This is a genomic window from Crossiella sp. SN42, assembly GCF_023897065.1.
GTDB lineage: Bacteria > Actinomycetota > Actinomycetes > Mycobacteriales > Pseudonocardiaceae > Crossiella.
This window is the reverse complement of record NZ_JAMHIV010000031.1, coordinates 1-57,671: the sequence shown is the minus strand read 5'-3', so window position 1 is coordinate 57,671 and position 57,671 is coordinate 1. Positions and strand designations below refer to the sequence as shown.

45 protein-coding genes are annotated in these 57,671 nt (G+C 70.2%); 27 read left to right on the top strand and 18 right to left on the bottom strand.

Annotation, left to right across the window (positions count from 1 at the left end):
* Positions 1-569 precede the first annotated feature (569 nt).
* The 8 genes from M8C13_RS32390 to M8C13_RS32355 all read left to right on the top strand — a co-directional run bounded on the left by M8C13_RS32390 (position 570) and on the right by M8C13_RS32355 (position 8,166).
* Positions 570-917 (top strand): hypothetical protein, encoded by a 348-nt coding sequence (locus M8C13_RS32390; protein ID WP_252484565.1) that lies wholly within the window; start codon positions 570-572, stop codon positions 915-917.
* A 318-nt stretch (positions 918-1,235) separates the two neighbouring features.
* A complete protein-coding gene (locus M8C13_RS32385) occupies positions 1,236-1,835 on the top strand; it encodes a hypothetical protein (RefSeq protein ID WP_252484564.1) in 600 nt (199 codons plus the stop codon).
* Positions 1,836-2,041: 206 nt separating this feature from the next.
* Positions 2,042-2,797 carry a glutaminyl-peptide cyclotransferase gene (locus M8C13_RS32380; protein WP_252484563.1) on the top strand — a complete coding sequence of 252 codons (756 nt, stop codon included), beginning with the start codon at positions 2,042-2,044 and terminating at the stop codon, positions 2,795-2,797.
* The gene (locus tag M8C13_RS32375) at positions 2,797-3,267 is read left to right on the top strand and encodes a hypothetical protein (protein WP_252484562.1); all 471 of its coding nucleotides are present in this window, start codon (positions 2,797-2,799) and stop codon (positions 3,265-3,267) included. The genes M8C13_RS32380 and M8C13_RS32375 overlap by 1 nt, the downstream gene beginning before the upstream one ends.
* A gap of 2 nt (positions 3,268-3,269) precedes the next feature.
* The gene (locus M8C13_RS32370; RefSeq protein WP_252484561.1) at positions 3,270-4,292 is read left to right on the top strand and encodes a hypothetical protein; all 1,023 of its coding nucleotides are present in this window, start codon (positions 3,270-3,272) and stop codon (positions 4,290-4,292) included.
* Positions 4,293-4,680: 388 nt separating this feature from the next.
* Positions 4,681-5,283, top strand: a complete 603-nt coding sequence (locus M8C13_RS32365) for a GGDEF domain-containing protein (protein WP_252484560.1) — start codon at positions 4,681-4,683, stop codon at positions 5,281-5,283.
* Between the two features lie 5 nt (positions 5,284-5,288).
* On the top strand, positions 5,289-6,662 hold the full coding sequence (locus M8C13_RS32360; protein WP_252484559.1) for a hypothetical protein: 1,374 nt from the start codon (positions 5,289-5,291) through the stop codon (positions 6,660-6,662).
* A 31-nt stretch (positions 6,663-6,693) separates the two neighbouring features.
* Complete coding sequence (locus M8C13_RS32355; RefSeq protein WP_252484558.1) at positions 6,694-8,166, top strand: hypothetical protein; 1,473 nt, start codon at positions 6,694-6,696, stop codon at positions 8,164-8,166.
* Between the two features lie 31 nt (positions 8,167-8,197).
* Here the strand turns inward: M8C13_RS32355 and M8C13_RS32350 are convergent, their stop codons facing one another.
* Complete coding sequence (locus M8C13_RS32350; protein WP_252484557.1) at positions 8,198-8,704, bottom strand: hypothetical protein; 507 nt, start codon at positions 8,702-8,704, stop codon at positions 8,198-8,200.
* A 137-nt stretch (positions 8,705-8,841) separates the two neighbouring features.
* Here M8C13_RS32350 and M8C13_RS32345 point away from each other — a divergent pair, with 137 nt between their 5' ends.
* Complete coding sequence (locus M8C13_RS32345; protein ID WP_252484556.1) at positions 8,842-11,142, top strand: hypothetical protein; 2,301 nt, start codon at positions 8,842-8,844, stop codon at positions 11,140-11,142.
* Positions 11,143-12,087: 945 nt separating this feature from the next.
* A complete protein-coding gene (locus tag M8C13_RS45855) occupies positions 12,088-13,791 on the top strand; it encodes a C40 family peptidase (RefSeq protein ID WP_374213223.1) in 1,704 nt (567 codons plus the stop codon).
* A gap of 65 nt (positions 13,792-13,856) precedes the next feature.
* Here the strand turns inward: M8C13_RS45855 and M8C13_RS32335 are convergent, their stop codons facing one another.
* Both M8C13_RS32335 and M8C13_RS32330 read right to left on the bottom strand, forming a co-directional pair.
* On the bottom strand, positions 13,857-15,653 hold the full coding sequence (locus M8C13_RS32335) for a hypothetical protein (protein WP_252484555.1): 1,797 nt from the start codon (positions 15,651-15,653) through the stop codon (positions 13,857-13,859).
* A 1,621-nt stretch (positions 15,654-17,274) separates the two neighbouring features.
* Entirely contained in the window at positions 17,275-17,469 is a 195-nt protein-coding gene (locus M8C13_RS32330; RefSeq protein WP_252484554.1) for a hypothetical protein, read from the bottom strand.
* A 386-nt stretch (positions 17,470-17,855) separates the two neighbouring features.
* Between M8C13_RS32330 and M8C13_RS32325 the strand changes: the two genes are divergently transcribed.
* The 3 genes from M8C13_RS32325 (at position 17,856) to M8C13_RS32315 (ending at position 21,067) form a co-directional block, all read left to right on the top strand.
* Complete coding sequence (locus tag M8C13_RS32325) at positions 17,856-18,980, top strand: ABC transporter substrate-binding protein (RefSeq protein ID WP_252484553.1); 1,125 nt, start codon at positions 17,856-17,858, stop codon at positions 18,978-18,980.
* A gap of 17 nt (positions 18,981-18,997) precedes the next feature.
* Entirely contained in the window at positions 18,998-20,164 is a 1,167-nt protein-coding gene (locus M8C13_RS32320; protein ID WP_252484552.1) for an MFS transporter, read from the top strand.
* A 117-nt stretch (positions 20,165-20,281) separates the two neighbouring features.
* Entirely contained in the window at positions 20,282-21,067 is a 786-nt protein-coding gene (locus M8C13_RS32315) for an acyl-CoA thioesterase II (RefSeq protein ID WP_252484551.1), read from the top strand.
* A gap of 24 nt (positions 21,068-21,091) precedes the next feature.
* Here the strand turns inward: M8C13_RS32315 and M8C13_RS32310 are convergent, their stop codons facing one another.
* From M8C13_RS32310 to M8C13_RS32300, 3 genes are all read right to left on the bottom strand, one after another.
* Entirely contained in the window at positions 21,092-22,309 is a 1,218-nt protein-coding gene (locus M8C13_RS32310; RefSeq protein ID WP_252484550.1) for a cytochrome P450, read from the bottom strand.
* Positions 22,310-22,339: 30 nt separating this feature from the next.
* Positions 22,340-23,296 carry a beta-ketoacyl-ACP synthase 3 gene (locus M8C13_RS32305; RefSeq protein WP_252484549.1) on the bottom strand — a complete coding sequence of 319 codons (957 nt, stop codon included), beginning with the start codon at positions 23,294-23,296 and terminating at the stop codon, positions 22,340-22,342.
* 123 nt (positions 23,297-23,419) lie between these two features.
* Positions 23,420-23,956 (bottom strand): hypothetical protein, encoded by a 537-nt coding sequence (locus M8C13_RS32300; protein WP_252484548.1) that lies wholly within the window; start codon positions 23,954-23,956, stop codon positions 23,420-23,422.
* Between the two features lie 182 nt (positions 23,957-24,138).
* Here M8C13_RS32300 and M8C13_RS32295 point away from each other — a divergent pair, with 182 nt between their 5' ends.
* The gene (locus tag M8C13_RS32295; RefSeq protein ID WP_308202881.1) at positions 24,139-24,705 is read left to right on the top strand and encodes an ATP-binding protein; all 567 of its coding nucleotides are present in this window, start codon (positions 24,139-24,141) and stop codon (positions 24,703-24,705) included.
* Positions 24,706-25,029: 324 nt separating this feature from the next.
* On the top strand, positions 25,030-25,251 hold the full coding sequence (locus tag M8C13_RS32290; protein WP_252484547.1) for a hypothetical protein: 222 nt from the start codon (positions 25,030-25,032) through the stop codon (positions 25,249-25,251).
* An 863-nt stretch (positions 25,252-26,114) separates the two neighbouring features.
* Here the strand turns inward: M8C13_RS32290 and M8C13_RS32285 are convergent.
* The gene (locus M8C13_RS32285; protein WP_252484546.1) at positions 26,115-26,573 is read right to left on the bottom strand and encodes a hypothetical protein; all 459 of its coding nucleotides are present in this window, start codon (positions 26,571-26,573) and stop codon (positions 26,115-26,117) included.
* Between the two features lie 28 nt (positions 26,574-26,601).
* On the bottom strand, positions 26,602-27,219 hold the full coding sequence (locus M8C13_RS32280) for a TetR/AcrR family transcriptional regulator (protein WP_252484545.1): 618 nt from the start codon (positions 27,217-27,219) through the stop codon (positions 26,602-26,604).
* A gap of 263 nt (positions 27,220-27,482) precedes the next feature.
* Here M8C13_RS32280 and M8C13_RS32275 point away from each other — a divergent pair, with 263 nt between their 5' ends.
* Together M8C13_RS32275 and M8C13_RS32270 are read left to right on the top strand one after the other, a co-directional pair.
* Entirely contained in the window at positions 27,483-28,253 is a 771-nt protein-coding gene (locus M8C13_RS32275; protein ID WP_252484544.1) for an AbiV family abortive infection protein, read from the top strand.
* Positions 28,254-28,450: 197 nt separating this feature from the next.
* On the top strand, positions 28,451-29,320 hold the full coding sequence (locus M8C13_RS32270; RefSeq protein WP_252484543.1) for a hypothetical protein: 870 nt from the start codon (positions 28,451-28,453) through the stop codon (positions 29,318-29,320).
* 100 nt (positions 29,321-29,420) lie between these two features.
* On the opposite strand, the gene M8C13_RS32265 is transcribed toward M8C13_RS32270, so the two are convergent.
* Positions 29,421-29,594: a hypothetical protein gene (locus M8C13_RS32265; RefSeq protein WP_374213220.1), complete on the bottom strand. Its 174-nt coding sequence runs from the start codon at positions 29,592-29,594 to the stop codon at positions 29,421-29,423.
* Positions 29,591-31,684, bottom strand: a complete 2,094-nt coding sequence (locus M8C13_RS32260) for a hypothetical protein (protein WP_252484541.1) — start codon at positions 31,682-31,684, stop codon at positions 29,591-29,593. The genes M8C13_RS32265 and M8C13_RS32260 overlap by 4 nt, the downstream gene beginning before the upstream one ends.
* 71 nt (positions 31,685-31,755) lie before the next feature.
* On the opposite strand from M8C13_RS32260, the gene M8C13_RS32255 reads away from it, so the two are divergent.
* A complete protein-coding gene (locus M8C13_RS32255) occupies positions 31,756-31,953 on the top strand; it encodes a hypothetical protein (RefSeq protein ID WP_252484540.1) in 198 nt (65 codons plus the stop codon).
* A gap of 377 nt (positions 31,954-32,330) precedes the next feature.
* On the opposite strand, the gene M8C13_RS32250 is transcribed toward M8C13_RS32255, so the two are convergent.
* Positions 32,331-33,479, bottom strand: a complete 1,149-nt coding sequence (locus M8C13_RS32250; protein WP_252484539.1) for an IS701 family transposase — start codon at positions 33,477-33,479, stop codon at positions 32,331-32,333.
* A gap of 121 nt (positions 33,480-33,600) precedes the next feature.
* Between M8C13_RS32250 and M8C13_RS32245 the strand changes: the two genes are divergently transcribed.
* From M8C13_RS32245 to M8C13_RS32235, 3 genes are all read left to right on the top strand, one after another.
* Positions 33,601-34,403, top strand: a protein-coding gene (locus tag M8C13_RS32245; protein ID WP_374213219.1) for an IS5 family transposase whose coding sequence is annotated in 2 segments (ribosomal slippage) — positions 33,601-33,946 and positions 33,946-34,403 — 804 coding nt in all. Because the reading frame shifts where the segments join, the coding sequence is not laid out codon by codon here.
* Positions 34,404-34,730: 327 nt separating this feature from the next.
* The gene (locus M8C13_RS32240) at positions 34,731-35,651 is read left to right on the top strand and encodes a MerR family transcriptional regulator (protein ID WP_252484537.1); all 921 of its coding nucleotides are present in this window, start codon (positions 34,731-34,733) and stop codon (positions 35,649-35,651) included.
* A 58-nt stretch (positions 35,652-35,709) separates the two neighbouring features.
* A complete protein-coding gene (locus tag M8C13_RS32235; protein ID WP_308202880.1) occupies positions 35,710-36,696 on the top strand; it encodes a zinc-binding alcohol dehydrogenase family protein in 987 nt (328 codons plus the stop codon).
* Between the two features lie 55 nt (positions 36,697-36,751).
* Here M8C13_RS32235 and M8C13_RS32230 read toward each other — a convergent pair whose 3' ends face one another.
* Together M8C13_RS32230 and M8C13_RS32225 are read right to left on the bottom strand one after the other, a co-directional pair.
* Positions 36,752-38,287, bottom strand: a complete 1,536-nt coding sequence (locus M8C13_RS32230; RefSeq protein ID WP_252484536.1) for an FAD-dependent monooxygenase — start codon at positions 38,285-38,287, stop codon at positions 36,752-36,754.
* A gap of 122 nt (positions 38,288-38,409) precedes the next feature.
* Positions 38,410-38,703 carry a DUF3558 domain-containing protein gene (locus tag M8C13_RS32225; protein WP_252484535.1) on the bottom strand — a complete coding sequence of 98 codons (294 nt, stop codon included), beginning with the start codon at positions 38,701-38,703 and terminating at the stop codon, positions 38,410-38,412.
* Positions 38,704-39,130: 427 nt separating this feature from the next.
* On the opposite strand from M8C13_RS32225, the gene M8C13_RS32220 reads away from it, so the two are divergent.
* Both M8C13_RS32220 and M8C13_RS32215 read left to right on the top strand, forming a co-directional pair.
* Positions 39,131-41,290, top strand: coding sequence for a tetratricopeptide repeat protein (locus M8C13_RS32220; protein ID WP_252484534.1), 2,160 nt, complete (start codon positions 39,131-39,133; stop codon positions 41,288-41,290).
* 68 nt (positions 41,291-41,358) lie between these two features.
* Positions 41,359-42,348 carry a BTAD domain-containing putative transcriptional regulator gene (locus M8C13_RS32215; protein ID WP_252484533.1) on the top strand — a complete coding sequence of 330 codons (990 nt, stop codon included), beginning with the start codon at positions 41,359-41,361 and terminating at the stop codon, positions 42,346-42,348.
* A gap of 4 nt (positions 42,349-42,352) precedes the next feature.
* Here the strand turns inward: M8C13_RS32215 and M8C13_RS32210 are convergent, their stop codons facing one another.
* From M8C13_RS32210 to M8C13_RS32200, 3 genes are all read right to left on the bottom strand, one after another.
* Positions 42,353-43,528: a serine hydrolase gene (locus M8C13_RS32210; RefSeq protein WP_252484532.1), complete on the bottom strand. Its 1,176-nt coding sequence runs from the start codon at positions 43,526-43,528 to the stop codon at positions 42,353-42,355.
* A 140-nt stretch (positions 43,529-43,668) separates the two neighbouring features.
* Positions 43,669-45,123 (bottom strand): trypsin-like serine protease, encoded by a 1,455-nt coding sequence (locus tag M8C13_RS32205; RefSeq protein ID WP_252484531.1) that lies wholly within the window; start codon positions 45,121-45,123, stop codon positions 43,669-43,671.
* Between the two features lie 34 nt (positions 45,124-45,157).
* Entirely contained in the window at positions 45,158-46,690 is a 1,533-nt protein-coding gene (locus tag M8C13_RS32200; protein ID WP_252484530.1) for a S8 family peptidase, read from the bottom strand.
* A gap of 177 nt (positions 46,691-46,867) precedes the next feature.
* On the opposite strand from M8C13_RS32200, the gene M8C13_RS32195 reads away from it, so the two are divergent.
* Entirely contained in the window at positions 46,868-49,708 is a 2,841-nt protein-coding gene (locus M8C13_RS32195) for an AAA family ATPase (RefSeq protein WP_252484529.1), read from the top strand.
* Between the two features lie 4 nt (positions 49,709-49,712).
* Here the strand turns inward: M8C13_RS32195 and M8C13_RS32190 are convergent, their stop codons facing one another.
* On the bottom strand, positions 49,713-50,708 hold the full coding sequence (locus tag M8C13_RS32190; protein WP_374213218.1) for a LacI family DNA-binding transcriptional regulator: 996 nt from the start codon (positions 50,706-50,708) through the stop codon (positions 49,713-49,715).
* Between the two features lie 233 nt (positions 50,709-50,941).
* Here M8C13_RS32190 and M8C13_RS32185 point away from each other — a divergent pair, with 233 nt between their 5' ends.
* From M8C13_RS32185 to M8C13_RS32175, 3 genes are all read left to right on the top strand, one after another.
* Positions 50,942-53,182 (top strand): rhamnogalacturonan lyase, encoded by a 2,241-nt coding sequence (locus M8C13_RS32185; RefSeq protein WP_252484527.1) that lies wholly within the window; start codon positions 50,942-50,944, stop codon positions 53,180-53,182.
* Between the two features lie 26 nt (positions 53,183-53,208).
* Positions 53,209-54,963 (top strand): beta-galactosidase family protein, encoded by a 1,755-nt coding sequence (locus M8C13_RS32180; RefSeq protein WP_252484526.1) that lies wholly within the window; start codon positions 53,209-53,211, stop codon positions 54,961-54,963.
* A 158-nt stretch (positions 54,964-55,121) separates the two neighbouring features.
* A complete protein-coding gene (locus M8C13_RS32175) occupies positions 55,122-55,814 on the top strand; it encodes a hypothetical protein (protein ID WP_252484525.1) in 693 nt (230 codons plus the stop codon).
* A 67-nt stretch (positions 55,815-55,881) separates the two neighbouring features.
* On the opposite strand, the gene M8C13_RS32170 is transcribed toward M8C13_RS32175, so the two are convergent.
* The coding region (locus M8C13_RS32170; RefSeq protein ID WP_252484524.1) for a glycosyl hydrolase 53 family protein at positions 55,882-57,671 on the bottom strand (1,790 nt) is incomplete at its 5' end.

The window sequence follows — 57,671 nt, the reverse complement described above, 5'->3', positions numbered from 1 at the left end:
AACGCCTGGCCAGCACGGCCTGCCGGTTCGGCGCAGCACCACCGCATGGCTTACTCCGGTGGAGCGAACACCCCAGAGCCCGGCCGTACGCCTTGCGCGTGCAGCCAGGTCGGCAGTGCCGCCACGGTCAGGCCTACCGCGCTCAGCCTGGCGCCGGAACTGGCGGCCGCGGCAGAGTGGAGTGCCGAAGCCTTCGGCCAGCTCCCGCCGGACGCCTCCGAGACCGGCCGGCCAGTCCGAGGCACGGTGCGATCCTCGGCGGAACACACTTCCTTGCCTGCGCTGTCTGTCGGGGGTTGCTCGCCTATCAGCGCTTCGACTGGACCTCGCTGACCATAGTCCCGGTGCTCCCGCTGCTGGAACAGCTGTTGTGGTGGCGCGGACGGCGCGACCACTCGGGAACCTGACGCGTTACCCATCACCGTGTCCAGCCGAGGGCGGACACGCACATTGGCCCGTTCAGCGACAACCGTCAGCAGCAGACGCTCCACGCCAGGGAGCACCAACCAGCACCGAAGGCGGTGTCACCCCTGGCGGCCCGCTACGGGTTCTGGTGCGCCAGGCACGCCATGGACAACATCGTATGCACCCGATGCGGCACGAGGTGGAACGAGAACTACCTCAAGACCAAGTCGATCCGATCGCTTGAGGCAAACCAAGCGCACGTGCTCATCCCGCTGAACGGGATGGTCGACGACCTGTTGGGCAGCGCGGAGGTCGGAGCTGATACCGGCGGCCGGGTTCATCCCTGGGCGCAGAGCACGTCTCCGGTCACCGCGGCGTTCAACTACTGGTGGCAAGGCGCCTTCGCCGATGACAGTGAACCGGGCCGAGCGGCCGCGAAGCTCGTGCAGACCGTGGTCTACCGTGCCGTGCAGCGCGGAAAGGGTTGTCCTGACTGCGGATTCGCGAGTTGACAACACCATGACCAAGGCCGACTGACACGGCAACCAGCCCCGGGCCGTACGTCGTGCACAGGTCAACCGCGGGTGTTGCCGGACTACCTCAGTCCGGCAACACCCAACCCCCTGCCTTCGCGTTACCTAACCGCGCAGTCCACTTGGTCCCGTCGACGGCTCGCGTTCCTGAGCGCGAGCCTGTTCGCCATCGCCCTGACCGCCGCGATCGGATCCGTGGGTGACTCGTGATATCACGGTGTCCCGCTCCGCCTCCACGCTCCGCAAGCTCAGGCCCCGGACTACGTCACCAGGGTCGACGCGCTGACCGGCCAGATCATGGACAACGACGTCACCATCGGGTCCAGCACCTCGCCAGCCCAGGTCACCATCGGCCAGTTTGGGCGGATCGCGTTACCTATCGCGGGCCGACCTTCCCAGCGGCCGAGCCGCGAGCGCAACGAGGACGAACCCATGAATCCCATGTACCCAGCACCGTCGTTCGCCCTGACGTTCTACAGCATGTTGACCCTCCTGTTCGGCCTCGCAACCCTGGCCGGACTGGCTTACCTGGCCTACAAGATCATCCCGTCCAAAGCGGTGCGTAGGCTGTGGTCCGGGCTGGACATCCACGCCGCTCGTACCGGATACACCCGAGGCATGCGTGACGCGGAGGTTCATGCCGAGCACCAAGAGGTGCTCGACCGCTTGCGCGTCAGCGTCACCGAGATCGCCACCCAGCTGAACGGCCTCCGTCAGCGCATCGCGGACATCGCGATACCGGTCCAGCCGGACAGCGAAAGTCCACAAAAGACTGAAGGGATGTCTCGGCGGCCAAGGCCTTCGCGAGCCCACCGCCGCCTCGTGCCTGATCTGTCCAGGATCCCGTTCGCCAGCATGAGGCGGCTCGGGCTTGCCCGGCCCGCCCCGCTGGGATGAGTCGGTGGAGGGGGCTCTGACCGGAGCCCCCTCCACCCCGGCAGCCAATGGCCGCGCCACGTGTTACCTGCCCGGTCATGACGACCTCACCATTGCGGGCGCCACGCGCTCGGCCTCTCACCACACTCGTACTGCCAGTCCTCGCCCTGGTGGCCGCAGGCGGTTGCACCACCCCGAAGGCTCCCAGCCCGGGCAGCACCTCCTCCGTGAGCACCACGGCGGTTCCGAGCACGTCGAGCACGCGGCCTGGCGGCGAGATCGAGCTGCTCGAGCCCGAGATCCTGCACGAGTACCCGCATGATCGGCAGGCGCACACCCAGGGCGTGGAGATGCTGGACGGGATGGTGCTGGAGAGTACCGGGCAGATCGGCCGCTCCTCGCTGCGCGCGGTCGAGCTCACCACCGGGCGGGTGCAGCGCCAGGTCGCGGTGCCGGAACCGTTGTACGCCATGGGAATCACCGTGGTGCCCGGCGTGGGGATCTGGCAGCTCACCTGGAGGGACGGCGTGGCGATCCTGCGGAACCCGGACACCTTCGCCGAGATCCGCCGGGTGCGATACGCAGGACAGGGCTGGGGCGTCTGCTACGACGGAACCCGGCTGGTCACTTCCGACGGCATGGACCGGCTGATCCTCCGAAAACCCAACACGTTCGACCGCACCGGCGAAGTGCACGTCAGCCGGCCTGACGGCGGGCCGGTGGGCGAGCTGAACGAACTGGAGTGCGCCAACGGCGCGGTGTGGGCCAACGAGTGGCTCCGCGACACGATCCTGCGGATCAACCCGGACACGGGCAGGGTCACCGCGGTGGCCGACCTCCGGCGGCTGCACCGGATCGAGCGGCCGACCGGCGCTGAGGACGCGCTCAACGGCATCGCCGCCATCCGCGACGGCGAGTTCCTGGTGACCGGCAAGCACTTCGGTCAGAGCTTTCATGTGCGATGGAAACCGAAGGAACGTTGATGGCCAGACGAATCCGGTCCGTCCTGGTCGGCGTCGCCGTGGCCGTGGTGGCGGGATGTGGTGCGATGCCGTGTGGGAGCAGGCCGCCGACTCCGCCGATGGCGCAGGCTCGGGCGCTCTCCGATGGCGTGGCTGGGCTGAACTCCGTGGAGGCACAGCTGGTGGCTGCCGCGGCCAACGAGCCGCGGCGCCCCGGAGCCCAACCCGACGGGTCGAACTACTTCACCGCCCTGGCCACGTTGGCCAGGCACGGCCGCGAGCGCGCCGGGCAGCTCAGCCGGACCGCCGCCGACGGCGGCGTGGAGTCCGCGGAGCTGCTCGGCAAGCTGAACGAGTTGGCTGGCCACTACGCGGCCCTCGAAGGCGCCTGCCAGCAGCGCGACGTGGCGGCGACTCGACGCGCCCGGCAGGCCGTCACGACCACGATGGTCGCGCTGAACACCCTCACTCCCCACCTGTCCGGAGGTTGAACATGTCCGCCCACCGCCTGCTTCGCGTCCTCGCCGCCATGGGAATCCTCCTGGCCGGCACCACGGCTAGCTCGGCGGCGCCAGCGCCGCCCCCACCGGTACCGCTGCCGGGTGACCTACCGCCGCTTGCTCCGCACCAGCGTCCCAGCCCGTCACCCACCCAACCTCCCGGGCCAGCGTCCTCGCTGCCCGCCTTCACCATTACCGGCCCGTTCCAGGCCACCGGCGCGTTCGGTGCGCGTCAGCAGGCATACCTCGACATGCTGTCGGCGCGCGCGGACCTGGCCGCGGCCAACCGGCTCAGCGCCCCGCTGAACCGCTCGCTCGCCGGTTTCCAGGCACAGCGCGACGCATTGGAGCGAGCCAACCTCACCAGCGCGACCGACAGCCTTCCCGCGCTGCAACAACGTGCCCTGGCCGCCGCCAGCGCGAACCGCGGTGCGTGGCCCGACCTCGCCCGCGGCATCCCGGGCATCGGATTGCTCGCCGACTCCCCGCTGAGGTCCCCTCTCGCTGGCGGCTCGGGATCCGCGCCGAGGATGCCACTGGCTGCGAACCTGCTGACGATGCCCAGCCTCGCCGAGGTCTCCGGCGGGAAAGTCGTGGATCCCACCGCGTTCGTCGCCGGCCGCGCCGAGAGCGTCGACTCCTGCCGTACCGCGATCACCAACCGGATCCAGGACCACGCGGTCACCGGCGGTCGCCCCGGCGAAGCAGGCCGCTGCCTGGACACCCCGGTCGGCCTGGCCTACCGGGAGGGCCCGGCCTTCGACCCGGACCGCTTCCACCGAGGTCTTGCCGAACTGCCCGCGCGGCCACCGGAAGCGCTGCTCCAGCAACACCGCGACAACAAGGAGCGCGCGAAGTCACCTCCGCAACCACCTAAACTGCCCGAGGAGTTGACCCAGTCCAACTCCGGCTGCCGCCGCTTCGACAACACACTGAACGAGGGTACGTCGTGGGTGCCGCCGCTTGGCCCGATATCGAACGTGCTGGAGCATCTGTGCCTGCTTGCGTTCAAGTAGGCCGGGAATAGGGTCCGGCTGGAGCTTGAAACCCGAACATCTTTCGGGGTGCACCGGTCCTGATGGTGCATGTGCGCAGGTCGAAGCCGGGCGCAGGGTGGGACCTGCTCTCGTGAGCGTCTAGCGGGAAATTGATTTCTCCTCGCAGGGGAGGGAACACTTGGCCCGAAAAGCTTAATTCAGTTAATTGTCGGTGATGGCTCTTTCGGGCGCTGGCCGGTGAAGTTTCCCGTACATACCTTGAGGTTAGCCGGGGAGCGAGGTGTAGAACCGGAACATGATTTTCCAAGACACCTTCCACCCTTGTTTCGTCACCGGCACGAATAGGCGGACTTGCGAGTCCGCGACATCACCGCAACCACCACGACCGCGCCCGCCACTGAGTTCGGTGGATCGTGCTGACGCCCGGAACTGTCCGGGCTGCGGCCACCCGGTGGACCAGTTGCGCACCGACCGGCTAACCGGCCTGCTGGACCGGGACGGCTGGGAAGACGCGGTGGCCCGCGCACACGAGCAGGTGCGGCGACGAGCCGGGACCATGGCGCTGCTGATCGTCGACCTCGACTGGTTCAAGCGGGTCAACGACCGGCACGGCCACCCAGCAGGGGACACCGTGCTGCAGGCGGTGGCCGAGGTGCTGCGCCAGTGCACCCGCGAAGGCGACGTGGTCGGCCGCTACGGCGGCCACGGCGGCGACGAGTTCGTGATCCTGGCGCCAGACACCGAGTTGGCCGGTGCGCAGCTGCTGGCGCTGCGCATCTGCGCCGATATCAACACGCTCGTCACCCGGACTCGCAACGCCCATGGCCTGCCAGTCACCATCCGAGGGCTGACCGCGTCCGCGGGCTTGGCCGTGCAGGGGCCGGATGACCACCTCGGACCCGCCGAGCTCCTCCGTGACGCGGACGCGGCGCTGCTCCGGGCGAAGCACTCCGGGCGGGCGCTGGTCTGCGTCGCGGGCAAGCCCAAGACCTCCTCGTTGGAGTCCTGAAGGCCATGGGGCACAAGGACAACGAGGTCCACCTCATCGTGTGCGGCCTGCCCAGCGAGCTGGTGGTCACCGCCGTGCGCGACGCGGGCCTGGACTGGTACCTCGAGCCGGTCGCTGAGAACCTCCAGCAACTAGACTGGTTCCTCAGCATGGACCACCCGCTCATCCGCGGCGGTGCCCACAACGTGGTCGTCCTCGCCGAGCAGGCCGGTCCGCCGGCCGAGGTCGCCCGCTGGCTTGCCGCGCTGGCTGCCTCGCCAGCCAGGGACCTCACCCTTGTCCTGCTCCGCGGCGAACCCCGGCCGCAGGATCCACCGGTCCCCACCGCCACCTTCCTCAGCCACCCGGAGCTGCATCCGGCCACGACCAGCCTGCCACCAGGCCGGATCGTGGTTGTCTGGACCGACACCCGCGGTTCCGCGGTGGGAACGTGGGCCAGCGTGTTGTTCCACGCGGTGTCCGGCAGCCCAGCCATCCCGTCCGCGTTCGTGCAGCGGTACCCGTTGGCGCCCTGCTCAAGGCCAGAAGAGGTCGGTCCTGGGGCGCACGTGGTGCTGGTGCTCTCTGCCACGGGTGGCGTCGGCAGAACCACCATCGCCCTGGCCATCGCCGCCTACGTCGCGGCGCAGCACCGGCATGGTGCTGCGCGAGCCCGTCCTCGCGTCTGCCTCGCCGACTTCGACCCACGAGCCGCCGCGGTGACCACCGCCACCGGAGTGCTCGCGGACGCGACGCCGGGCAGCGGCACGGTCCTCGGCCACGTGCACCGGCTCGCTGGTGTCCAGCTGGACGTGCTCGCCGCCGCGCCGAAGCTCGCCCACTCGACAATGCGGGCGCTGCGCCGGAACTACGACCTGATCGTCATCGACACCCACGCACTCGACGAAGACCACCTCGAACGGCAACGTGCACTGATCGACTGCGCGAGCCAGATCCTGCTCGTCACCGACTCCTCCCGCGCCTCGGCCCGAGCCCTGGCCACACTGCTCCGAACCCTCTGCGCGGAGACCGGGCACGGCTTTCCCATGCGCTACCTGGGGGTCGTGTGGAACCGCGTGCTCAACGGCCTGGCCCCACCGGTCGAAGAGCTCCGCGACCACACCGAGCTCCGGCACCTGCAGTACCTGCCCGACACCGGTGCGCACCACACCCGAGCCGCCAACGCGGGCGAGTTCGTCCGGATCCTGTGGGACCGCCCCGACTGGGCGGCCCGGATCCACCTGCTCGCCGAGGCGCTGCTCGGCCCGAACCGCGTCGCCCCGATCACCCGTGACGTCTCCCGCCTGTTGCCGCGCCTGCATCGGGACGGCCGCCCGCGTACGGCGTATCGCCTGCGCCGCAACCTGTTCGGCCGCTACCGCGTCCGCCGCGCCGCCTGACCCGCACCACCCAGCAGAAGCGGAGAGACCCTTGCGCGCCCAACTGCCGCCGAGCACCGCGCCGCCCACGGCGGCCGCGGTCAGGGCGCTGTGCCGGCGTCACACCGGGCTGACCGCGCTCGCGCTGGCTGAACTCGCCCCGATCGCCGCCGACGGCCACGTCGCGCACCTGATCCTGTTCATCGCCGCGCACGCCGGCGAATGGACCGCCGGACACTCCTCACCGCCGTCGTTCGTGGCACGCTCCCGGCTGGCCGCGACCATGACGTGGGCGCAGGCCGAGGAGTACGCCGCGGATCCCGCCGTCCACGCACGGCTGGAAGGGCACCGCGCGGCCGGAGAGATCGCCACCACGCACCTGGTGGGCCTGGCCGAGGGCATGATCCGGCGGATCGTCCGGCAGCAGCGGCTGCGCGAGGCGGCCAGGACCACCGTGATCGACGTCCAGGACATGCTCAACACCGGGCGGGCCGCCGTCGCGCAAGGGGTCTGGGCCTACGACCCGAGTCGCCCGAGCGGTGCGCACTACCTCCGGGCCTGGATCGAGGAACACGTCAAACGTGATCTGGCCGGACTGACCTACCAGGTCACCCTCCCCGCTCGCACCTACGGCCGGTTCCTGCGCATCGCCGCGGTGAACGCCGCCCTGTACGAGCAGCTCGGCCGCCCGCCCACCGACGCGGAGGTGCTGGCCCGGCACGACGGCGCCTTCACCCAGGCCGACCTCGACGACGAGCGCCAGACCCGGATGCGCCGACGGCACACCGGCCTCGGCCTGGGGTCCCTGGTCCTGGGCAGCAGCACACGGCTGCGGGAGTCCGACAGCGTTGAGGTGCCGCTGCTCCACCTGGCGACTCAGGACCGGTCCGACCACCAGCCCGACGACTGGGAAGAGGAGGTGCTGCAACAGGTCACCAACACCGCGAGCCTGGCGACCAGCGGCTGGCGTGTGGCCCTGGACGTCCTGCAACTCGGCCAGGTGCAACGCGAGATCGTCGCTCGCAGCGTCGGCCTGCCGCCCTACGAGCAACTGCCCGACACCGAGCGCAGCGAACGCGCGGTCGCCACCCAACTCGGCATCAAACGGTGCGCCGTCCACGACCTGCTCACCGCGGTGCGTGCCGAGCTGCGCACTCCCGGCGGTCGCCTGCACCACCTCGTGGCCCAGCTCACCGACGAGGACCTCGAAGGCATGGGACTCCAGTGTTTCGCCGAGATCCTCGGCCCGCTCCCACCGACAACACCGCCACCCGGACCGGTGCCGCAGATCTTCACCAAGTCTCTTCCGCACAAACAAGACCGCGCCCTGGTGACCATTCTGGGCCACCCGCACCGGCTTCTCGTCCGATACGAATGTCGCGGGTCGTGCCGTTGGGCGGGCTACGAGACCGCTCTGGCGTCCCGCTTCGTCCTGCCCTGGTTGCGATGCCCGGACTGCGGCGCCGACGCCGAAGCCGTGCGTCACCGCTCGGCAAGCGTGGCAACCGGGGGAGAGGCGGGATGAGTATCCACTGTGGACACTCATCCCGGCCCCGCTACTGATCCTGCTCGTGTGGCGGCATCATCTGCGCGATCATCCGCTGCTGTCTTTCCCACTCGAGGCGAACCGTCGGCACCACCACGTCGTGCGCAACCTCCAACGCCTTGGGCAGCTGGAGCAAGCACGGCAACGGCAGTTGGTAGCGGTAGGTCTCCGGGAGCTCCGCCGCGGACTGCCGCGCCGCCCGCTCGTCGATGGGCGAGCCCAGCCGGTCGTACACGACACCCTGGCAGCTGACTGACCACAGATCGCCACCACGATCCGCGGGGCCCTGCCAGCGCACCACGACGCTGTACTCCTCCCGCTCGTCAACCGGAAGGTCTGACCGCACCGGAAATCGGTACTCACGAGCGAACGGGGCCAGCTTGACCGCCATCCGTTGTTCCTTCGCCGTGCGCTGACGCTGGCGGTAGAGCTGGAGCCAGTGCACCATCCCGGCGATCAACGCGATGACGGCGACCGCTGCCAGGTAGCACAGCAGCAGCTGAGTTTGCTCGGACATGCCAGGACCTTTCCGTTGCCGCGCCTGCCGATCCAGACAGGCCACGGACGCATGGCTGCGCGCCCCGCAGGTAACGAGGCGCCACCAGGACCGGTTGGAAGGCCGCGGTCAGCCCGGGCGAGGCGACCTTCCAGAACATGACCTCCTTGCGTCGCTTCGGCGCCGCTCTTGACCGGCGAATCCCGCGGGCGCTGAAGGCGGCTGTGCGAGTTGCCCAGGCCGAGCAACACACCGCGCGTCAGTTGCCTGACGAGGACCTGTCCACGCGGTACCGCGAACTCCGTCGGTCACCTCGCGCTCGTGGTACCGCGGTAATCGGGCTGATGGCTGAGGCGTGTCGTCGCCGGCTCGGTATCCGGGCGCATCCGGAACAACTACTGGGCGCCGCCGCGCTGGCCAGTGGCTACGCCGCGGAGATGGGCACTGGTGAGGGAAAGACGCTGACCGTTGCCCTTGCCGCGGCCGTGCACGCCATGTCCGGTGCCGGAGTGCACGTGCTGACGGCCAACGACTACCTCGCCGCCCGCGACGCCGAACTGCTCGGACCGGCCTACGCTCTCCTTCAGTTGTCCACCGGGGTGATCACCGGCGCTACCGGGCAGCTCGACCGGCGGACCGCCTATCAGGCCACCGTCACCTACAGCACCGTCAGCGAGTGCGGGTTCGACTACCTCCGCGACAACCTCGTGACCGCCGCGCACGACCGAATCCAGCGTGCGCCGCATGCCGCCCTGCTCGACGAGGCCGACGCCGTGCTCGTCGACGACGCCTCCACACCCTTGATCATTACCGGTGACCCGGCGCCCGGCCCGCACGAGTGGCCGACCCGGATGGCGCCCGTCCTGGCGAACCTGCTGCCGGTGGTCCACTACGAGGCGCTCCTGGCCGACCGCGAGGTCGCCTTCACCGACCTGGGCTGGGAACAACTCCAGCGCACCCTCGGCCTCGATGACCGAGCCTGGCACGACCAAGACTTCCTGAACGCGGCGCAGAACGCTCTGCAGGCCCTGGTGCTGTACCAGTACGGACGCGACTACCTGGTCGCCGGCAACCGGGTCGTCCTACTGGACCAGCACACCGGCCGTCGGCTGCCGGACCGGCGGCTGCGCGGCGGCCTGCATGCGGCTCTGGAAGCCAAGGAGGGCCTCGCGGTGGGCGCGGAGCCGCGCACCCTGGCCAGCATCAGCATCCAGCGCTTCCTCCGCCGCTACCCGATCCTCGGCGGCCTCAGCGGCACGGTGAGTTCGGAAGCGGTGGAGCTGCACCAGGTCTACCAACTTCCGGTAGTCACCATCCCGACCCACCGTCCTTCCGCGCGCCTCGACTTGCCGGATCAGCTCTTCGCCAGCCACAGCGCGCGGATGACCGGCCTGGTGGAACGCGTCGCCGACGCCCACCGCATCGGCCGCCCGGTCTTGGTTGGCGTCCCGACCGTCCACGACGGTGACGACCTCGCGCGCCACCTCACCGCGCTGGGCATCGACCATGCCCTGCTCACCGCGCGCGATGACGCCAGCGAGGCCGCCGTCATCGCCAGAGCAGGTGCGTTCGCCACCGTCACGATTGCCACGGCGCTGGCCGGACGGGGCACCGACATCCGCCTGGGCGGCGACCCACCCGAGCACACCGAGCAGATCCGCGAACTCGGCGGACTCCTCGTGCTCGGCCTCGGCCGCGGACCCAACCGCCGCACCGACGACCAGCTCGCCGGCCGGGCCGGACGGCAAGGCGATCCCGGCGCCGCGCAGTTCCTGCTCTCCGCCGAGGACGACCTCCTACTGGACAACGTCCCGGAGGCGCTGCGCCTCCTGAAACCGGTCCTCACCGCAGCCGGAACCGCGCCGGTCACCGGACCGCAGGCCCAAGCGCTGGCTGAGCGGGCACAGGCCCTGGCCGACTCGCGCCAGTACACCGCGCGCAAGCAGATGCTCCGGTTCGACGAGGTCGTGGGCCACCAGCACGACGCGGTGAGCAGCCAGCGCCTGGAGATCCTGGCTACGCCACTTCCGCTGGTGCTGCGACGATTCGCCACCGCGGTCGCCAGCGGCCGCTCGCCGGACGGCCCGCTTGCAGCAACCCTCCCGGGCACCTTGCCCAGCACCGCCCGCCTCGGCACCGAAGGCGTCGCCGCTGTCCTGCACGACCACCTGCTCGCCGCAACCACCCGCGAACCCCCTGACCGAACCCGGGCCCGCATCCTGGCAGCTCTGGACCACGCCTGGTCCCAGCAACTCGAGACCCTGCTGGCCCTGCAAAGCGTCAGCCACACCGCGACCTGGTCCCGAACCGACCCGGTGGCGGAGTACCGGCGACTGGCCGTGCACGCCTACGCCGCGGCCCGCCGCGAGCTCCAGCACACGCTGCTCCGCGAACTCCTCGCCGACCAACCACAGTGGACACTTCCGGCCAGAACCGGCACTGCTTGTTACCTACCTTGACCCGACATCCAGTCAAGGAGCACTCGATGGCTTCCGCCGACCCCTGGCACAAACTCACCAAGAACGCCCGCAGCTACTCGCCGTCGAACTCCGGCGCGACCGAGAACCTCACCGCGCGTCTGCGCCTGCTGCGCCAGGCCCCGGCCCGCCGGAGCGTCGGCTACGCCGCGGGCGGCCTGGCCGTAGCCGCAGCCGTCATGATCGCCGGAGCGCAGGTCGGTGTGCCGCCGGGCAGCCCAGCACCGAACACCAACGCCGCCCTGCCCGAGCAGCCCACCCCCGAACCCACTCCGCCCCCGACCGCAAGCCCCGCCCCACAAGCGCCCGCTCCACCGCCACCGCCATCGCCGCCTCCGCCCCCGGCGCCACCCGGCCTGCCCCCAGCGGCACCCGCACCGGCCCAGCAGCCGGACCCGGCTCAAGCCGCTCGCCAAGCACGGGCTGAGGCAACCGCTGGCCAGTCCGAGGCTCCAGCCCTGCTGCGCCAGCTGCTCACCGCAGCGACCGCCGCCCGCGAGACACCACCCGCGGCCAGCGCGCCGCCACCCACCCCACCGGTCCTCCCACCACCCCCTGCCCCTCAGCCAGACCAGCAACGCACCCCTCCCGCCGAGCAACCGCCGCCTCGCCCACCTGTCGCCGCACCTCCACCACCGCCGTCGCCGCCGCCCGCCCCGCCACGCCCAGTCCCCGTGGCGGAGAAGAACGTCCCGGGCAAGACGACCCAGGCGAGGACAGCGCGGCCAACCCCACAGCCCAAGGCGGCACAGCCGAAACCGAAGCCACCGGCCCCGCGCCAGCCCGCGCAACCGGCCGCGCCCACCGCGAAGATCCCCGCACTGCTGCACGACATCAGCACCACCCCGTCCGCGCCATGCCTCGTGCCGGTCCCCGGCACCACCATGTGCCGCCCACCAACTCAGTGACTCGTCCGGGAGAACCACCGTGCGACGCGACTTCTACTGCCTCACCCCCGAGCCAGACAGAACCGACGGAGCCGAACCCGTGTCCCGCGGTGACCTCGGCGCCTCCGCTTTGCGGCTATTGCGCCAGCACCCCGCCACCCGGCCGCTCACCGCGGGCATCGCGGTCACCGGCAGCATCGCCGCACTGGCCGTGGCCTCGCCGATCAACGCCGCGCTCAACCCCGCCGCGGAGGCGACCCAGCCCGTGGTACCACCGGCCCAGCCCGCACCACCCACGGCCGAGAAGCCGGATCCGGACCTGGCGGTGATGGGGCGCGTCGACCACGCGCTCACCGAAGCAACCAAAGCGATCAACACCGCCGAGAAGACGCTGACCGCGGTCAGCGCCGGCGGCGAACCAGCTGCGCTGCAACAACTGCGGTCACAGGCGGAGAACCTGACACACGCCGTCACTGGCATCACCAGCTCCACCGACACAGTCCGGCGGCTGCAGAAGCCGGGCGAACCAGCCGCACAGGCAGCCCTGTCCCGAGCCGAATCCCTGCTTCGCCAGGCAGAACAGCTGCGAGAGAACTACGCCACCCGGATCGCGCGGGCCCAGCAGACCGCTACTGACCAAGCCGCCGACCAGGCGCTGCGTCAAGCCGCCGAGCCGATCCGCTCAGCCGAGGCCGCCGCCCGCCGCGCAACCGACGTAGGCGCGAGCCTCGATCGCGCGTTCGACAGTGGCCAGCCCGCCACAGCCGCGGCGGCCACCATGCTCGAACTCGCCGCCGCGATCGAGGCAGCCACCGGCCCAACGGCCGGCGGGCTCGCCGCGGCGAAAGCCGCCATCCAGGCAACCAAGTCCGCATCCGAGCACCACCGAGGACGCGCCCGGCAACTACTCGATCAGGCCGACGACGCCCGAGCCACTATCCACCAGTTGACCAGCCGCCTGCCCGCCCTGCACCGCCAACTCCTTGCCCTGCAGCAGACCGAGGCAACCGCCAAGACCGTGGACAAGGCGCTCGCCGCGCACAACGCGGCCGTCACAGCCGACCAAGCGGCACGCAAGACATCGGACAGCGGCACCGGCCCCCGGTCTCGACCGCACGAGCACCTGGCTGCCGCGATCGCGGCCATCCACGAGGCCCGTCAGGCGCTGAGCACCACGCCACCATCCACCAACAACGCCCTCCGTGCGGCCGAGGCCCTGCTCACCAACGCGGAGGCCACGGCAAAGCGCACCACGGACGCGCTGACCCCGCCGGCTAACCGCGTCCCCAGCCCGGTCCACCAGCACAGGCCAGACGGCCCGGCCACTCGCCCCGCCGACGCACGCCCCGCAGACACCCGCCCCGTATCGGGCAGGGCTCGCACTCCGTCGACCAACGCTGGTCCAGGGGCGGCCGCGGTCCGGGCCGCGTTGACCCAACTCGGCGTGCCGTACCGGTGGGGCGGAGTGAGTCCCGGCAAGGGCTTCGACTGCTCCGGCCTGACGCAATGGGCCTACCGGCAGGCGGGCGTGCGCATCCCGCGCACCTCCACCGCGCAGGCTGTGGGCGCCAGGGTCACCCGTGAACAACTCCAGCCCGGCGATCTTGTTGTCTGGCAGGGGCACGTGGCCATGTACATCGGGGAGGGCCGCATGGTCGAAGCGGGAGATCCGGTGCGGATCAGCAGGCTGCGCACCACCAACCTCAGCATGCGCTTCATCGGCTTCTACCGGCCAGCCGGCTGAACCGGGGGAGAGGTGGTTGGGACCGGCCGGACGGGCCGGCCCCAACCTGGCCGGTGAAACCGGCGCTACTTCCGGCTCGCTTCAGCCCAGTTGGCGCCGTGGCCCATGACCAACGGCCAGCGCACCCGGCTCGTACCGAGCACCGCGGTCGCGGCCCGTTCCGCCAGCCTGGGCAGCGAGTACTCGACTGCCGTGACGTGGTCCGCCGGTGTTTCGATCACGAACTCGTCGCGGTCGAACAGGACCACCCGGGTGTCCGGGGCGGTGAGTTCCGCCCGGATCTCCGCCGCCAAGACGCAGGCGAGCTCGGCGGCAGTGGCCTGGATCTCGAAGGCACGAACCTGCGCACCGCGCAGGACCTGCACCTTCCGCTCGTCCATGGATCGTCGCGACCACGGCTTGTGCAGTGCCGCGGCGATGCACGGATCCGGTGGCGTGCAGGTCCGGCCCAGCCCGGATCGGACCAACTCGCCGGTGCGTCCCCGCAATGTCATCGAGCCCAGGTACCGCATCGCCTCGGGAAACCACGAGGTCAGGATGGCCGTGCTCCGCCGCCCTGTGGACGACTGGTCGTCCCGCAACGCGGCCTGCAGGTGGTCCCGCACGACGCCTTCGTCGGCACCGTGAAGTCCAGCCGCCTGTCGGTAAAGATCGTCCTTACCGCACAGGGGAACCAGCTGGGTGTCCCCAGACAGGTGCGCCAGCATCCGCGGCTCCAGCTGAGCCAGCCTGGCCCGCACCAGCACCCGGCCAGGTCCGGCGATCACACAGGGCCGTAGCTCGGTCGGCAGCCCGATCGCGCCGCCTTCGGCGACCCACCGGCCAGAGACCGTGCCGAACGGCCGGAACACCGGCCACCACCTGCCATCGCTCACCCACTGCTCAGCCCAGTCGTACCCGTGCCGGGCCACCGACATGAGTTCCAGCCATCGAATGATCAGCTTGGTGGCTGGGTTGTCCACGCTGAGCCGCTGAATCACCCTGGTGGCGATCGCCTCAGCATCGTCGTGCAGACGACCCTGGTGAAGCTGACGCCACCACTCGGTCCTGGACGCCCCCAGCGCCTTCGCGATGTCCCGGTCCAGCTTGGTCAGCCGCGGATACGGGTCGCGTCTACGTGGTTTGTGCAGTAGCTCGCCCAGCAACCGCTCATGCCCGGCCGAGTCCCAGCCAATACCGGCAGCATTCATTTCCGCTGCCAGCAACGCGTTGACCGAGTCCAGCCGAACCAGCGATTCCACGCCAGGGCCGTCGTCCGCCGACTCGAACCGCCCGCAGACCGAGGAGTACCGGTGTGAAAGCGGCACTCCCGTGGCCGGCGCGGCCTCGGGAATGACACCGTGATAGGCATCCAATGCCCGTTCCGTCAGCGACAAGCACATCGCGTTCCGGAGCCGGAGTCCCTCCTCTGCCAGCACGGTCGCAGTGGCGACCAGGTCAGTGGCGACCCACCGGATCCGGCGCGCACCCGCCAACACCGAAAGTGCCGCGGACGAAGGACTGGTCACCGCGATCGAAGTCGGACCGGGCATGTTCGGATCAAGTGCGGTGATCACAATCTCCAGTCGTCCGGCCTGCCGACTGGCGTGCAGACCGAGCGGGACGACGAAATCGCGCGCCCGTGCCCACGTATCGGCGACTCGCAGCAGTTCGATCAGCCCATCGCGGTCATCCTGGCGTGGGTTCTCCGATAGTGATGGAGCCGTCATAGCGGCCAAGCCCTCCTTGTTCCGGGAACAGGACGGGCAGGCAGGTAACGCAACAGGGAGCGCCTGGTTGCCGAAGTCACTATTGGTGATGGCCAGCGGGAGAAGGCGTTGTTCCAGGCAAACTCCGGCCTTTTTGGAACCGGTGTCGAGCACGCCCTGACCGCCGATAACGGCTCTTACCGGCGGTGAGGCCGGCGTCAGCTCGGCGCGTGGCAGTGCCGTCGATGGCGGTGATCAACTCTGGGCCGTCTGTAGGCCGTCACAGGTTAAGACCGGATGAGACGAGACTAGCCTTGACCAGCGGAAATGAGTTCTAGGTGAGGACGCGAATCTGGGTCGCCTCGACGCTCCTGGCCACGGTGCTGACCAGAAGCCAGTCGGAGTCCGCCGGCTTGCGCGCCCGACGGGGTGGCTGCCGGTGGCCGGGGGAGTGACCAGGACTGTCCTGGCTGGTCAATGCCCGCTTCCTGGTCAACTCCCGCACAGCTAGACCTGGTCGGGAAGCCCGATCCCACGGGCTCCCGACCAGGGAGGATTACCTGTCCTGGCCCGACGGCCCGGACAACTGGAACATCTCTGTAGTGGACCGCCGCTGACCTGCTCGAACTGCCTGTCTTAGGGCGTCGCCAGCCTTCTGGGCCGTCTCCGGGCCGTCTGGCTTGGGTCGCACGCCGGACTTATCGATCAAGAAGAAATGCGGCCTTACGGCCGTGAACCCCAAACGAGGCGATGATCAGTGCAAACCATCCGAGGTGATGCTGAACTGAAAATTCCCGGTTGTGAGCGAGGATGTGCCCGTCTGTGGGCTACTGCGCAGACAGGCACTCACTGAAGCAGGACTGCGTCGCGTGTCCGAGGGGGACTTGAACCCGGCAGTGCGTGAAATCTCCAAATATTGGGGAATCACGCAGCCAGAATACCTCTTCGCGGTGCGAGTGCGCGACGGTGGCCGCAGTCCCCCCGTTTGGCGGTGACCGTCTGCTTCTGTAGGTCGTGTGTCGCCGCGTGAACGTGTCGATGGCGGATGGGCGGTCGGTGGATCCGGGCGTTCGTCGGGTGACGGGTGCCTGTGGCGGCGCTGGCGGTGCACTTCGCGGTGAGTCCCAGCCCGCTACGGCCTTAGTGGCAAATCCGGGCGACCGCGAGTTGGTGAGTAAGGTCTGCCGCGCTGCTTCCGGGGAAAGCTCGCGTTCCTGCGCTTCCTGGAGTGCGCGGAACGTTGGTGCCGGCGAATGCCGCCACGTCGTCGTCCGGGCCATGGAGGACCGCCGGCGCGGGGACGAACTGCACGACTGGCGAGCGACCTGGCGCGTCGTCGGGGCCACCCCGCCTGCGCGGGGACGACAGCCGAAACACCGGCCACGCCGCCGCGTTGCCGGGACCACCCCCGCCTGTGCGGAGACGACGGGCTGGTGAGCCGGTCGCGCCGCTACCCCCTCGGACCCGTGATGGGACCAGCCCCGCGTGTGCGGGGACGACACGTGCTGGACAGGCACGACACAGCGGCACTGGCCGTCTTAGCATCAGTTCTGCACAGGCCGCTCGGCCGTATCGCCCGACGTAATGGACCGCACGACACCGACCGAGATCCTTGGCCTCGGCCCACTTGGCGTGCTCAACCACGGCCTGCCCTTGGAGGCGCCTCCGTTGGGTGCTGGCCAGGGCCTGCATGCACAACGCGTCGCCGCCAGCGGCGCGGGCGTCGGGTTCGCTCTGGGCACGGCCACTCCCGAGACGGTGGCCGAGGCGCTGGCCGTGGTTGTCTCCTGGGACCTCAGGCGGCCGGCGAGGACATGATCAGGACTGGCTTGCCCACGCTTCGTCCAGCGCGCGCTGCGGCCTCGTTAACGCCGCCGGTGATCGTGTCGTTGCCACCGTCGCCGTCGATCGTTTTAGCGGGGCTGGAGTTCGTGCGATCGATGGTGTCGTTGCCGCTGGAGCCGGTCACGGTCGTGTCGGTCTGGGTCACTCCCGGTCCGATGGTGCAAGGGGCGGCGGCGGAGGCGGAGCCGACACCGGCGAATCCACTCGCGACGAGGGTCCCGGCGAAGCCAAGGGCACGTCTTTCAATTTCGTGTCTGATTCTCCCTGTGCAGGGCGGGAATTTGTCCGTCTGCGGCGTGTTCCCGCCGGCGTCACCACCGCGTAACGCCGCTCATTCCGGTGAACCCCGGCCGGGACACTGTGCTGAACCTGGTTGTCCGGGTGGAAGTGGCGACTCGATCTGATGAAACAGGCGGCGGGGCGGATTGGCCGGTCCCGCGCTGGTTTACCGTCGAGGTCAATCCGCTCACCCACAGGAGGATCGCGATGCCGCGGGCCGACCAAGTCAGCGCTGTTGTCTCCCGTCGTTCCGTGTTGCTCGGTGGTGCGGCCGCGGTGTCGGTCCCGTTCCTCGGTGCGACCGCGCAGGCGGCCTCCTCGGGACCGCCGATGCGGGTTGGTGTGCTGGCCGATTTCACCGGTCCGGGAGCCGGACATGCGCAACGGCAGGTCCTCGGCCTCCGGCGGATGTGCGAGTTGATCAACGCTGGGTTGCTGCCGGGCCACCGCAGGGTCACGCTGATCGAGCGGGACACCAAGGGCAGTGTCGAGGTGACCGCGGCCGCCGCCGACGCACTGATCCGGCGGGAGGAGGTGCACGGCCTCATCGGCACCTCCTCGCCCGCCACCGTCGGCGCCCTGCGGACAGCCGCGCAGACCGCGGGCGTGCCGATGGTCAACCCGCTGCTCGCCGGACTCGCCGACCCGGTCAACGACTACGTCTTCACCTCCAGGGCGCCCTTCGGGCTGGACCTGATCAAATCCGTCGCCCGCGATGCCGCACAGCACAAACTGCGCCGGGTGACGATCCTGATCGGTTCGGCCTGGGTCGGGCCCGTCCTCGACGCGGACCTTGCCAAGCTGCCGGGATTCGGCCTGGAGAACGCGGGGGTGGAGACGTTCGAGCACGGCGCCACCGACATGCGGCCACAGCTGGCCAAGCTGATCGCGGCCAAGCCCGACACCATCTCGGTGTTCGGGCTGCCACCCAGCAACGGGCTGGCGGTGGCCCAGGCCAGGGAACTCGGCTGGACCAAACGCGTGTATTGCAGTCCCTCGGCTTCGCATCCGCAGTTCCTGGCCAACGCGGGCGCCGCCGCCGAGGGGGTGCGGGTGCTGACCCCGTGGGCCACGGTGTACCGGTCGGCTCCGCTGACCCTGCCCAACCTGGCCCGGATGCGGTTGTTCGCCAGGACCTTCGAGCGAGAACACGGTCAGCCGGGGGCCTACCCGTGCTTCGCCGCGGACGCGCTCGGCATGCTCACCAAGGCATTCGCCACCACCAGCGACCGCGCGCGGGCCAGGGACCGGCTGGCGAACCTGTCCTACACCGGGGTCACCGGGGTCTTCACCCCCGGCCGCAACCACGTCGGGCTGCCCGACGGGACGCTGACCACGGTCGTGGTGCGTGACGGCAAGTTCGTGCTCGACCGGTAGGCGGCACGATCCGTTCCATGACAGTTCATCGATCGCCGGATGACCGACTGCCAACGCGGATGCTGCTCATCCTCGCCCTCGGCACGTTCGTCGTCGGCACCGATGGCTTCGTCCTCAATGGACTGTTGCTGCCCATCGCCGAGGACCTTCAGGTGTCGGAATCCGCGGCAGGGCAGCTGACCACCGTCTTCGCCTTCACCTACGCCGTGGCCTCACCGCTGCTCGCGGCGGCCACCGGTGACTGGGACCGGCGGTGGCTCTTTGGCGGCGGCCTGGCCGTGTTCACCCTGGGCATGGCCGGACAGGCCTTCGGCCCCGGCTACACCGTGGTCCTGGTATCCAGGGGGGTGGCGGCGATCGGCGCGGCGGCCTGCCAGTCCAACGCCTACGTCGTGGCCGGCGCGCTGGCCACCGGCGCCCGGCGCGGGCGGGCGCTGGCCACGGTGGCCGCGGGCATGAGCGCCTCGATGGTGCTCGGGGTGCCCATCGGGGTGCTGCTGGGCCAATGGCTCGGCTGGCGCGCGGTGCTGTGCGGCATCGGCGTGGCCGGGGCGCTGCTCACGCTGCTGACGCCGGTGCTGCCCGCGGTCCGGGTGCCTCCGGTGGGCCTGCGCGTCCGGCTGTCGGTGTTCGCGCGCCCGGGGGTGGCCACCGTGCTGCTGGTGACCGTGCTGGGCACCCTCGCCCTGTACGCCGTGCTGGTCTACCTGCCGGTGGTCGCGCAACCCTCGGCCACCGGCGCGACCCTGTCCTGGGTGCTGGTCGCCTTCGGCGCCGGGCACTTCACCGGCAATTCGCTGGCCGGTCGCTGGACCGACCGGTTCGGCCCGGATCGGGTGGTGCTCGCCTCGCTGGCCGGCTGCGTCACCGGGTTCGCGGCGCTGAACCTCGCCCGGTTGAGCCTGCCCGGCACGCTGCTGTTCGCCGGGGCGATCGGCGTGGCGGCCGGAATGCTGATGGTGCCGCAGCAGCACCGCCTGTTCTCCGCCGCGCCGGACTCCCCGACCGTGGCGCTCGGACTCAACGGATCGATGATCTACCTCGGCGCCGGGGCAGGTTCGGCGATCGGCGGAGTCGTGCTGGCCACCGCGGGCGTCGGCTGGCTCCCGGCGGCCGGGGTGGTGCTGGCCGCGCTGGGGCTGGGCCTGGCCGCGGCCAACCGGAGATCCCCGGTGCCCAGGTGACCCTGGCCGCCACGCCGATCGCCCGGAATTCCACCGCTGCCAAGGAAGTCCACCCGGTCGGCTACTGATCCGCGGTCGAACCCGCGGTGGGCGCGGGCCCATGGTTACCGTGGCCGGGTGATCGGATCCGGCGCGGCCGCCACCTCCTCCACCACGACCCGCACCATCGACCGCTCCTGGTGGACCTGGTCTGGTGCGCACGGTGGGTACACGGCCGCGCTGGCGCTGGCGGCGATGCGGGGTCAGGTCGACGGCGCACAGCGCGTGCGGACGTTGTCGGCGTCGTTCCTGGCACCGGTCGACGAACGCCCGCTGTCGCTGGCGGTCACGCTGGAACACGCGGGGCGCAGCATGAGTCACGCCGCGCTGCGCGCGCACCAGGATCGCGGCCTGGCGCTGCTGGCCACCGCGACCTTCGGACTGGGCAGGGGACCGCACAGCCATGCCTGGACGGCCATGCCCGCGGTGCCCGGCGTGGCTTCCTGCGAGCCCGTGCAGTCCGCGCCTGCCGACCGGGTGCCGATGTCGGTGCACATCGAGTACCGCCCGGCCGGCCCGGCCCTCGCACTGGCCGGCGGCGAGCAGGCCGAACTGCTGTTCTGGGTGCGGTTCACCGACCGCCGAGCGGTGGACGCCGAGGCGGTGCTGACCCTGGCGGACAGCCTGCCGCCGTCGCTGTTCGCCGTGCTGACCTCGGCGGTGCCGGTGCCGACGGTGGGGATGAGCGCGCATTTCACCGAGGCACTCGACCAGGGTCCGGCCGGGGAATGGGTGCTGTTGCGCGCCACCACCGAACACGTCGGCAGTGGCTGGGTGATGGAGAACATCACCGGCTGGGCCGAGGACGGCAGGCTGCTCTGCAACGTCCGCCAGGCCCGCCGGATCCTGGCCGGCCTCTCCTGAGCGAACCCGGACCGGCGAGCCGGTTCAGCTGACCAGGACCGGCAGGGTCTCCAGCGCCCGCAGGGAGAACCCCGGCCTGCGCCGCCGCGGCTGCTCCGCCAGCCGCAGCTTCGGGAACCGCCGGACCAGTCCGGTGAAGGCCACCATCGCCTCCAGCCGGGCCAGTTGCGAGCCCAGGCAGTAGTGGATCCCCATGCCGAAGCTCAGCTGCTGACTGCCGACGCGGGTGATGTCAAAGCGGTCGGGATCGCGGTAGCGCTCGGGATCCCGGTGCGCGGACCCGTACATCAGGCCGATCACCGCGCCTTCCGGGATCGGCACCCCGCCCACCTCCATCGACGGCCCGGCGATCCGGCAGTTGACCTGCACCGAGGCGTCCCAGCGCAGCGCCTCCTCCACCGCGGTCGGGGCGAGCCGGGGCTGCCCGGCGAGCAACCGGGCCTGATCCGGGTGCAGCGCCAAGGCGTGCGCCCCGTTGCCCAGCAGTCCCACCGTGGTCTCGAAACCGGCCAGCAACAGCCCCGCGATCATGCCCGCGAGCTGCCGGTTCGACATGTCCTCGGCGGTGCTGATCAGTCCGGCGATCAGCGGCGGCACCGACTCCGCGGTTGCTCGCCGGTACGGGGCGACCAGCGCGATCAGGTAGCCGATGAGCCGGTCGTGACTCTCCAGCAGCCGCCGGTGCTGCGCCGGTGTCAGCACCACGTCGAAGAACAGCGAGAACTCTGAGACCACCTCGATGAGATCGGCCAGATCCGCCCGCGGCAGCCCCAGCAGGCGGGACATCACCACCATGGGCAGCCGCTTGAGACTGGCCTGCAGATCCACCACCGCGCCGTGCGCGCCCTGCTCCGCGACGCGGTCGAGTTCCCGCTCGAACTGCCGCTCGACCCACTGCCGCAGGCTTTCGATCTTCGCCGGGGTGAAGTGCCTGCTGACCGCATGCCGCACCGGCCCGTGCACGGGCGGGTTCTGGTACACCGGCCACTGGTCGATGGAGCGCAGCACCTCATCCGGCCACCGCCCCAGCTGCTGTTGCCCCCGGCCGGTGCTGTTGATCACCCGGAGATTCTGGTCCCGGTGCAGCGCGAGGCAGTCGGCGAAACCGGTGACCAGGAACATGTTCAGCGGTTTGAAGTAGTGCGTCCGGGCGGCCTGGCGCAGTGCGCGGTAGGCCGGGTAGGGATCCGGGGCCGAGCGTGGCGACAACAGCGAGTTGATCACACTGGTGCTGTCGGACATGTTTTTCCCTTCCGTTGGCCAGGACAGGTGCTAGGGGCAGTGCACGACCTGCGCGGCATAGCTCAGGCCGGCCCCGAATCCCAGCAGCAGCACCGGATCGCCGGTGCTGATCGCACCCTGTTCCAGCAGCCGGAGCAGGGCCAGTGGGATGGAGGCGGCCGCGGTGTTGCCGGAACTGGTGATGTCGCGTGCGATCACCGCGTGTGGCAGGTCCAGTTCCTCGGCCAGCGCCTCGGTGATGCGCAGATTGGCCTGGTGCGGCACAAAAGCCTTCAGCTGAGCGGGGGTTGTCCCGGCTCGCGCGCACGCCGCGCGCGCGATCGGCGCGAGGGTGGTGATGGCCCAGCGGAACAACGCGGGCCCCTGCATCCGGATCGTGCCTGCCCGGTCCTGGATGCCGATCAGACCGGCCCGCGTCCCGTCGCCACCCCACACCACCGGTCCGATCCCGGCGGTGCGCGCCGCGCCGAGCACGGCCGCACCCGCGCCGTCGGCGAAGATGACCGCGGTGGCCGGATCATCCTGGTCAACCCAGTCCCGCATCCGTTCGGACCCGATGACCAGGGCGTGCCTGCTGAGCCCTGATCGGATCAGGCCGTCGGCGATGCCGACGGCGTAGCCGAACCCGGCGCAGGCCGCGTTGACATCCAGCGTGCCCGCCGCAGGGATGCCCAGTGCGCTGGCGATGGCGGCGGACCCGTTGGGCATCGGCGAGGGCATGGAGGAGGTGGCGAGCAGGATGAGATCCACGGCGTCGGCGGGCAGGCCCGCGGCGGCCAGCGCCTTGCGCCCGGCCTCCGCGCCCATCATCACCACGGACTCCCCGGGGCCTGCCGCGTGCCTTTCGCGGATGCCGACCCGGTCCCGGATCCAGTCCTCGCTGACCCCCAGCCGCTGGGCCAGTTCCGCGTTGGAGATCACCGTGGCGGGGCGATAGCCGCCGAGGGCGAGGAATCGCGAGCCGCCGACCGGATCACAGGTATTCATAGAGCCTCCATGCACATATCACGCAGGTGCGCCCACGCGGTCGACGCGATAGGGAGGAGCATCACGGTGAAATGCGGCCCCATCCGGCAATGCTTTCCAATCAGCCGAAAAAACCTTTCCGGCTCAGGCCTTGAGAATCGTGATGGTGCCGGTTCCGGTGGAACTGACCACGCCGGGATCCGAAAGGCAGGCCCCTGCCGCGGGATTGACAATTACCGCCAGACTGGTATAGCTCGCGCCGACATATCGACCCGCGGTGATGGTCCCGGTGATCACGGCGGCAGTCTCGCCGCCCGGACGCACGGATCTCGCGATCGCGAGATCAACAGTACTGGTCACGTTGAGCGGCAGCCAGTTGATCTTGACGGTCGAGGTGGCGTCACCCAGGGTGCAGGCCAGGCTGTCACTGTGGGCGGTGAAGGTGTACGTGCCGCCCGAGACCGCGGAATCGCCGAGACAGGTGTTGAAGGTCCCTTCGCCGGTGATGTCGATCGGTCTTGCGGTCATCGTCAGTCCCGGACTGTAGGCACTGCTGCCGCCCGCGACACATTGGACAACGGCGAGTTCGGGGGAGGCCTGGGCCACCGGCGCCACTGTGTTCAACATGAGCAACGCGAACAGCATGCCGAGGAAAGGAATTCCGCGCATGACAATCTCCAAGCTCGACTAGTGACGAAGGTCTACCGACGGGAGGATCGGAAAACGACTTCGACAGTAGCTCGTAGCGGAAACACGCAGAAGTAAAAAATGGGTGACCCCGGTCGTCCGAAGTGTGACTTCGTGATTACCTAGGGTTACCGGAGATGACGCGAAAAAATCAGCCTTGACGGCAACTCGTTAGCGTGAACCTGATTCCCGAAGGTGTCCTTCCTTCTTCGGGAATCAGGTGGGACCGATGCGGTGGGGCGCTGGCCGGGCACCGGATCCACACCCTCACCGAACCCGGCTGGGTCGCCGCTGGACACCCGCTCTGCCTGATCGGCGACTCCGGGACCGGCAAGAGCTACCTGCTCATCGGGATCGGCACTGCCGTCGCCGAGGCCGGTTACAAGGTCCGCTACACCGCCACCGCGAACCTGGTCAACGAGCTGGCCGAGGCCGCCGACGAGCGTCAGCTGACCAAGGTCCTCAACCGCTACGGCCAGGTCGACCTGCTATGCCTGGACGAGTTCGGATATCTGGAACTGGACAAGGCCGGAGCCAAGCTGCTGTTCCAGATCTTCACCGACCCCGAGAAACGCCTCGCCCTCGCGGTCGCCTCCAACTCGCCCTTCGGGGAATGGGGCAAGACCTTCATCGACCAGCGGCTCTGCAACGCCATCGTCGAGCGCGTCACCTTCAACGCCCACATCATCGACACCGGCGACCAGTCCTACCGGCTCCGCATGACCCAGCAGCGGCGAGGCTGACCCGCGACCATGCCACCCACCGTCAGCCGAACCGCCACGACCCCGACCGGCTGGGCCATCGCCTGACGAGGGACCGACCGCCCTGTTCTGCGACTTCGAGAACCTCGTCCTGGGCGCCCGGACCAGTCCCGCCGCCCATTCCTGGCAACCCAGAAGTGCCGTCACACAGCCAATCGGGAAAGTCACAGATGGTCACCCACTCACGTCACAGCTAGGCCAATTGTACTAATCAACTGGACTGATCGGCATCTAATGGGTGGTGTCCGAGCGGCTCCCCGAGGGCGGACACCGACAACCACCACAAACGAGAACAGGAGACAGCTCATGGACAACACCGTTGCTCCCACCCGGCAGACACACCGCAGGCTGCATCAACGTCTGGCCGCGGTCTGTGTGGCAGGCCTGGCCAGTGGGCTGCTGATGCTCGCCGGCGCCGGCACCGCCCTGGCCCAGCCCCCTCTCGGCAACTGCGAGGGCCCTCCCGGCCCGCTGGGCACCACCGTGACCATCAGCGTCTTCGATGTGGACCTCTGCGTCGAAGCTTGACCACTCGCGTGGCCCGGTCCAACGCCGCGGCGGCACAGTGCGCAGCCGCCGCGGCCCACCCAAGCCCCGCACACGCTCGGCGGGTGATCAGCCCAGCGGCGGTTGCAGATCCGCCACCGCCGCCAAGTACTCTCCCGCACCCGCGCGAGAGCCCTCTCGTTCCCGTGCCAAGAAGTCCACAGCCTCAGCCTGGGGTCGATGACTCGGTCAGTTCCTGCACGAGTACCTGGTATCGGACCACGCGATCTCGGCTCGATCAGCCGCCACTCCGCGTCGCGGGTGTCGGAGGGGTAGCGACGGGCCCGGCCGCGCACCGGTGGCCGCATCGGGCACCGGCGCGCCGGACGCGGCAGGACCGGGCTGGTCGTGGACATCCTGCTCGCCTCACCCTCGGCCGCGCTGTGGGTGACCCGGCCGAGCCCGAGGTGTGGGAGCTGCGCGACATCGCCTGGCTGATGCGCGGTTAATAGGTCAGCTCGACAGGGCGCGGGGCCGATGAAGTCAGTGTGCCTGCCGGATGGTGGCGGTATCGCTGGTCTCGCCCAGGTGCTCGACGCCGTCGAAGTGCGCCCGGAAGATGCGGGGGAGCTCGTTCGCCGGTTGAACTCGTAGGCGAACCGCGGGTCATCGACGAGCGTGCCGCCGTCGGGGCTGGCGAGCATGGGCTCGATCGCCGCGGGCAGGCCACCGCGGCCTCGGCGTGCTGACGCCATGTCGACCTCCGTCCACGGCGGGGACCGGCCGGACGGATCAGCGGGCCCAATATCGGAGCGGCGCGGCCAGACAGGCTTCAGCGGCAATAGACGCATGAGGCTTGTGTCGGTGGAACCTGGCCGGGATCAGTTGATCGGTTGCGGTGGCGGTCACGGGGTCGCGGTTGCTGTTGGCTTTGGGGTGGTTGGTGTGGTGAACCACCCGGCGTAGGTGAGCAGCAGGCCTGTCACGGCCAGGGTGCCGAAGAAGATGCGGGCCAGGACCACTCCGGTTGGCGAGAGCATGGTGGTTTCGGCGCCCGACTCGACCGTCAAGGGGGCGACGATCAAGAGGAAGCCCCGCAGGGCGACGAACCAGCCGAACAGTGACACGGTGACCGCGAGCGGTCCGCGCCAACTGCGGTGACCGCCGATGATGACCAGTCCGGCACCGAGCATGAGGGCGCCGAGTAGCAGTACCAGGGCGGGCTGGGCGAACAGGTTGTTGACGATGTCCAGCCCTTCGGGCAGGCGGATGGCGTAGATGGTGGTGAAGGTCGCGACGTAGGGGCCGATGACACGGGCGAAGGCCCGAGTGCGCTTCTGCGCTTCGACGGTGGCGGTTGACACGGTGCTCCTTGTCCTCGGGTGCGCGGGGTTACTGGTTGCCCTTGACGGGTTGTCGCCGATCTGCGCCGGGCCGGTAGCCGATCTGGTGAAGCACGGCGCGCAGGAACTGCTCGACCTCATCGGCCGTGCCGGTGTCCGGCCGGACGGCCAGGTGTTGCCAAACCGCACCGGTGAGCACGTCCAGCAGGATGTCCAGATTGCTGTCGGCGGGCAGTTGTCCGCGGTCGCGGGCGCGTTCGAGCACGTCCCGGCGGGCTTGGTCGCGGTGCCGGCCGAACTGGTCGTGGTAGGCGCTGGCGAGTTCCGGGTTGTCCTCGATCGCCCCGTAGAGGCGGCGCAGGAGGCGGCGTTGGCGTGGGTCGGTGAGGACGAGAACCCACCCGGCCACCAACTGCTCGACGTCGCGGATTTCCGGGCTCTGTGGAGGATTGCCGTAGGCGGCCTCGACCGTGGCGATCAGGAGCCGGGTCTTGTCCGGGAACCGCCGGTAGACGGTGGCCCGGGTGACCCCGGCCCGCCGGGCGACCTGCTCGATGCTGGTCGCCTCCGCGCCGCGCTCGATCAACAGTTCCAGCGCGGCGCCCAGGATCGCCGCATCGGCTTCCTTGCTCCGCGGACGGCCAGGAGCACGGTCATCGGTTCCCATACTCGTTACAATACAGTGCAGCTCTGTATCGAAAGAAAGTGGGCTGTGCGCTTCGCGTTGTCCGCGCCTCACCCTGGCCGAACGCACCGGCGGCAACTACCGCCTCTACCAGCCCGTTGGTCACCCGCATCCACTCCTTGATCAGCCTTGCTCTGCACATCTCGCCCGACCTGCCGTTCCTGTGAGAGGAACCGTGGCTGCGGATTGCGGCCAGAGCCACAACGGCGCACGCTGGTGCCACTGGACTCCGCGGAGGTGGTGACGTGGCACGTCCGCGCTTGCCCGACCTGGAACCGCAGCAGGTGCGGATGCTGTACGACTTGGTGCTGGCCAACGCCGACCAACTACTGAGCGCCGCCGAGCTGCTGCTGAAGAGCGGGAAGGTCGGCCTGGCGCGTTCCCTGGCGATCCTGGGCCTGGAGGAGTCGGGCAAGGCGATCGCCATCCACGAGCGCCGAGTGGCGATCGCCTTCTGCCCGGAAGGCGAGCCGTTCGTCAATGCGGGCTTGCGCAACCTGTGGTCGAACCACCGGCTGAAGTTGATGGCCGTGCGTGACTTCCTCGTGCGGGAACAGCACTGGTTCGCCACCAACCCGCCCCAGCCACACGAGCTGCTGCTCGGGGAGACGGATGTCTACCTGGAAACGCTGGAAACCTGGGCCAAAGAGGACGACGAGCACAAGCAGCGCGGCTTCTACGTGGATGTCGACCCCGCGACCGGCAACATTCACCGCCCGAGCGATGCCCAGGACGAGGAGGCCGTTCGGGGTGTCCTGGCTGCCGTGCACCAGATCGGCTGGCAGTTGCGGCTCGCTGATCACATCGAGGCAAAAGGGCAGCAAGATGTCGCGGACGCAGGTGGCACGATTCTGCGCAACGACAGTTACCGCCTGCGGTTGCCGGACGACGCTGAGCTCGACGTGTTCGCGACGCTGGGCCAGCTCGGCTACGAGGCGCAGACCCGAGAGCTGCTGCACATGGTGTCCGATATCGAGGAACTGCGAAAAGACTCCGGTCCGGCGGCCGACGTCTGAGCGCAGCGTTGACGGTGGGCAATACCGGTCCCTGTCGCTCACAGGACACTGAACGCCGACTAGCGCTTAGTTGAGTTTCTGAAAGGACTGGCCGATGGCGACCATGCAGCCTTGAAACGTTGGTCGGCACATCGTTGGTGCAGCGTGGCCAGGTAAGAGGAGCGGTCCAGTTCGACGCGCCGTCCACGATCAACTGCATGTTTTCCAACAAGCTTGTAGGTGTGAGCGTCGGCCAGCGGTCCGGCTTCAGCGCGGTCCGCGCCGCCCGACAGACACAGCCGGCGGTGGGGGACCTGGTCCGGGTCCACCTCGGAGCACCAGAGGGAAGTTGGTTGTGGCGGCCGGAGTTCGCCCACGTGCCGCTGTGCGTTTCATACCAACGCTTGGCCCGCCACAAGACCCTGCACCGTGCCACTGGGCCGTGGATGCTCGACTCCGGCGCCTACACCGAGGTTGGCAGGTTCGTCGGTTGGCGAACCACCCCAGAGCAGTACGCCGATGCCGTGCACCGTTACGTCGAGGAGGTAGGCGGCCTGACCTGGGTCGCGCCACAGTCGTGGATGTGCGAACGGGAGGTGCTGGCCAAGACCGGGCTCAGCATCGATGACCACATGCGGGCCACCGTGGCATCGGTGCTACGGATGCGGGAGCTACTGGCCGGCGTGGCCCTGGTGGCGCCGGAGATTCAGGGCTGGACCGTGGCCCAGCGCAGAAGGTGTTGGGGCTACTACGAAATCGAGGGAATCTACCTGACCGACGAGCCCATCGTGGGACTCGGCTCGGTGTGCGGACTGCAACGGAGCATCCCCATCCAGCTCCTCATCCGCGAGTTCGCCGAGGCTGGAATTCGCCTGCACACCTTCGGTTTCAAGACGACGGCGCTCGTCGAAGAGGCCCAGCACATTGCCAGCTCGGACTCGATGGCCTGGTCCAAGCAAGCACTTCATTCGCCGCCGATGGCCGGGCACAACCACCTGCACTGCGTCTCGTGTCCGGAGTACGCGCTGCGCTGGTACGACGATCTGATCCACCGTCCGGTTAAGACGAAGCTCGCTGCGGTCCTTTGAGGACGTAGCTGCTGGCCTTCGCGCGATCAACCGACAACGGGGAACGGTATGTGACTGACCAGACCCGGTACCGACGGCGACGTCCACGATCCATCCCACCTCAGGCCGCGACGTTCCCGGCCAGGGCCAGCTTTCGTGCTGTCGCCGGGGGGAACAGGGCGTCGGCGGCAAGCCGGGCGCGGTGGTGGCTGCAGGGCATGAGGTGCGCGTAGGTGCGCAGGGTGAACGCCTCAGAGGCGTGGCCGAGGTACTCCGCCAGCTCCTTGATGCTCACGCCCCGGGCGAGCATGTGCGAGGCGAAGAGGTGCCGTAGCGCGTCAGTCCGTCCTGGAAGCGGCCGTAGTCCAGGCTTGAGCGGACGAACCCACGCTTCCAGTGGCCCTTGTTGAACGTGGTGCCGTTCAACGGACTGCCGCTGGCGGTGGTGATGAGAAGGTTGGCGGTTTCGGTTTCCTTGCCATCCCGTTCTGCCCACGGCAAAGTCACCCGTACCGGAGGGAACAGCTCCATGTGACAGTCAGCCTGTTCCAGGACGCCCATCCCAATCGGGACGCTCCTGGTCTTGTGGCCCTTGGGCAGCTTGAAGTATGTGACTCTGTTCTTGGTCAAGAGCTGCCGATTGCAGTGGTACACCATGAGTTCGCGGTCGATGTCGTCCGGACAGAAGGCGAAGATCTCGCCTTGGCGTAGGCCAAGGCCCGCGCCAACCGGCACGACGATCATGCTCCGAGCAGGCAGTGCGGCCTGGATGCTGTGCATCTTCGCCCCAGACCAGGGGCGGATCTTCTCCTTGACCGGCTTGGGCTTTGAGATCGACTTGCTGTGGAAGGGATTCTTGGCGATTTTTCCTTCGTCGAAGGCGGCTTCCATCATCGCCGAGGCCGCGGCCCACACCTGAGCCTGGAAGTTGACCGAGATGCCGTCTTCGTGGTTCACCCAGGCAAGCCAGTCCCGGATAACGTCGGCGTCGATGTTCTCGAGGTACTTGTGGCCCATGAACGGATAGATGTGCTGTTTGAACATACCGCCGATGGTGAGTTGGCTCGACTCGTCCAGGGAGCGGCCCTTGAGGTAGTTCGGACCGTAGGCGTCCACGCGGACCTTCCCCGCGTCCGGTGATCGGTAGGTCCTGGCCAAGAGATCGTTCTCGACCTTGGTCTTGAACTCCTTGGCCTTGCCGAGGTTGTTGTCGGGGAAGCTTTTGGAGCGTTCCTGGCCGTCGGGATCCTCGTAGCGAACCCGGTGCCGGTCGCCCAGCCCGTAGCGTTCCGTCTTCTCGCGCAGTGGCTTTCCGTTGGTGCCAAACAGTACTTGGCCAGTAGCCGGATCCTTCTTGTCTCGCCACCAACGGTCTTGTATGTGTGCCAAGGTCATCCCTGTTCTGTCTCCGGCTCGTGAGGCCGGTGAGCACTGTCGGACCGTTCGCGGTGGCTGATCGCGGCCAGCCACGCCCGGACGTCCTCCGGGGCGTAGCGGACGTGCTTGCCGATCTTCCGCCAGGCTCGCCCCCAGGTACCGCATGGCATCGGGAAACCACGAGGTCATGACGGCCGTACCCCGCGGGCCCGTGGACGACTGGTCATCCCGGAGGGCGGCCTGCAGGTAGGCCCTGACGACGCCTTCGTCGGTGCAGTGAAGGTCGGCCACTCGCCGGTACAGGTTGTCCTGGCCACACAAGGGGATCAGTTGGGTGTCCCCGGACAGGTGCGCCAACATCCGCGCCTCCAGCTGAGCCAGCCTGGCTCGCACCAGCGTCCGGCCAGATCTGGCGACCACGCAGGGCCGCAGCTCGATCGGCAGCCCGATCGCGCCGCCTTCGGCGACCCACCGGCCCGTGACAGTGCCGAACGGCCGGAACACCGGCCACCACCTGCCGTCGGCCACCCACCGCTCGGCCCAGTCGTACCCGTGCTGTGCCACCGACTTCAGCTCCAACCACCGGATGATCAGCTTGGTGGCGGGGTTGTCCACGCTGAGCCGCTGGATCACCCGGGTGGCGATCGCCTCGGCATCGTCGTGGAGGTGATTTTGCTGAAGCTGGTGCCACCACTCGGTTCTGGTTGCCCCTAGCGCCTTCGCGATGTCCCGATCGAGCTTGGTCAGCCGCGGGTACGGGTCGCGTTTGCGCGGCTTGTTCAGTAGTTCACCCAGCAACTGCTCATGCCTGGCTGAGTTCCAGCCGACACCGGCGGCGTTCATTTCCGCTGCCAGCAACGCGTTGACCGAGTCCAGCCGAACCAGCGCTTCCACGGGAGGGCCGTCGCCAGTTGACTTGAAGCGCTCACACACCAACGCATACCGATGCGAGAGCGGCACTTCCTTGCTCGGCACCGCTTCGGGAACGACACCGTGGTAGGTCTCCAACGCCCGTTCGGCCAGTGCGTAGCCGCAGCGCAGCCCGGAGGCGGAGCCCTTCCTGGGCCAGCACGGTCGCCGTGGCGACCAGATCGGCGGCGACCCAACGGATCCTGCGCGCTCCCGCCATCACCGACAAGGCCGCGGAGGACGGACTGGTCACCGCGATCAACGTCGGACCGGGTATGTTCGGATCCAGCGCGGTGATCACGATCTCCAGCCGCCCTGCCTGGCGGCTGGTGTGCAGGCCCAGCGGCACGATGAAATCTCGCGCTTGAGCCCACGTGTCGGCAACTCGCAGCAGTTCGATCAGCCCATCGCGGTCATCTTGGCGTGGGTTCTCTGATAGTGATGGAGCCGTCATAGCGGCCACCCCTCCTTGTTCCGGGACAGGACGGGCAGGCAGGTAACGCGCGCGTGCGGGTGGTTCCCGCGTCACTGGTGGGAGCGCGGCGGTTGCCATGGACCAAGCGGAGCGCGAGTTAGTACGACAACAACAGGTTGTGATGTGCGCGTCTTCTGTGGTGGCTGATTTGGGCACGGGCTTGGCTTGTTCGCCGCCAAGTCGACCAGTGCAGGATGTGGTCGACAGTGTGGTCAAGCCGGGTGGCGAGCCGGTTCCATAGCCGACGGATCTCGTTGATGGACAACGGAATCAGCGGTTGGCCGACGCCGACCGCGAAGCCCCTTTTTTGGCGATCTCGCGAGTGATCACCAAAAAGGCCAGGGCAGTCATCGACAGTGTGATGTGCCGGTACCAGGCCTGGTAGCCGCGGACCTGGTAGTGATCCAGGCCGGTCTCGTTCTTCGCGGTCTGGAAGCACTCCTCGACCGCCCATCGGGCGCCCGCGACGCTCACCAAGCGTTGCAGCGTGGTGCCGACCGGGCCGAAGCAGATGTAGTAAGCGATATCGGACGGATCGGCGATGCTCCGCCTCGCCAACAGCCAGTGGCCCCATCCCGGTCTGCGCAGCGGCCGGATGTCGACTGCTGCCCAGTCCGACATCCTCGCTCCTTTCGTCCCCGCGCCGGAGGAAAGCCTTTCCCATGCCGTGTCGGGCAGCTGGGTGATCAGGCGGTGGACACGCACCTTCAACAGGTCGAACGACACCGCCATCGCGTTCTTCGGCACCGCCACCACGTGCGGGACCTCGAGACCTTCCAGCCACAGACGGAACATCGTGTCGTTGCCGTAGAGTTCGTCCGCGGTCACCCACCCGAACGGCACCCCGGCTTCCAGCGCGCGTTCGATCATGCGCCGGGCGAGCATTTGCTTGGTGGCAAACCCGACCTCGTCACCGATTCCCGCCGCCCGGCAACGATCCCGGTCCTCGGTCCATGACTTGGGCAGGTACAACTCCCGGTCGATCAACGCCCGCCCACGAGGCGAGGCATAGGCCAGGAACACGCCGATCTGCGAGTTTTCGATTCGTCCTGCTGTCCCGGAGTACTGACGCCCCACCCCGGCGGATTTGGTGCCCTTCTTCAGGAAACCGGTCTCATCCACGATCAGCACACCGTCCTCGGCGTCACCGATCGCCTCGACCACCGCAGCGCTCACGTCATCGCGCAGCCCATCGGTGTCCCAGGCGTAGAAGTTCAACAGGCGCTGCATGCCCTCCGGGCCGCTGTCGCCAGCGGCCTCCGCCAGCGTCCAACCGTTCTTCCGCTCCACCTCGGAGAGCAGACCCTTGACATACCAACGCATCCGCCGCCGTGACTCCACACGAGGAAACCGCCCCGCGAACCGACCCAAGAACGCGTCGAACGCCGCCGACCACCCCGCCACCAACTCCACCGACACAGAGATCAACTACCAGATCCCGACGACAGATCACAACCTGTCGTTGTCGTATTAGTAGTCAGTTCAGAATGAGCTCGCGTGTCGGCTTTGCCGGTGCGGCAAGGTGTTCCAGGATCGCCTTGTGCGTGAGGAGGTCTTGACCGACGAGTTGTGGGCTCGACTGGAGCCGCTGATCCCGGTGCGTCCGAGGCGCTTTCGCCATCCGGGGCGCAGGCGTGCCGACGACCGGGCCGCGCTGGAGGGGATCCTGTACGCGGTGCGCACCGGCATCGGGTGGAACCGGCTGCCCACCACACTGTTCGGTGCCTCGGGCGCCACCTGTTGGCGACGGCTGACCGAGTGGCACGAGGCCGGGGTGTGGCAGCAGGTGCACGAACGCCTGCTCGCCGAGCTGCGCGCGGCCGGGCTGCTGGACCTCTCCGCCATGCTGGTCGACTCCACCCACCTGCGCGCCCTCAAAGGGGGGACCACACGGGGCCGAGCCCGGTCGACCGGCGCAAGCCCGGCTCCAAGCACCACCTGATCACCGACGCCACCGGCATCCCCCTGGTCGTGACTCTGACCGGCGGCCACCGCAACGACGTCACCCAGCTGATCCCGCTGATCGACGCCATTCCGCCGATCCGTGGCGTGGTCGGCAAGCCCAGACGCCGACCGCGCCGGCTCTACGCCGACCGCGGCTACGACCACGACAAGTACCGCCGCCTGGTCCGCGCACGCGGCATCACCCCGGTCATCGCCCGCCGCGGAGTCGAACACGGCCTCGGTCTGGGCACACTCCGCTGGCCGGTGGAGCGCACCTTCGCCTGGCTCAAGGGCTTCCGTCGACTCCGAGTCCGCACCGAGCACAGAGCCGACGTCCACCAAGCGATGCTCAGCCTGGCCTGCTCGATCATCTGCCTACGAAAACTCATTTTGAACTGATCACTTAGTGCGGCCGCCAGCCGGAGGCTTCCGGCCAGCAGTCGGCTGGCCTGGCGCTGGAGCACTCAGCTCCGCGACTTCGATACCGGCCCGAGTAAGATCAACACTGGGGCCGTCCCTGGGCCGTCTGATGACGGGTCCTGACGAGACCTGACGGCCTCTACCAGGGCAAATGGAGCACCGTGGGCCCTTGGTTCACGTGGTCCGAAATCGAGTGCGTTTCGGTTGTGATCATGACCGGTCGAGTGCCGGTTTCGGGCGAGTTGGCGGGGGCTCGGTGAGAATGGGCTTGAGTTTCCACCTGCTGGAAGGTTCAGGCTGCTCCTCGTGAACGACGAAGACGAGCTGTTCACCATCGGACAGCTCTCCCGCAGCACCGGTCTGTCGACCAGGACGATCCGGTTCTGGTCCGACAGCGGACTGTTGCCGCCCACCGCCAGGTCCTACGGGGGTTACCGGCTCTACGACGCGGCCGCGGTCGGCCGGCTTGAGCTGGTGCGCACCCTGCGTGAGCTGGGGATGGACCTGGACACGGTGGCCAAGGTGCTGGCCGAGCAGGTCACGGTGACCGATGTGGCGCGGACGCATGTGACCGCGCTGGATGCCGAGATCCGCACCTTGCGGGTGCGGCGGGCGGTGCTGCGGGCGGTCGTTCGACGTGGCGGAACTACCGAGGAGATGAAACTCATGCACGAACTGGCGCGACTGTCCGCGGGGGAGCGGCAGCGCATCCTGGACGAGTTCGTCGAGCGCGCGTTCGACGGCACCGACCCGGCGGCACCCGGGGCTGGGCTCGCGGACTCCATGCGGCAGCTGCCTGCCGAGCTGCCCGACGATCCCACCGATGAGCAGGTCAACGCCTGGGTGGAGCTGGCGGAGCTGGTGCGGGACGAGGACTTCCAGCGCCGGGTCCGGGAGATGGCGGTGGCCGGGTCCGAGCAGGCCGGGCAGCAGTCGCCGGACTTCGGCATCACGCCGGAACTGGTGGTGGAGCACGCGGGTGCGGCGCTGGCCGCCGGGGTCGCGCCGGACGCGCCGGAGGCCGCGGCCTACCTGGACCGGATCGCGCCCAAGCTGCCCGCGGCCGAGCGGGCCGGGGTGGCTGATCAGCTGGCCACCTTCACCGACCGCAGGGTGGAGCGGTACTGGCACCTGCTGGGCGTGCTCAACGGGTGGCCGCCCCGGCCGGCCGGTCCCGCGGTGCCCGCCTTCGAATGGGTGATCGCCGCGCTGCGCGCCTCGCACTGATCGAATGATCCGCCCCGGTCCGGGAACTTTTCCGGACCGGGGCGGGTTGCATCACGGCATGAGGACGATGCGTGCGGTGGTGCTGGACGGGCCGGGTCCGGTGGAGGCGCTCCAGCTGCGTGAGGTGCCGGTGCCGGAGGCCCGGGACGGCTGGGTGCGGATCAAGGTGGAGGCCTTCGGGCTCAACCGTTCCGAGCAGCACCTGCGCACCGGATTGGCCGCCAACCCGGTGTTTCCGATCATTCCCGGCATCGAGGCGGTGGGCACCGTGGACGCCGCGCCGGGTGGTGAGTTCGAGCCGGGCCAGCCGGTGGTGGCGATGATGGGTGGCATGGGCCGGGCCTTCGACGGTGGCTACGCCGAGTACACCCTGGTGCCCGCGAGCAGTGTCATCCCGGTGCGGACCAGCCTGGACTGGGCCACCCTCGGCGCGCTGCCGGAGATGCTGCAGACCGCGCACGGCTCGCTGCACACCGGCCTGGCGATCCAGCCCGGCCAGAGCTTCCTGGTCCGCGGCGGCACCTCCTCGGTGGGCGTGGCGGCCGCGGTGCTGGCCAAGGAGCACGGGCTGGAAGTGTTGTCCACCACCAGGAAACCGGCCAAGCTGGACGCGTTGCGCGACCTCGGCGTCGACCACCCGATCCTCGACGACGGCCGGATCGCCGCCCAGGTAAGGGAGATCCGGCCGGAGGGCGTGCACGCGGCGCTGGAGCTGGTGGGCACCAACACCCTGCCGGACACCTTGCGCGCCACCGGAAAGCACGGCACGGTCTGCTTCACCGGCATGCTCAGCGACCAGTGGACCATCCCGGACTTCTACCCGATGGACTACCTGCCCAACGGCGTCCGCCTCACCGCCTACGGCGGCGAGAGCAGCGACCTGCCACAGGCCGACCTCCAGCGCTACCTGGAACTGATCGAGGCCGGGACGCTGCCGGTGCGCATCCACCGGGTGTTCGCGCTGACCGAGATCCGCGAGGCCCACCAGCTGATGCAGGACGGCGGCGCGGTGGGGAAACTCGTGGTCAGGGTTGGTCTCCAGTAGGCGGTGGCGGCCGCGCTGCCCCTGGCGGAGGCAGCGCGGCCGCACCAGCTCGGCATCACCGGGCGGCCGGGTCGCCGAACCAGGTGGCGAGGGCCTCGCGCAGCGCGGGTGCCGCGGTGTCCGCGGACTCGTCGATGCCCGCTGCCCAGGCGATGTGCGCGTCCGGGCGGATCAGCAGCAGGTCGGCGGGCCGGTCCTCGGTCTTGGCGGTGACCAGGTCGACTCGGTGCCGCCAGTCCGCGGCGACCTCGTGCAGGTCCGCCCGCCCGGTCAGGTCGAGCAGCACTGGCCGCCCGGTGGCGAGCAGCTCGGCGACGCTGGTGCCGCCCTGGTCGGTGTGCAGGGCGAGGTCGGGGGCGAACGCGCCGACCAAGGGGTGCCGGTCGGCGCCGGGCAGCGGGTAGCGGAAGTCCGAACCCGCGATCATCGCGCCGATCCGCCGGGCCGCGGGCTCGTCGGCGAGCAGTTCCAGGAACACCGCCCGCAGCGCGTCGGCGGCCGCGTCCTGCCCGCGCCGCAACGCCACCTGGGCCTGGGTGTGCTGGAGCGTGCGCGCCCCGGCGAAGTGCCGCTCCCGGTGATAGGTCTCCAGCAGCCCGTCCGGAGCCCAGCCTTGCAGCTCGGCGGCCAGCTTCCAGGCCAGGTTGACCGCGTCCAGCAGGCCGGCGTTGAGCCCGACCCCGGTGGCCGGGAACTGGTGCGCCGCATCACCCGCGAGCAGGATCCGCCCGTCCCGGTACCGCTCGGCCTGCCGCGCCTGGTGGCGGTAGCGGGAAAGCCTGCTGGCCTCGCCCATGGGCAGGTCAACCCCCAGCACCCGGCGCACGCTCTCGCTGACCTCGGCCAGCGTCATCGGCGCGTCGTCCTCGGGCTGGGTGAACTCGTCCTCGGTGGTGTAGACCATCAACGCCCCGGGGGCGAGCGGCCCGAAGGCGAACACACCCCGCTCGGTCCTGGTGAAACCGGCGCTGATCCGGTGCTGCCCGGCGATGTCCAGATCGCCGTTGTCCAGCACCCGCACCGAGTCCGGCAAGGTCACGTGCGCGAACCGGTTCACCTCGGGATAAGCGGTGCCAGGAAACGGAATCCCGGCCAGCTCCCGCACCGGACTACGCGGCCCGTCGCACCCCACGAGGTACTTGCCCCGCACTTCGTACGGCCCGTCCGGCCCGCGCACCTCCGCGGTGACCCCGCCCTCGTCCTGACGCACCCCGAGCACCTCGTGCCCGCGCCGGATCTCGGTGTCCAGCCCCAGCGCGTGGTCCTCCAGCACGCGTTCCAGCCGCGCCTGCGGCAGGGGCAGTGCGTGCATCGGCGGATCCGGCAGGCGGGTGAGGTCCACGTGCACCCCGCCGAAGGGGAACCGGGGCGGCGGCAGCGGACCGGTGGTGGCCGCGACCAGCTTGTCCAGCACACCCCGGTAGCGCAACAACTCCAGGACCTGCCCGCCCAGCCCACCGGCCTTCGGGATGTCCCGCAGCTCCGGCTGCCGCTCCAGCACCAGCGGCCGCACCCCGGCCAGCCGGAGCTCACCGGCCAGCATCAGCCCGGTCGGGCCCGCGCCCACGATGATCACGTCGGCGTCCGTCATTCGCACCTGGGTACTCCCGTTTTCGCTGGTTGAGGCTACGGCGGGAGATTCTGCGGCATGACCGGGGCCTTGCCGCAAGGCCCCCGGTGCGCTATATGTTGGAGTGGGACGGAGACTGGAGTTCAGCGCCCGTCCGGAACGTTGCGCAACATCGCCTTGGCGATCGCCTCCGCGAACTCACATGCGCCGCCGTACAACGGCTTGGCCAGGTCGATCGCCACCAGGTCGACCTCGAAGCTCTGGTCCTCGTTGACCGCTACCTGGAGCTTGCACGACTTCTTGTCATCCGCGGTCCGCACCGCTGGGTAACCGTCCACAGTGGCCGGCGTGAAGGTGCTGAACTCCGACTTGCGCCGGTAGAGCTGATCAAGCCAATGCCGAGACTGCTCTTCTGGGCCTCGGTCAGGAGTCTGCACGGGAACACGTCCCGCAGTTTCCTGGGCCGGTCAACTCACGGCGGATCACCTGTTCACCCAGTCGATATTGCCCTTGCTGCTCATCTTGACCTGCTCGCTCCCCGTGCCAGCCGGATCCACCCACCCGGCTGCCCTTTTAATCAGCGCTCCAGCTCCTGGTGCGTTCAGATGTGTTTCTGTTGCGGCGGTAGACTTCTGACGTTTATCACCTGCGGGATCCATGGGGCTTGGTCATTTCCACCCCTGTGTACGTGCCACTCCCCGTGGGTCACCGTAGCGCAGGCGGTTTGTTGTGGCCGATCGGTTCCGGCTTGGGGCGCGAATCAGAAGTTGCTCTCACTTTGATCCAGGACACGCACCGGCCATCGGTGGCCAGGCGCGCGCTAACCTCGCCCTGGTGTGATCCGCGCCGGAGGGGGAGGGACGGGTGACGGGCCGGTTTGGCTTGCTGTTGCGGCAGTTCAGGGGTCTGGCGGGGCTTACCCAGGAGCAGTTGGCGCAGCGGTCCGGGGTCGGTGTGCGCACCATCGGCGGGCTGGAGACCGGTAAGCGGGTCGATCCCCGGCCGTCCACGGCCCGGCGGCTGGCCGACGCGCTGGAGCTGGCGCCGGCCGAGCGCGGGCGGCTGCTGGCCGCGGCCGTCGGTGGTTCCGCGTCGCCTGCCAGTGGTCGCAATGACCTGCCGGGGGACACCGCGGAGTTCACCGGGCGGGCCGAGGAGGTTGAGCGGCTGCTGGCGGAGCTGGATGACGGTGGGGCGCGGACGGTGGTGATCGACGCGATCGACGGTATGGCCGGGGTGGGCAAGACCACGCTGGCCGTGCACGTCGCGCACCGGCTGGCCGGGCGTTATCCGGACGGCGCGTTGTTCATCGACCTGCATGGGCACGCCAGTGAGCGGGAGGCCACCGAGCCGGCGGCGGCGCTGGAGATGTTGTTGCGGGCGTTGGGGGTTGGTGGGGAGCGGATTCCGGCTGGGCTGGATCAGCGGGCCTCGTTGTGGCGGGCGGAGCTGGCCGGGCGGCGGGTGCTGGTGGTGCTGGACAACGCGGGGAGCGCGGCGCAGGTGCGGCCGTTGTTGCCGGGGGCGGCCGGGTGTCTGGCGCTGGTGACCAGCCGGGGGCGGCTGGCCGGGCTGGGCAGTGGGCGGGCGGTGTCGCTGGATGTGTTGTCCGCCGGGGACGCGGTGGCGTTGTTCGAGCGGGTGGCTGGGGCGGAACGTGTTGCGGGACAACGGGAAGCCGTGGCGGAGCTGGTGCGGTGGTGCGGGTTCCTGCCGCTGGCGGTGCGGATCGCGGCGGCCCGGTTGCGCGGGCGGCCGGCGTGGACGGTGGCGGATCTGACCGAGCGGTTGCGGGAGGGGCGGCTGGCGGGGGTGGGGGCGGCGTTCGAGGTGTCCTACCGGCAGCTCACGGCGGGGCAGCAGCGGTTGTTCCGGTTGCTGGGGCTGCATCCTGGGCCGGACATCGAGCGGCGGGCCGCGGCCGCGCTCGCCGGGATCGAGGTGGCCGCGGCCGAGGAGTTGCTGGAAGAGCTGGTGGACGCGCACCTGCTCCAGCAGCCCGCGCCCGGCCGGTACCGCTTCCACGACCTGGTGCGGCAGTACGCCCAGCGCCTGGCGGCGGGCGATGCGGACCGGGAGGCCGCGTTGGCCGGGCACTACCTGAGCACCGCGCACGCCGCGGACCGGTTGCTGGCCCCGCACCGCGAGCCGATCCCGCTGGAACCGGCCGCCACCGACAGCCACCTGCGGGACGAGGCCGCGGCGCTGGCCTGGTTCGACGCCGAGGAGGGCAACCTGGCCGCGGTGCTCAGGTTGGCCGGGGAGCGGGGCTGGCACCTGCTGGTGTGGCAGCTGGCCGGGGCGCTGGACGTGGTGCACCGGCGGCGCGGGCGGCTGCACGGGGCGCTCGCGCTGTGGCAGGCCGGGCTGGCCGCGGCCGAGGCGCTGGGTGATCCGGCCGCGCGGGCCAGGGCGCACCGGCTGCTTGGGCACGCCCAGGCCAGGGCTGGGCAGCACGAGGAGGCGGTGCGGCAGCTCGGGCAGGCGCTGGAGCTGGCCGAACAAGGTGATGACCGGCTGGCTCAGGCGCACACCCAGCACACCCTCGCCTGGGCCAGGGAACAGTTGGGGGACAACGAGAACGCGCTGGCGCACGCCACCCGCGCGCTGGCGCTGTACCGGGGGCTCGGACTGCCGCTGCGGGAAGCGCAGGCGCTCAACGCGGTGGGCTGGTACCACGCCCTGCTGACCGACTTCGAGCAGGCCCGCGCGCACTGCGAGAACGCGTTGTCCCTGCTCAGGAAGCAGCCTGACCGCGCAGCGCCGGACAGCCTCGGCTACACCCTGGACAGCCTGGGCTACATCGCCCAGCACACCGGCAGGCACGCCGACGCCCTGGACTACTACCGGCAGGCGCTGACCGTGTACCGCGAGCTCGGCAACACCTACGAGGAAGCCAACACCCTGGCGAAACTGGCCGAGGCCCAGCTCGCGCTTGGCGAGCCCGGACCGGCCGGTGACGTGTGGCGGCAGGCGCTGCGGCTGTACCGGCGGCAGGGGCGCAGGCCGCAGCCGAAGCGGTGACCGGACCGGCCACAAATGGCCGGTTCCTGGCCTGGTCGGCTGCCCGGCCCGGCCCGCACGCTCAGCGGGTGTCCAGCCTCACCGCCGAACAGCTGACCGGAACCGAACGCGAGGTGTTGCGCGCGCTCGGCCGCGGCCGCACCGACGCCGAGATCGGCCGCGCGCTCGCGGTCACCGAGCAGGCGGTGACCGGGCACGTCCGGCGCATCCAGGCCAAGCTCGGCCTGCGCGACCGGGCCGCGGCCATCGTCTACGCCTTCGACCACGGCATCACCCTCCCGCGCACCACCCCGGCCCCGGCGGCGCGGCTGCGGATCTCGGTGCTCGGACCGGTGCGGGCCTGGCACGGCGCGGAAGCGCTGGACCTCGGGCCGGTCCGCCAGCAGAGCCTGCTGGCCGCGCTGGTGCTGCGCCCGGACCTCCCGGTCAGCCAGGCCGAGCTGCTGCACCGGGTGTGGGGGCTGGAACCGCCGTTGGGCAACGTGGTCCCGGTCTACGTCTACCGGCTGCGCAAATGCCTGCACCGCGGCGCGGACCCGGTGATCGAACGGGACCAGCGCGGCTACCGCTTCCGCGCCACCGCCGTGGATCTCGACCTGACCGGGCTGACCCGGATCGCGGCGGAGGCGGCCACCGCCGAGCGCGCGGGTGACCTGGCCGAGGCGGTGCGGGCCTACCGGCGGGCGCTGGCCCTGTTCCGCGGCGACCCGCTGGCCGGGCTGCTGGGACCGTTCGCGGAGACCGAACGGCTCCGGCTGACCGACCGGCGGGTGCACCTCGCCCTGCGCGCGGCGCACTGCCAGCTGCGCCTGGGCAGGCACGCCGAGACCCTGGACGAGCTGTGGGCGCTGGCCTCGGTGCACCCGCACCACGAACCGCTGGCCGCGCTGCTCATGCGGGCCCTGAGCGCCGGTGGCCGACCGGCCGACGCGCTGGCCCTGTTCGACCGGGTGCGCGACCGGCTGGCCGCCGACCTGGCCGCGCGGCCGGGGCCGGAGCTGCGCCGGATGCGGCAGGCGGTGCTGCACGGGGCGGCGGGCGGCCCCGCCACCCCGTGACGCCTCACCGGCTGCCGCAGAGCGCGGACTCGATCACGTCCACCGGGGTGGGCTTGATCGCGGTCATCTCCCAGGCGTTGGTCATCATCGAGGCGTGCCTGCCGTCCTCGGTCACCGCGGTCAGCGAGGTGTAGCCGGAGGTGGCGATGCCGTTGTGGAACCAGGCATGGCCACCGCAGGAGAGCGCGAGCTGTTGCACGCCAAGGCCGATGCCGAGCCAGCGCGGGTCGGCCGGGTTGGGCATGGTCGCGATCCGGCGCATCTCCGCCCCGGTGGCCGCGGAGAACAGCCCGCCGTCCACCACCGCCCGGTAGAACTTCGACAGGTCGGCCAGGCTGGACAGCACCGCACCCGCCGGGCTGCCGATGGACGGCTCGGAGATCAGCGGCGCCGAGGTGGTCTCGGTCCAGAAGAAGAACGGACCGGCCCGCACACCCCGGTAGCCGGAGAGGTAGGGGGCGGGCAGCGAGCGGTCGCCGGGGCCGGGGAAGGTGGTCCTGGTCAGGCCGAGCCGGTTGATGATCCGGCTGGTGATGGCCTCGCCGATGGAGACGCCGGTGAGCTGCTCCACCAGCAGCCCGTTGATCATGTAACCCAGGTTGGAGTACTCCACCTTCGCGCCCGGCTCGGCCACCGGCGGGAAGGTCCGCAGGCCCACCTCGACCAGCGGCCGCAGCTCCACGCTGCCGTCCGGCTTGAGCAGCCCGGCGGCCTGCTGGGCGTAGGTCAGCACGTTCGGGTTGGCCACCCCGCCGGTGTGCTGGAGCAGCTGCCGCACGGTGATCCGGTTGCCGTCATAACCGTTGCCCTGCACCAGACCTGGCAGGTAGCGCTCGATCGGCTCATCCAGCGCCACCTTGCCCTCGTCGACCAGCTGCAGGACCACCGCGGCGGTGAAGGTCTTGGTTTGGCTGCCCACCCGGAAGTGCTCGTCCGGCCGGATCGGCCGCGCCGGTCCGGTGATCGACGCGGTGCCCGCGCTCAGGTGCCAGGAACCGCTCCGGTTGCCCGCGTACACCGCCGCGCCCGGTCCCGCGTGCGACTGGTAGCCGTTGAGCAGCGCCTGGGTGTCGGCGTGGCCGTCGGCGGCGTGCGCGGTGCCGCCCGCCAGCACCGAACCCGCCGCGGCGAGGGCGGCCAGTGCCGCCGCCACCGGTCTGCGCCCGAGTCTCTTGATCACGAAGAACCCCCATCTCGGTAGCCGTCGTGCTACCGGCGCAGCGTCCCAGCCCGCGCTGAAATCCGGATGAGATGGCTGGTCGCGGCGGGTGCGGAGGAGCCCGTGCCGCGGGCGGCGGCACGGGCTCCGGCCCGCGGGGGTCAGCGCACGGTGAGGGTGAACTCAGTGCTGCCGGACTTGCCCGCGCTGTCGGTGGCGGTGATGGTGATCTTGTAGGTGCCGGTCTGGAACGGGACGCCCACGCTCATCCGCGAGCTGCCGCCGGGGCTGACCGTGGCGGGCATGAACATCGGCCGCGAGGGCAGGCCCTCGGCGCTGAGGCTGATGGTGCCGGTGCCGCCGGTGACGGCGACCGTGGTGTTGATGAACCCGCCCGGTCCGGAGGTGGCCGAGCTCGGGGTGGCCGCGGGCTTCGGGCCCTCGGTGGAGCCGCCGTCGCCGACGGTGAGGGTGTACTCGGCGGTCTTCGCGCCGGAGCCGCCCTTGGCCGTGACGGTGACCTTGTGGGTGCCCTTCGGCGTGCTGGACGCGGTCTCGATGGTCAGCTTGGCGACCTCACCCGAGGTGATCGAGGCCGGCTGGAAGGTGGCGGTGGCCCCGTCGGGCAGGCCGGCGGCGCTGAGCTCCAGCTTCTCCGCACCCTGGTCGCCCGCCTTGCTGGTGACGCTGGTGGAGATGTGCTTGCCGGGCTCGACCTTGCCGGAGGACGGTGAGAGGCCCACGGTGAACTTGCCGTCGCCGGGCTGCCCGCCGATCTCCTTCCTGGCCCAGTCGCCCATCTCGTTGGTCAGCCGCGCCATGATGCTGTAGCGGTCGCAGCCGCTGGCGCCCCAGGACACCACCCCGGCCACCACACCGTCCACAATGTACGGACCGCCGCTGTCGCCACTGCACGTCCCGGTGCGCCCGTCGTCATAACCGACGCACACCATCACATCCGGGTTGACCCGGATGTTGAACACCTGGCAGTTCTTGGCGTCGTTGACCGGCAACGTGGTCTTGTACAGCGCACCGGAGCCGCCGCTGGAGCTGGTCCGGCCGTAGCCGAAGACGGTGCCGGACTTGCCGGGCTGGGTGAGCCCGGTGTCACCGGAGCCCGCCACCTTCGCCCACTGGCTCTCCGGCACGGGCAGGTCGTCCGCGGTGGTGATCACCGCGACGTCGTGGCCGGTCTGCCAGGAGTTCGGGCCGGTGTAGCGCGGGTGCGCCTTGAAGGAGGTGACCTTGGTGCGGAAGGTCTCATCGCCCGCGGTGGTGAGGTCGTCGTCGCCGTAGATGTAGCTCTTGGCCCCGCCGACGTCGATCATGCAGTGCGCGGCGGTGAGGATCTTGCGCTTGCCCACCACCGCGGCGGTGCAGGACTGGCCCTGCGGCCCGCCGCCGCCGGCGCGCACACCGGCGATGACGAAGGGGTTCTCCTTGACCGTGGTGCGCTGCCCGTTGATGACGTTCGCGCCCGCGTCGCCGGCTTTGAGCTCATCGGTCGGGAGGGCGGCGGTGCTGATCGGGGCGGGCTCGGCGATCGCCGCGGTCACCGGCATGGCCAGCGCGGCCAGTGCCAGGCACAGGGCGGTGACCAGACGTGGTGTTCTCATGGTGCTCCTTGACTCGCAGGGGATTGGCGCGGACTCAGAAGGTGATCGACCACCCGGTCAGGGTTCCGGTGTCGAAGCGGTGCACATCGCGGACCGAGAGCCGCCAGGTGCCGTTGGCCTCCTCGCGGGAGGCGTCCACGGTGAAGCTCTGGTGCACGCCGCCCGCCTCGCCGACGCCACCGGCGCGGTGCAGCGGGAAGGTGGCTCCGCTCGGGCCGATCAGGTCGATGGCGAGGTCCCCGGTGTAGCCGTGCTCGATGTCCACCCGGACCGGCAGCGTCGCGGATGCCTTGCCCTCACAGGAGTTCTGCGTCACGGTGCTGCCCACCGCGGCGCCCGCGTCCGGAATGGACACGTCCTCGTCGTTGGTCTTGACCCCGCACTTGGTCGGGCCGCCGCCGATGAACCCGGTGTAGAGCAGCTTGTTCGGCGAACCGGCCCCCGGGTTGGTCACCAGGTTCGGGGTGGCGTTGTCCACCAACGCGTCCCGGACCTGCTGCGGGGTCGCGCCCGGGTTCGCGCCCAGGTACAGCGCAGCCGCGCCCGCGCCGTGCGGAGAGGCCATCGAGGTGCCGCTGCCGGTGCGGTAGGCGCCGGTGTGGTCGGTGGAGTAGATGTTGCCGCCAGGGGCGAACAGGTCCACGCAGCGGCCGTAGTTGCCGCTGCGGCCGCCGCCCTGGTTGATCCAGCCGATGGTGAAGGCCTCCGGGGTGCGGCCGGGGCTGGCCGTGCAGGCGTCCTGGCCGTTGTTGCCCGCCGCCACCGCGACCACAAATCCCTTGGCCACCAACGCCTTGACCTGTTCGTCGCCGACGCCGACGGTGTCCATCACCAGGCTCAGGTTGACCACGCCCGGCTTGACGCCGTTCTTGGCCACCCATTCCAGCGCGCTGACCGTGGCCGAGTCCGGGCCGGAACCGCCGCAGTTCAGCGAACGGACCGCGACCACCTTGGCCTTCTTGGCCACGCCGACGGTCTTGCCCGCGATGGTGCCCGCCACGTGGGTGCCGTGCCAGAAGCAGTCGCTGGCGTCGTTGTCGTTGTCGATGAAGTCGTAGCCGTGGCTGGCCCTGCCCTCGAACTCCGAGTGCTGGATGCGCACCCCGGAGTCGATGACGTAGGCGGTGGTGTTGTCCGCCTTGTTCGGGTAGGTGTACTTCTTGTCCAGGCTGGTGGTCCGCTGGTCGATCTGGTCCAGGCCCCAGGACGGCGGGTTGGGCTGTTCCTCGGCGACCGCCCTGGTCGTGCCGTCCTCGTGCACCGCCTTGACCGACGGGTCGGCGGCCAGCAGCTTCGCCTGCCGCTCGGGCAGGTCGCGGACCGCGAACCCGTTCAGGGTGGCCGAGTAGGTGTCCGCGACCACCCCGCCGTAGCGCTGGGTGAGCGTGCTCGCGTGGCCCTCGGCCGCACGGGCGCTGTCCTTCAGCACCACGAGGTAACGCCCGGCGATGTGCTCGCCGGCCTGGACGACGGCGGCTTCCGGCTGGGCGGTCGCGACTCCCGCGGTCACGGTCATCGCGACCGCGGCGACGGCCAGCAGAGCCGCTGTTCTTCGCGTCCTGTGCATCGGTTTCCTCCATTCCGCAGTGGGTGGACATCACCATTCGGCCTCGGCGGAGGGGGAACAACCGTGGTAAGTCCCCGTAGGGGTACCCGACTTGACCGCACCCGGCGGACCAGCCGAATTCGGGGTTATGGCGGCAGATCCGCCGACCTACCCTGGCGGTCGACGACGGGAGTGCGGATGCTCGACGATGCCGTGCGAACCCGCTCCGGTCCGCCGCCGCTGATCGGCCGGGACGCGGAGCTGGCCGCCCTGCGCGCCGCGACCGCACGGCCGCCCTCGGTGGCCTTCGTGGCGGGCGAGGCGGGGATCGGCAAGACCAGGCTGGTGGCCGAGCTGGCCGCCACCGCGCGCGGCGGGCCGGCCCAGGTGGTGATGGCCGCCTGCCAGCCGCTGGCCGACCCGTTCCCGTACGGGGTGCTGCTGGACTGCCTCAGCCGGTGCGGGCACCGGCTGCGCGATCCCGGACCGGTGACCGGCGCGCTGCGCGACCACCTGCCCGAGCTGGCCGCGCAGCTGCCGCCCGCGCCGCCGCCGCTGGGCGATCCGGTGGCCGAACGGCACCGGGTGTTCCGCGCCATCCGGCAGCTGCTCGCCGCTCTGGGCCCGACCGTGCTCGTGGTGGAGGACCTGCACTGGGCGGATGAGCGGACCCGCCAGGTGCTGCGCTTCGTGCTCGCCGACCCGCCGCCGGAGCTGTCCGTCGTGGCCACCTACCGCTCCGAGGATCTGCCGGCGCAGGCCCCGCTCGGCCGCGCCCTGCGCATCCCGCCCGGGGTGACTGGGGTGCACCTCACCCTGCGCCCGTTCGAGGCGGGGGAGGTGCGCGCGATGGTCAACGCCGTGCTGGGCGCGCCACTGACCTCCGCGCACTTCGCCGAGGCGCTGTGGCGGGAGACGGCCGGTATCCCGTTCGTGGTGGAGGAGACCGTGCGGGCGCTGCCCGCGCCGGAACGGGACGTGCGCACCGACGAGACGGCCGCGCGCTGGGTGCTGGCCGAGACCGGGGTGCCCGCCCTGGTGCGCGAGGCGGTGCAGGAGCGCGTGCGGGGCCTGCCGCCCGCCGCCCGCGCGCTCGCCGAGGCGGCCGCGGTGCTCGACGTGGCGGAGTCGGCCGACACCCTGGCCGCGGTCGCGGGGGAGGCCGAGCTGGACCAGCTGACCCTGCTCGTGCGCTCGGCGGTGCTGGTCGAGGTCTCGGCCGACCGCTACGGGTTCCGGTGCCCGATGGCCGCGCGGGCGGTGCGCGAGTCGACCCCTGGCCCGTGGCGCGGCGAGCTGCACAAGCGCGCCATCCGGGTGCTGTCCGGGCTCGACCGCAAGCCGCTGGCCCGGCTGGCCGCGCACGCCAAGGCCGGTGGCCTGGTCACCGACTGGCTCCGGTACAGCGAGCTGGCCGCCGACGCCGCGGTGGCGGGCCGGGACGTGCCCACCGCGATCGACCTGCTCTGCCAGGTGATCTCCGATGCGGACGCCAGGGCCGAGGACGTGAACCGGCTGGCGATGAAGCTGTGCGACAACGCGGTGGCCGGGCTGCACAGCCCTTCGGCACTGGCCCGCGTGGAGGACCTGCTCTCCGACCCCCGGCTGACCGCCGACGTCCGCGGTGAGGTGCACCTGTGGTTCGGCCTGCTGCTGCTCCGCCAGACCGGCGAGTCCGACCGCGCCGAGGCGGAGATCGCGCACGCGGTCGAGCTGCTGGCCGACCAGCCCGGCCGGATCGCGCGCGGCATGGCGGTGCTGGCCGTGCCCTACCTGAACACCGCGCCCCTGGCCGAGCACCAGGCCTGGCTGGACCGGGTGGAGGGCATCCTGGACCACCTGCCCACCCGCGCCCTGCGCCTGGCCGTGCTGGCCACCACACTCGGCGGCAGGCTGATCGCGGGCGACCCCAGCGCCTGGGACCGCGCCGCGCGGCTGCCCGCCCCGGCCGAGGCGCTGGACCCGGAGGAGGTGCGCCACCTGGCCCGCGCGCACTGCAACCTGGCCGACGCCTGCTCGTGGATCGGGCACCACCAGCGGGCGAAGGCCTTCCTGCGCACCGGGCTCACCCTCGCCGCCAGGGTCGGCGCGCCGTACGTGATTGGCGCCGCCGAGGCCACCGCGGTCCGGCTGGACTGGCTCACCGGGCAGTGGTCAGGGCTGGAGGAGCGGATCGCCGAGCTGCTGCGGACCTACGCGCACCTGCCGCCGGTCACCACCGAGCTGAACCTGGCCTGCGGCTGGCTGGCCACCGCGCGCGGCGACTGGGCGCGCGCCGAAGCGGGGTTCCAGGCCGCCGAGGGCGCCCACCCGGCGGCGGCCACCATCCCGGTGCGGATCGCCGCGGTCGGCGGCCTGGCCGCCATGCTGCTCAGCCGGGGCGAGACCGCGGCCGCCGAGCGGCAGGCCGAGCGCGGAGTGGCCCTGCTGCGCGGAAAAGGGGCCTGGATCTGGGCGGGAGAGGTGGTGCCGCACGCGGTCGAGTGCTACCTGGCGGGAGACCGCCCCGAGGCCGCCCGTGACCTGCTCGCCGAGCTGGCCGACGGCCTGACCGGCACCGACGCCCCGTTCGCCCAGGCGACGCTGACCGCCTGCCGGGCCAGACTGGCCGCGGCCACCGGCGAGCGCGGCGAGGCCCAGCGGTTCTACCAGGCCGCGGTCGAGGAGCACCGCGAACTGGGCCTGACCTACCGCGCCACCCAGCTCGCCGAAGCGGCCCTGCGCGCGGCTCCGCCCGACACCGCCGCACTCGGTTCGCTCGCCCAGACCTACGACGCCCTCGGCGCCACCGTCGACGCCGCCCGCTGCCGCCACCACATCCGCAGCATCGGCGTGCCCACCCCCTCGCCCCGGGGCAGACGCGGCTACGGCAGCCAGCTGTCCCCGCGCGAACAGGACATCGCCCGCCTGGTGGCCAGCGGCCGCACCAACCGGGAGATCGCCCAGGCCCTGTTCATCTCCCGGCGCACGGTGGAGGAGTACGTGGCCAAGGTGTGCCGCAAGCTCAACGCCGCCTCCCGCCATGACATCCGGCTCTGAAGCGTCACCGCTTACGCGCGCGCAGGCTGGACTCCCGCACGATGAGCTCCGGCGCGAAGAGCACGTGCTGGTGCTCGTGCTCGGCAGGCGTCATGGTCTCCGCGATCACCAGTTCCGCCGCGGTGCGGCCGATGAGCTGCCTGGGCTGGCGCACCGAGGTCAGCGGAACCGCGGCCGAGGCGGCGAAGTCGATGTCGTCGTAGCCGACGATCGCGATGTCCTCCGGCACCCGGACACCGGTGCGCACGAAGGTTTGCAGCATGCCGAGGGCGAGCAGGTCGTTGGCGCAGAACACCGCGTCCGGCCGGGTGGCCCTGGCCAGGATCTGCTCGCCCGCGCGCTGCCCGGAGGCGACGTTGAGCGCGGGCACGGTCAGCTCCTCCAGCACGCCCTTCGGCCTGCGTGCCTTGCGCACGGCGTCCATCGCGCCCCGGCAGCGCTCCCGCGCCTGGTGCACGTGCGCGGGGCCGTTGACCATCACCAGGCGCTCATACCCCTCGGCGAGCAGGTGGGTGACCGCGAGCCGCCCGCCCGCGCGGTCGTCCACCGCGACCGAGCACAGGTCGAGCTCCGTGGTCGGGTGGTCCACCAGCACGACGGAGAGCCCGCACTCGCGCAGCCTGCGCACCGAGGCCAGGTCGGTGGCCACCGGCGTGATCAGCACGCCGTGCACCCGTTGCTCGGTGAGCAGTTCGACGTGCCTGGCCTCGCGCTGCGGCGACTCGTCGCTGTTGCACAGGATCACCGCGTGGCCCGCCTCGCTGGCCGCCTCCTCCGCGCCCCTGGCCACGTCGGTGAAGAACGGGTTGCCGACGTCGAGCACCACCAGGCCGATGGCCTTCGGGGTGCCGGAGCGCAGCTGCCGTGCGGCGTCGTTGCGCACAAAACCCAGCTCCCCGATGGCGTGCAGCACCCGCTCCCTGGTGCCCGGCGCGACGATCTCCGGCCGGTTCAGCACGTTGGACACGGTGCCGACGGACACCTTCGCGCGTGTCGCCACGTCGCGAATGCTCACCTGTGGCCGCACCACCGCTCCTGTCCCTCGGGTCCCGTAGCGGAGTGTAGGCCCGAAGATCAGGTCAGGGCGGAGCTTGGTGTGTTGAATCGATTCAAAGACAAGCTAGGGTAGCGGCCGGGCTGGCGTCAAGCCGTTGCGGAAAGCGCATTCCGTGTTGCAGGGTAAGGAAGTCGCCGGAGCGAGGAGGAACCGCCGTGGGTTCGCGACGATGGGCAATGCACGCGGCGGTCCTGGCGGTGACGCTGCTGCTGCCCGCCACCGCGGTGGCCGGACCCGGCCCCCGGCACCGCGCCCCGCTGGAACAGCTCGACCGCGGCCTGGTCGCCGCCACCACGGACCGGGGCGTGCAGCTGAGCTGGCGGCTGCTCGGCGAGGAGGTCACCGGGGCCACCGCCACCGGTATGGCCGGGCCGGAGTTCGCCGTCTACCGCGACGGCGCCCGGGTGGCCACGGTGTCGGCGAGCACCACCTACCTCGACCCGACCGCCCGGCCCGGCGCGCGGTACCGGGTCGCGCCACTGGTGCGCGGCGTACCCGTCCGGTGGTCGAAACCGGTGACCGCGTGGGCCGCCTCCTTCCACGACCTGCCGCTGCGCAAGCCCGCGGACGGCGTGACGCCGGCCGGGGAGAGCTACACCTACCTGGCCAACGACGTCAGCGTCGGCGATGTGGACGGCGACGGGCAGTACGAGTACGTGGTGAAGTGGGAGCCCTCCAACGCCAAGGACGTCTCGCAGGTCGGCTACACCGGTCCCGTGCACCTGGACACCTACCGGCTCGACGGCACGCTGCTCAACCGCGTCAGCCTCGGGGTCAACATCCGGGCGGGCGCGCACTACACCCAGTTCCTGGTCTACGACTTCGACGGCGACGGCCGCTCGGAGCTGATGGTCAAGACCGCGCCGGGCACCAAGTCGACCGGCCGCGACGGCCGCGAACGGCACATCACGCTGCCACCGGAGGACGTTCGCGCGGGCTACCGGCACACCGATGACTACCGGCTGAGCGCCGCGGGCTACTACCAGCACCTGGTGACCGTGTTCCGGGGCTGGGACCGGCATCCGGAGGTGCTGGCCGGGCGGTGGCCGAAGACGCTGGAACAGGCCTTCGGTCTCGAACCGCGCTACCGGTATCCGTTGTCCGACAACGACGCCAGGGCGCTGGCCGACCACTTCATCGACGTCTACGCGCCCGGCCGCAGCCCGAACAACAAGCTCAGGGACTTCGCCGGGTTCATCCTGGACGGACCCGAGTACCTCACCGTGTTCGACGGCGCCACCGGCCGCGAGCTGCAGACGGTGCGCTACCAGCCGGGCCGGGGCGACGACGGGCTGCGGTGGGGCGACTACGCGATGGGCCGGATCGAACCGGGCAACCGGGTCGACCGCTTCCTCGCCGGCGTCGCCTACCTCGACGGCAAACGCCCCTCGGCGATCTTCGCCCGCGGCTACTACACCCGGGCCGCGGTGGCCACCTACGACTGGGACGGCAGGCGGCTCAAGCAGCGCTGGCTGGCCGACAGCGGCTGGACGCCGATGAGCAACCCGTTCAACGACGCACCGCACGGCCGCGACGGCGAGAACCCCAGCCACGCCAAGCTGACCGGCCAGGGCGCGCACTCGCTGAGCGTGGCCGATGTGGACGGCGACGGCAGGCAGGAGATCGTCTACGGCGGCGCGACCCTGGACGAGGACGGCAGCCTGAAGTACAGCTCCACCGGGATCCTGCCGCCGGGCAGCGCGGATCCGGGCGCCCGCGCGCGGGTCGGGCACGGGGACGCCTTGCACGTCACCGACATCGACCCGCACCGGCCCGGCCTGGAGATCTACATGGTGCACGAGGGCGCGAGGTGGGCCCCGTACGGCTATGCCCTGCGGGACGCCGCCACCGGCGAGACCCGGTACGGCGGCTACTCCGGCCGCGACACCGGCCGTGGCATGATCGGCGACGTCCGGCCGGACGTGCCGGGCATCGAGACCTGGGCGTCGATGCCGGGCGGTTCCGGCGCGGTCGGCATCTGGAGCGCGGACGGCAGGCTGGTGGAGGAGCGTTCTCCCGGCACGAACATGAGCATCCGCTGGGCAGGCGACCTGACCACGCAGCTGGTCAGCGGGGCGATCGAGGAGACACCGGCCATCGACGACTGGCGGCGCGGCAGGCTGCTCACCGCCGAGGGCACGCGCACCAACAACCACACCAAGGGCAACCCGTCCCTGGTCGCCGACGTCTTCGGCGACTGGCGCGAGGAGCTGTTGGTGCGCACCGCGGACAGCTCGGCGCTGCGGATCTTCACCAGCACCGAGCCGACGAACCACAAGATGTACACGCTCATGCACGACAAGCAGTACCGCGTGGACGTGGCGCGCCAGCAGACCGGCTACAACCAACCGGCCTACCCGGGCTTCTACCTCGCCTCCGATGTGGACTGGCAACGAGTGCCCCGGCCGCCCCGCTGACCACCCTGACCCGGAGGACAACTCTCGTGCCCGAGTTCCGCATCGGCGAGCAGGACTTCCTGCTCGACGGCCAGCCGTTCCGCGTCCTCTCCGGTGCGCTGCACTACTTCCGCGTGCACCCAGAACAGTGGGCCGATCGCATCGACAAGGCCAGGCGGATGGGGCTGAACACGATCGAGACCTACGTGCCGTGGAACGCCCACGCGCCAACGCCTACCGAGTTCGACCTGACCGGCGGGCTCGACCTCGGCCGGTTCCTGCGCCTGGTGGCCGAGGCGGGCATGTACGCGATCGTCCGCCCCGGCCCCTACATCTGCGCCGAGTGGGACAACGGCGGCCTGCCCGCCTGGCTGTTCCGCGACCCGGAGACCGGCATCCGCCGCTCCGAACACCGCTACCTCACCGCGGTGCGCGAGTACCTGCGCCGGGTGCACGAGGTCATCGCGCCGTTGCAGGTGCACCGGGGCGGACCGGTGATCCTGGTGCAGATCGAGAACGAGTACGGCGCGTACGGCAGCGACAAGGCCTACCTCCAGACGCTGGTCGACTACACCAGCGACGCGGGCATCACCGTGCCACTGACCACAGTGGACCAGCCCATCGACGAGATGATGGTGGCCGGCCGGATCGACGGTGTGCACATGACCGGCTCGTTCGGCTCCCGTTGCGCGGAACGCCTGGCCACCCTGCGCAGGCACCAGCCGACCGGACCGCTGATGTGCTCGGAGTTCTGGGTCGGCTGGTTCGACCACTGGGGCGCCCACCACCACACCACGCCGGTCGAGGACTCGGCCGCCGAGCTGGACACGCTGCTGGCCGCGGGCGCCTCGGTCAACATCTACCTGGTGCACGGCGGCACCAACTTCGGGCTCACCAGCGGCGCCAGCGACAAGGGCGTCTACCAGCCCACGGTGACCTCCTACGACTACGACGCCCCGCTGGACGAGGCGGGCAGGCCGACCGCCAAGTACCACGCCTTCCGCGAGGTGATCGCCAAGTACCACCCGGTGCCGGACGCGCCGCCGCCGGCGCCGCCCGCGCCGTCGCTGACGACCCCGCTCGGCGACCCGGTCCGCCTGTTCGACAACCCGGAGGCCTGGGGCAGCTGGCAGCACCACCACACCCTCCCGCGCCTGGACGACCTCGACGGCGCGCCGCGGCTGGCCCTGCTGCGCACCCGGATCGACGCGCCGGGAGCCGCGGTGCTCGGCTTTGGCGAGGTGCGGGACCGGGCCTCGGTGTTCCTGGACGACCAGCCGGTCGGCACCCTGCTGCGCGAGCACCACCAGCGGGTGCTCGGACTCGGCAGCGGCACCGGCTCGCTGTCGGTGCTCATCGAGGACCAGGGCCGGGTCAACTACGGCCCGCGCATCGGCGAGCCCAAGGGCCTGATCGGCGGCGCGACGCTCAACGGCGTCCCCCTCACCGGCTGGGACGTGCTGCCGATCGACCTCAGCTGCCCGCCGCCGGTGTGGCCCGACGAGCAGCGCACGCCGCTGACCGGCCCGGTGGCCGGACCGGTGCTGCTGCGCGCCGGGTTCAGCCTGCCGGAGCCCGCCGACCTGCACCTGGACACCCAGGGCTGGGGCAAGGGCGTGGTGTGGGTCAACGGTTTCTGCCTCGGCCGGTACTGGTCGCGCACCCCGCAGCGCACGCTCTACCTGCCCGGCCCGGTGGTCCGCGCCGGGGAGAACGAGGTGGTCGTGCTCGAGCTCGACGCCATGGGCGAGCCGGTCGTGCACTTCGTGCCCGAACCTTTGCTCGGGCACACCGAGGCCTGACTCCTTTCTTCCGTCGAATCGACCGTTTCGACTGTCGAACGCACGTCGAACCAACTTTTCGTTGCCTTCGACACATTCGCTCTCTAAGGTCCCGGTGAACCGCTTCGATTCAGCGGCGGATCGAATTCCGTTCAATGCTGTGCGGAAAGGACGAGTTGATGAGCAAACTAATTCGTGCGCTTGTGGTGGCGGTGGCCGCGCTACTGGCGGTGGCGCTGGGAGCGCCTGCCGCGTCCGCGGCGGCCTGGTCGTCCTCGGACAAGTGGGGCACCTGGTCAAACGGTGGCTACACGGTCCGCAACAACATCTGGGGCGGCGGTGCGGGCCCGCAGTCGATCTGGGCGAACTCGTACAGCAACTGGGGCGTGTGGGCGAACCACCCCAACACCGGCGGGGTGAAGTCGTACCCGCACGCGGGCAAGGCGATCAACAAGCGGATCAGCTCGATCGGTTCCCTGCGCAGCAGTTTCAACGTGAGTGTGCCCGGTTCGGGCGCCTACGCGACCGCGTATGACATCTGGGCCAACAACAACGCCTACGAGATCATGCTGTGGATGAACAAGACCGGCCCGGTCGGCGCCATCGGCTCCTTCCAGGTCCGGGCCAGCGTCGGCGGCCACACCTGGGACGTCTACCGCGGCTCCAACGGCAGCAACGCCGTGTTCTCCTTCCTGCGCACCTCCAACACCTCGGCAGGCACGGTCGACATCAAGGCGGTGCTGGACTGGATCCGCAACCGCGGCTGGTACGGCGACGTCACCGTCGGCGATGTCCAGTTCGGCTACGAGATCACCTCCTCCAACGGTGGCCTGAACTTCACCACCAACAGCTACTCGGTCTCGGGCGGCTGACCGCGGCTGAAACGTGGGCAGGCGGGCGGTGTGTTCAGCCCGCCTGCCCACGGTCTGGTGGCCCCCGCTAGTTGACGTCGATGACCGCGGTGACCCGGCCCAGCGCCGTCGTCCCGACGACCACGACCTCACCGGTCGCCCCGGCCGGAAACGCTTGCCAGCGAACGGGAATCGCCGCGGTGGTGTTGGTCGCGGTGGTGAGGGCGCGGACGGTGGCGGGTAGTGCCGGGACCTCGCCGGTGCGGGCGCTGAGGTAGACGGTGTCCTCCAGGACGTGCTTGGCCCGGCTCGCGTTGAAGACGTTGATCGAGGCGTGCGGCTCCCAGGTGTTGGGCAGGCCGGGCACAGCGCGGAACATCGGCTGGAAGCCAGCGGGTTCCCAGACCAGCACGCCGGCGCCCTGGTTGCCGACCACGTCGTTGGCCGCCTGGAAGACCCGCTGGATCGCGTCTGCCTGGCCCTGGATGGTGCGCGGGAAGGGCGAGTTGGGCATCGGCGAGCCGTTGCCCCCGGAGGCGGGGTAGGCGGTCTCGGCGATGTCGATCTCGTAGCCGGGGTAGGCCTTGGCCATCGTGTGCAGGTTGCGGTCCAGGGCCTCCGGGGTGCCGTGCCACTCCGGGTAGTAGGAGATGGCGAGCACGTCCGGGTTCTGGCCCTTGGCCTTGACCCTGGTGAGGAACTGGTGCCAGAACTCCATGGTCTTGGCCAGCCGGTCGGTGCCGACGATCACGTGGATCTCCACCTTGGACTGCGGCGAGGTGTCCCGGACCGCCTTGATCCCGGCCGCGGCCAGCGTGGTGAACCGGTCCCAGGCCTCGTGGTAGAGCCGCTGCTCGACCGGGTCGCTCGACTGCCAGTAGCGCCACAGCAGGCCGCCGCCGGGCTTGGCCTGGTAGATCTCGGCCTGGTTGACGAAGTACGGCGGGTCGGTGGTGCCGATGAGGGCCGCCTCGCTGCCGTACAGGAACCCGTTGATGATCTCGTTGCCGACCGCGACCTTGTCCGGCCTGGTGCCCTGCCGGATCAGCTGGCGGAGGTAGTCGCGGGTGTAGCCGTAGACCGCCTTGGTCAGGTCCTCGAACTCCAGCCCGGCCCAGGCGCGCGGTTTCGGTTGCTTGGACGGGTCGGCCCAGGAGTCGGCGTAGTGGAAGTCGATGCCGAGGCCCATCTTCCGGTCCTTGATCCACCGTGCCGACTGGAGCGAGCGTTCCGGTCCCTGGCGGGGGATCGGCGTCGGCTCGCCGGTGCTCTCGCTCCTCGGCTCGTTGAAGATGCGCAGCCGGGCGTACTCCATGCCGCGGTCCTTGGCCACGTCGAGCAGGTGCGGCCCGGCTCCCTTGTTGGCGGCCAGCGGGTGCACCCAGTGCTCCTGGTCCTGGCGGTCGTCCACCCAGGACAGGTCCGCGCCGAGGGTGAGGTCCGGGCGCAGGTAGTTGAAGACCTGGAGCTCGCTCACCCCGATCCTGGCTTGACCGGACGCGCCGAGCACGGTGAGACGGACGAAGCGGGTGCCCGGCCGGGTGAACAGGTGCACCGCGCCGCGCGCGGCGGTCCGGTCGGCGATCTGCGTCCACCGGCGGCCGTCGGCGGAGACCTCGACGCGGTACCGGTGGGTCACCCCGCGCTCGGCGAAGAGCACCTTGACCTTGCGCAGGTTGTCATAGCCGCCGCCGAGGTCGACGGTCAGCCACTGCCTGCCGGCACCCTCCGCGTACCAGGAGGTCGCCGGGTTCCCGTCGATCGCCGAGGGGGCGGTGGACGAGCCGCTGCTGGCGGTGGCCGAGGCCCAGAACTTGGCGGCGATGTTGCTCTCGATCGGCTTGATGTCAGCGGTGCCGTAGAGGGCGTGTGCCGGCG

Coding starts and splice junctions, on each gene's coding strand:
- M8C13_RS32390 (WP_252484565.1), top strand. CDS start 570: ATGGACAACATCGTATGCACCCGATGCGGCACGAGGTGGAACGAGAAC.
- M8C13_RS32385 (WP_252484564.1), top strand. CDS start 1,236: ATGGACAACGACGTCACCATCGGGTCCAGCACCTCGCCAGCCCAGGTC.
- M8C13_RS32375 (WP_252484562.1), top strand. CDS start 2,797: ATGGCCAGACGAATCCGGTCCGTCCTGGTCGGCGTCGCCGTGGCCGTG.
- M8C13_RS32370 (WP_252484561.1), top strand. CDS start 3,270: ATGTCCGCCCACCGCCTGCTTCGCGTCCTCGCCGCCATGGGAATCCTC.
- M8C13_RS32360 (WP_252484559.1), top strand. CDS start 5,289: ATGGGGCACAAGGACAACGAGGTCCACCTCATCGTGTGCGGCCTGCCC.
- M8C13_RS32350 (WP_252484557.1), bottom strand. CDS start 8,704: ATGTCCGAGCAAACTCAGCTGCTGCTGTGCTACCTGGCAGCGGTCGCC.
- M8C13_RS32345 (WP_252484556.1), top strand. CDS start 8,842: ATGACCTCCTTGCGTCGCTTCGGCGCCGCTCTTGACCGGCGAATCCCG.
- M8C13_RS32320 (WP_252484552.1), top strand. CDS start 18,998: ATGACAGTTCATCGATCGCCGGATGACCGACTGCCAACGCGGATGCTG.
- M8C13_RS32310 (WP_252484550.1), bottom strand. CDS start 22,309: ATGTCCGACAGCACCAGTGTGATCAACTCGCTGTTGTCGCCACGCTCG.
- M8C13_RS32305 (WP_252484549.1), bottom strand. CDS start 23,296: ATGAATACCTGTGATCCGGTCGGCGGCTCGCGATTCCTCGCCCTCGGC.
- M8C13_RS32290 (WP_252484547.1), top strand. CDS start 25,030: ATGGACAACACCGTTGCTCCCACCCGGCAGACACACCGCAGGCTGCAT.
- M8C13_RS32280 (WP_252484545.1), bottom strand. CDS start 27,219: ATGGGAACCGATGACCGTGCTCCTGGCCGTCCGCGGAGCAAGGAAGCC.
- M8C13_RS32270 (WP_252484543.1), top strand. CDS start 28,451: ATGTTTTCCAACAAGCTTGTAGGTGTGAGCGTCGGCCAGCGGTCCGGC.
- M8C13_RS32235 (WP_308202880.1), top strand. CDS start 35,710: ATGAGGACGATGCGTGCGGTGGTGCTGGACGGGCCGGGTCCGGTGGAG.
- M8C13_RS32230 (WP_252484536.1), bottom strand. CDS start 38,287: ATGACGGACGCCGACGTGATCATCGTGGGCGCGGGCCCGACCGGGCTG.
- M8C13_RS32205 (WP_252484531.1), bottom strand. CDS start 45,123: ATGAGAACACCACGTCTGGTCACCGCCCTGTGCCTGGCACTGGCCGCG.
- M8C13_RS32200 (WP_252484530.1), bottom strand. CDS start 46,690: ATGCACAGGACGCGAAGAACAGCGGCTCTGCTGGCCGTCGCCGCGGTC.
- M8C13_RS32195 (WP_252484529.1), top strand. CDS start 46,868: ATGCTCGACGATGCCGTGCGAACCCGCTCCGGTCCGCCGCCGCTGATC.
- M8C13_RS32185 (WP_252484527.1), top strand. CDS start 50,942: ATGCACGCGGCGGTCCTGGCGGTGACGCTGCTGCTGCCCGCCACCGCG.
- M8C13_RS32175 (WP_252484525.1), top strand. CDS start 55,122: ATGAGCAAACTAATTCGTGCGCTTGTGGTGGCGGTGGCCGCGCTACTG.